We start from the raw sequence: 57,671 nt of genomic DNA, 5'->3' as shown, positions 1-57,671 counted from the left end.
TGTGGTGGCCGCAGATCACGACGTGCTTGACCTGCAAGATGCATAGCGCGTATTCAAGCGCGCTCGACGTGTTCGATCCCGTGCCGAGCAGGTTCGCAATATTGCGCAGGACGAACAGGTCGCCGGGCGCCGCATTGGTGATCGTCTCGGCGGGCACGCGGCTGTCGGAGCAACCGACCCAGAGAAACGCGGGCTTTTGCGCCTCGGCATTTTCGCTGGAAATGTAACGGATCTCGTTTCAGAACCGCATTGGACCATGCGCGGTTCTCCACGAGCAGGCGGGTCGGCGAGTGAATCGATGACTTCAAGCGTTACTCCAGGGAGTCAATGAGGTAAGAACAATCCATCTCAAATAAAGGCTTTCCAATGGAAGCCTAAGTAATTTCGTAGAAGGGGGTTAGATTACCTTCAGAAATGCAACTACCGCATAGGAGTGCGACATTTTGACGCATCGTTGAATGTCAGGAATATTCGTCAGAGCAGGTCATACTCGTCTCTGGCGCAAGTCAGGCCGCCGCTGAGGCAAACGCGGCAGAACGGCGAGATGCGAGGGGGAATGAAACAAAGGCAATCATCCTGCTGGGAGATTGCCTTTGTTTGATGGGCTGCCGCGGCATCTTGGCGATGCGGCGCGGCGTTCAATGGAAAATAAGATAAAGGATGATCAGTGCGATCACCGGTACGCCAAGGAACCAGCCAAGGATATAAGGCATGACGAACTCCTCCGGGAATGACGCGAGGCGGGGACGCTCACGCTATACCTGCAGAGTGAGCATTCGTCGTGCCTGCGCATCGCAAGGATTTTCGGACTTTTCGCAATGGAGGCTAGTACGTGCCTGATCGCCTATGCGATCAGCTCCGAGCTTCAGCGCTTCTGGAGCTTCCAGCCTTCTGACGTCTTGCAAAACAGGGGTTGCCAGACCTGCTGCTGATTGCGTGCCGAGAGCTGAATGGCGACGTGCCGGCAACTCATCCCCTTGTTTTCGAGGTGATCCTTGGGCGTGATCGTGGCCGTGATCGGTACCGCATTGCCAAGGCCCTGGTTGCTCCACTCGCTGGTCTGGCCATCGGTGGCCTGGTCGAGCGCCGTACTCAACGACGCTTTCAGGGACGCCATGTCCTTCTGCTTCATGAAGCTGATGGGCGAGTCGTGCATGAAGCCAAGGTTCTGGGCATGCGCCGTGCTGATACAGGCGAGCGCGACCAACGTCGGACCGGCGACATGGCGCAAGGCTGCGGTGACCGTGGCAGATGAGCGTTGCGACGCGCTGCGATACATGGCAAATCCTCTTGGTGACGAAGGGCGAAAGTGCCTTCGGGATCGACGCGCCCTGCCCTTGCCCCGCGGAGCCGGCAGCACACCTGCTAAAGGTACTGCCTGTGCGGCCCCAAACACCAGTGAATCGGGCGGCAAAATGATTGGACGTGAAGCATTTGGGCAGAGATCGTGCCGGGACAGCTGAAGCGTGCCCGAACTGCGTCTTGCGGGCAAGCCGCGGAGCGCGCCCGAGGCACGATCCGCAACCGGATCGAACCGGATGGATCGGGGCTCGCCACGCTTGCCTGCCCGTCTCAAAATGTCATTTAAGGTTCACGGGAACCCGCTCGCTTCGCAAAGCGCCGCGACGCATAATTGCCGCGGCTCAATGGCTGCGGGATCCTTGGGCTTGCGCAAGGCCTTGCTCCTGCAGAATTCGCACGCTTGCTGAACCCTCCGACCCACGCGATCGCCATCCCTTGATACGATGGACTTCCCAGCACCCTTTGCCGTCCCCACTCCTGCGCTCTCGAGCGAGCCGCCTTCGGCACCAGACGAGAGCGACATCTGGACCGTCGCATTGACCGACCATGCGGCCTTCTCATTCGTGCGGCTCAAGCGTGTCTTTACCTTACCGGGTAGCCGGCACGTCGTCGTGCTGGTCGACGCGAAGGCCCTGCTCGCCTGCGCGGACCGCGACCCGACCGACTATGTGCTGCCCGCCGTCCCGTATTGGCCGCCGGGAAAGGTCAAGGGCTTGCGCGAATTCCTCGAGCCCGGCCAGGCGCGCATGCCCGAGATGCCCTATGTGCTGTTCAGCACGCGGCGCACACCCGGTTTCGTCGGCTTGCTCGGCTTGTCGCACGACGGCGTGGTGTCGTTTCGCAACGGTCAGCATCGCGCACGCTACATGGCGTATGCAGGCGCGGAGTGCTTCCCCGTCGAAGTCCATGAGACCGAGGCGGAAGCACTGCGCAAGTATTGCGGCTGGGTGGGTGTGGCGCGGTCCTGACCCGGTCGTGTGAGGATCATGAACGCTCGTATCCCTTGCGGCCTCCCCCTTTGCCAAGGGTAGACCCCAAAGGCAAAACACGACCGCTCGCGACGACGGGTACTGTTACCGGTGCTTGAACAGATCGAGAATCTGATTCGTCTCGCTCGCCGTCACGGCGGGCGGAGGCGCAGGCGGCGGTGCCTCGGGATTGGGACCCGGCACGGCGCCCGGCGGGGGTTCGCTGGCCGCATTGGGACCGCTCGCGGCGAACGGATTCGCCCCGTCGAGGCCGAGGCCGGTCACGAAGCCGTTGCCCGGCGTGAATTTCGAAAGGTATAGCTCGTCGTTGAGCGTCGACACGCCATCCGGTGGACTCTCCGAATACTGCGGCACGCCGCGCAATGCCCGGCCCATGTACTGCACCCAGATCGGCAGCGCTAGCTGTGCACCGAACTCACGTGAGCCGAGGCTCTTCGGCTGGTCATACCCCATCCAGGCCACCGCGACGAGCGAGCGCTGATAACCGGCGAACCAGCCGTCACGCGCGTCGTTGGTCGTGCCGGTCTTGCCCGCGATATCGGTCCGGTGCAGCACGTTGGTGCCGGCGCCGGTACCAGACTGGGCGACCGACCTGAGCAGGCTCGTCATGATGTAGTCGTTGGCGGCCGAGATCGTGCGAGGCGCATTCTGCCCCGCCACGACCGGCTGTGCCTTCGAAAGGACATTGCCGCGCGTGTCGCTGACCGTCGTGATCAGATAGGGATTCACGCGATAGCCGCCGTTCGCGAAGACGGCAAAGGCGCTGGCGGACTGCAATGGCGTGACAAGGCCGGCGCCCAGTGCCATCGGCAGATAGGGCGGCGTCTTGTCGGCATCGAAGCCGAAGTTGCGCGTCACATAGTCCTGCGCGTACTTCGTCCCGACGAAACCGAGCAAGCGGATCGATACGAGGTTCTTCGACTTTTCGAGCGCGACGCGCACGGACATCGGGCCGTCGGGCTGGTCGTCGTCCTTCGGATCCCAGGCGTCCTGCCCCGGTCCGGCCGCCGCGAAGTGCAGCGGCGCATCGTTGACGATCGTGGCCGGGCCGATACCCTTCTCGAGCGCCGACGAATAGATGAACGGCTTGAAACTCGAACCGGGCTGGCGCCAGGCCTGCGTGACGTGGTTGAACTTGTTCTTGTTGAAGTCGAAACCGCCGATCAGCGCGCGAATCGCACCGTCCTGCGGCGTCAGCGAGACCAGGGCGCCTTCGACCTGGGGCAATTGAGTCACGGACCAGTTGCCCTTCTCATCCTGGACGACCCGGATCACCGCGCCCGGGCGCATCTTGATCGCGGCAGGCGCCCTCGCGGACATGGCGTTGGCCGCGAACTTGAGTCCGTCGCCCTGCAGCGTGACGACGTTGCCGTCGGACGTTTCCGCCTCGATCGATTTCGGGTTGAGCGCCGTCACGACCGCCGACTGTAACTCGCCGTTGTCCGGATGGGAGTTGAGCGCTTCGTCGATTGCCTGGTCGCGGTCGCTCGTATCGCCATCCGTCACGGGAGGCAGTTCGATGAACGCCTCGGGGCCGCGATAGCCGTGGCGCCGCTCATAGTCCATGATGCCCTTGCGCACTGCATCATAGGCCGCCTCCTGGTCGCCCGAGTCGATCGTCGTCGTGACGGTGAGCCCGCGCGTGTAGGCATCTTCGCGATATTGCGCATACATGATCTGCCGCACCATCTCGGCGATGTACTCGGCATGCACGCTGTATTCGGTACCGGCCGTGCGAGTATGGATCGGCTCGTGAACGGCCTCGTCGTACTGCGCCTGCGTGATATAGCGCAAATCGAGCATTCGCTTGAGGATGTATTGCTGGCGAATCCTCGCGCGTTTCGGATTGACGATCGGGTTGTAGGCCGATGGTGCTTTCGGCAGCCCGGCAAGCATCGCGGCCTGGGCGACGGTGATGTCCTTGAGATCCTTGCCGAAGTAGACGCGCGAAGCCGCTGCAAAACCATAGGCACGCTGACCCAGATAGATCTGGTTCATGTACAGCTCGAGGATTTGATCCTTGCTGAGGGCGGACTCGATCTTGTAGGCGAGCAGCATCTCATAGACCTTGCGCGTGTAGGTCTTCTCGCTCGAGAGGAAGAAGTTGCGCGCGACCTGCATCGTAATCGTGCTCGCGCCCTGTGCGGCGCCGCCGTGCATCAGGTCTTCGACACCGGCGCGCAGGATGCCGATGAAATCGACGCCGCCATGCTCATAGAAGCGGTAGTCCTCGATCGCGAGCACGGCCTTCTTCATGACATCGGGAATATCATTGAAACGCACGAGGCTGCGACGCTCTTCGCCGAACTCGCCGATCAGGATATGGTCGGCCGTATAGACGCGCAGCGGCACCTTCGGCTGGTAGTCGGTCAGCGCATTGAGCGAAGGCAGGTTCGGCTCCATCACGACGAGCATGTAGCCGATCAGCAGCGCACCGATCACCGCGCAAGCGCCGATCAGTCCGCTGAACCACATCAGGATGCTCAGCGCGAGCGGACGGCGGCTGCGCGGCGCACGGCCATGCCGGTCGTTGTCGTCGCCCTCGTCGTCATCGGGCTCGGGATCCGGCACATGTCGTGCGTCTCCCAGGTTGCGGAATTCGGGCTCGCGAAAACGGTCGCCTCTCGAAGGCGGACGGGGCTTGTTGGCCATGGGCTAGTCGGTCTGGTTCTCAGCGCAGAGCGGCGCGCCGCCCGCGCTGCCGACACGAATCGCGCAGGCAAGAGAACGCGGGCAAAAGCGCAAGTGTAATCGAAAGCGTTCGTGATTCGGCCCGAGTCGGGCCGTCTCGCTTACGAACAGCTTTCCCTGGTTCGCGGCCCACGCCTCCCCCGTGATGTGCGCCGGCCTGCCGGCAGCCCCTTTTTCATTCTGCTTTAAGTCTTGGGTGCCTATACTCGGACACATTTTGGGCGATGGCGCAGCTGCGGGTTCCTCCGCTCACCAGCTGAAAGCCCCGTGACGACCCGTCGCGGAGTACCGCCATCGTGCTGGTGTAAGATCACCTCACGCCTTTTGTTTAACGATGGAGACATCATGTCGCTTCTGAACACCATCTCGCGCACGCTGAAGGGCCTGCTCAATGACGCAGCCGAATCGGTACAGGATCCTTCACGCGATGCGCGCCAGATCGTCCGTGAGCTCGACGGCAGTATCGGCACCGCGGAAAACTCGTTGATCGAGATCGAGGCGCAGGTCAGCACGCAGCGCAGCAAGCGCGACCTCGCCGCCGAAAAGGCGGCGAAGTACGGCGACGGCGCCAAGCGCGCGCTGCAGGCCGGCAACGAGGCGCTCGCACGCGAAGCCCTGTCAGCCCAAGCCGCCGCCGAAAACGAGCGCGATGCGCTCGATGCCGAGCTCGCGAAGCTCGAACCCTCGCTCGACCAGCTCAGGAACCAGATGGGCGAGATGCGCGGGCGCCGCAACGATCTCCAGTCACGCTCGAGCATCCTGTCGGCCAAGCAGGAAATCGCGAAGGCCAAGGATACGGCGGCGACAGCGCTTGGCGGCATCGGCGGGCAAAACCTCTCCGAAGACTTCAACAAGCTCGAGGAAAAGGTCAACCTGTCGAATGCACGCTCCGACGCGCGCCTGAACTCGGCCGACCAGAACAACGGCAAGGCACTCGACGACCAGTTGGCCGCGCTGACCCGCGGCCCGTCCGTCGACGATCGTCTGGCGGCGTTGAAGAAGGAACTCAACACGCCACCCAATCCCTGAGACGGGATTTCCTCTCAACGGCAGGCTTGCCGGTGTACTAGCCGCAAGCCTGCCGCGTAGTTTTGAAAGATGGTTTCCATCATGAAGAGATTCATCGCTGTTGTATTCATGGTCTGCGCGAGCGTATTCGCGCAGATCGCCATTGCCGCCCCGAACGTCAAGGATGTCGAGGCCGCCATAGGCGCGGGCAACTACAGGCAGGCGGAATCGATGCTTGCCGAAGTCGTCCAGGCACACCCGGGTAGCGCGCGAGCGCACTACATGTATGGCCAGGTGCTCGATCACAATGGCAAGGCCGCGGACGGCCTTGCACAGATCGAGCAGGCGCGCAGCCTCGATCCTTCGCTGAAGTTCACCGATGCCACACGCTTTCGCGCCGTCGAGCGGCACGTACAGGCCGATGCCGACGCCGCCGTGCGCGCAAGCAGCACAAGCCTGGGCAATGGCATGAGCCGCGATGGCGGCGGCCTCGCAGCCGGCAATGACGCGAACGGCCTGCGCTCGGGCAGTTCGCTCTCGCGCGGCGCCGAGGCCCTGATGCCCCAGACCGCGCCGGCCGTGCGCGAGCCCTCTTCCAAGATCTGGATCATTTTCATCATCGTGATCGCGGGTGTCGCCTGCGTGCTCGTCTGGACCCTGCGCCGCGCGCGCAACAAGGGCGACGGCGAGGCCAAGGAACTGCGACTCACACAGATGCGCCGTGCCACCGAAGTTCTCAACAACGTGCGTACGCTCAAGCTCGACTTGCGCCTGTCGACCCTTGCGGGGCATGAACAGCTTGCGGGCGAGGCGGAGAACCTTGAAACCGATGCGCGCGAGACCGTCGGCGCGTTGAACGGCGGCAATCCGGTACCCGACTATCGCGTCGAGGATCTCGAACGGCGTTTCGCGAGCCTGCGCGCGCGCGCCGATGGACGGCCCGATCCGAACGCGGCCACCGTGGGGGGCGGCAATTCTTCACCTTACGCCCAGGAAGCCGATCGTTTCGCCACGCCGCAATACCCATACGGGCCGGCCGGGCAGCCTCAGCCGACCGTCATCGTCCAGCAGCAGCCGAACACGGGTTCCGGCCTGCTGACGGGCGTGCTGCTCGGCAGCGTGCTCAGCGGGGGTTTCGGAGGAGGAGGCGAGCGGGTCGTCGAGCGTGATGTCATCGTCGACGATGACGACCTTCGACGTCGCGGGGGTGGGGGCGACTACGTCCCCGATCCGGGTTTCGATGCGGGCCAGGGCGGCAACGACTGGGATAGCGGCGGTAGCATCGACGCCGGCGGTGGCGACGACGGCTGGTCGAATAGTTGACTCGCTACCTTGCCGGTCGGCAGATTCGCCGATCGGCTGGTTAGCCGGTCGGCGCGCCCTAACCCGCTGACGCCGGCGCGCCGCCGTTCGAGGCCTGCGCGGGGTGCAGCCCGATCCATCCGCGCTGCCTCCAGCGCCAGAAATTGCAACAGCCGCGCATACATTCCTCGATGGTCATGCCGATCCACAGCCCCGGCAAGCCATAGCCGAGATGGACACCGAGAAGCCAGCACAGCGGCAGCCCGACCAGCCAGTTGAAGATCATCCCCATGGCCATCGGAAACTTGGCGTCACCCGCCGCGCCGAGCGAGGACGAACAGATCACGTTCGCGGTGCGCCCGACTTCCAGAATGAATCCGATCGCGGCAAGCTGAACGCCGAGATGAATCACCTGCGAATCCTGCGTAAAGAATCCAAACAGGCTCCGGGCATTCAGATAGACAAGCGACGTGCAGACCAGCACGCCGATCACGCCATAACGAAGGCTGGCCATCACGCGCTCGTGCGCCTGGTCGAACGCGCGTGCACCAATGCGATTGGCCGTCAGGATCTGGGTCGCCTGCCCGATCGACAGCGTCCAGAAAATGATGCAGGTCGAGATCTGCAGCGAATACGTGCGCGCCGCGAGTGCCTCCGTGCCCATCCGGACGATCATCGTCGTCAGCGCGAGCTGAAAGGCGTTGAACAGCACCGGCTCGAGCGTCATCGGGATCGCGGTGGTCAGTACGGGCCGCACCATCTCGCGAAAACGCCGGCGCGTGCTCGCGCTGAGCGCGAGCCGCACGTGCATCTTGCTGTGCACGCAGTAGCCGAGGAACAGGACGTTGACGAGAAAGTTGATCGATGCGGCGAGCAGCACGCCGCGTACGCCGAGCTGCGGCGCACCGAACCAGCCATAGGCAAACGAGCAATTGAGGGTGACGCCGAACACATTGCCCAGCGCAAAACCCATCATGCTCCAGTACGTCTTCCCTACCGACGCCCCGATCGCCGCATAGGCGACGCGGAACCCCATGGCGAACAGGACGATCCAGTACAGGCTCAGATATTCGCGCGCATATTCGGCCGTCTCGCCCGTCAAGCCGAGCCAGATGCCGATGTGGTCCTGCAGCAGATAGATGGTCGCGGCCGCGATACAGCCCAGCCCGATATTCGTCGTGAGGATGAACATATAGGCGTCTTGCGCACGCTTGCGATCGCCCGCGCCGACGAATCGCGCGGCGACCACGCCGCCGCCCTGGGCTATCAGCTTGAGCACCAGTACCAGCATCAGCAGCAATGGATTTAATGCGCCGAACGCACCAGCGGCCGAATCCGATATTCGGCTTAGAAAGAACATGTCGATAAACGCAACGGCGAATATCAACACCATTTCCATACCGATCGGCCAGGCCACTGGCCAAAACTTAAGCTTGTTCACTTCGTTCCACCCCGTGGAGGCCGCGTCTTAGTCGGGGCTGTGCGCATGCGGCGGTCGCGCGTGCGGAGCCCGACCCTGCCGGCTTACGAAATTCTAATGCAAAGGTTTTGTAAAATGGAAGCGGCGATACTGATCAATCGGCATTAAGACGACAGTAAAAAGGCGGCGATTTTCGATGCTGAATTCATGACACGTTAAAACCACGTTAAATGTGGTCGTCGCAAACTAGTACGCTTGCGGCAGCCGCTGCGAGTGCGACGCAGATTGGCAAGCGTGCTCACTTCGAACAAGCGTCAATAAACCGTCTAACCGGGTCCGGACAGCCGCTGCGGTCGCCCGAAGCGGCGCGCGGCGGCCGACCTTGCGCGGGACCTCACTCCGTGAGCGCGCCCTCGAGCCGGCGGAAGATGCGGCCGGTCTCGCCGCGCGCGTGGAGCGCGAACAGCAACACCGAGCGCCCGGTTACCTGGTAGACATTGCCCGCGTCGAACTCGGGCAGCTCATCGCGGATCGATGCATTGGTGTCGATCAGGCAGGTCCACTGATCGCTGCCGGGCACGTCGGGCAACTGGAAGTCGACCACGTCATGGTGCGCATTGAAAACCAGCAGGAGCGTCGCGTCGGAGGCCGGCTTGACGATGCCCGAGGCTTGCGCCCGGCCGTCGAGCACCATGCCGAAGCATCGCATCATGGGATCGGCCCACTGCTCGTCGCTCAGCGCCGCGCCGACCGGATCGATCCATCTGACATCCGTGACTTCGAGTTTTTCGTTGTATTCGCCAGTCAGGAAACGGTTGCGGCTCAGTACCGGCAGCGTATGCCTCAAGGTCGTGAGCTTGCGCACGAAATCGGTCAGCGCGCGGCCGTCGTCGTCGATCCCGTTCCAGTCAACCCAGCTGATCTCGTTGTCCTGGCAATAGGCGTTGTTGTTACCCTGCTGGGTCCGGCCGAATTCGTCGCCCGCGAGCAGCATCGGCGTACCCGCCGAGAACAGCAGCGTCGAGAGCAGATTGCGTTTCTGCCGTTCACGCAAGGTGCGCACTTCGGGGTCGTCAGTCGGCCCTTCCGCGCCGCAGTTCCACGACTTGTTGTCGGAATGGCCGTCGCGGTTTTCCTCACCGTTCGCCTCGTTGTGTTTGTCGTTGTACGTGACGAGGTCGTTCAGTGTGAAACCGTCATGCGCACAGATGAAGTTGACGCTCGCCCACGGACGGCGCCCGCGCCGGTTGAACTTGTCGCCCGAAGCGGTGAGCCGCGTGGCGAGTTCCGCACTGATGCCCTCGTCGCCCTTCCAGAAAGCGCGTACCGTATCGCGGTAGCGGTCGTTCCATTCGGCCCAGCCCGGCGGGAATCCGCCGACCTGATAACCGCCGGGACCACAGTCCCAGGGCTCCGCGATCAGCTTCACGCTCGAGAGAATCGGGTCCTGCCGGCAACTGTCCAAAAAGCCGCCGCCTTCGTCGAAACCATACGGCTCGCGGCCCAGGATGGTCGCGAGGTCGAAGCGGAAGCCGTCGACGTTCATCTCGGTCACCCAGTAGCGCAGGCTGTCGGTGACCATCTGCAGCACGCGCGGATGGGAAAGATTCAGCGTATTGCCGGTGCCCGCGTCGTTGACGTAGTAGCGGGCGTCCTCGGGTATCAGGCGATAGTACGACGCATTGTCGATGCCCTTGAACGAGAGGGTCGGGCCGTTCTCGTTGCCTTCGGCCGTATGGTTATAGACCACGTCGAGAATCACCTCGAGCCCTGCGTCATGGAAGCGATCGACCATCTTCTTGAATTCGCCGACGCTGCCGTCCGAGTAGTAGCGTGGGTCGGCCGCGAAGAAGCCGATGGTGTTGTAGCCCCAGTAGTTCGTCAGGCCCTTGTCGAGCAGATGGCTGTCGTTGACAAAGGCGTGAATCGGCATCAGCTCGACGCTCGTCACACCCAGGCTTCTGATGTAGTCGATCACGGGCTTGTGTGCGAGGCCGCCGAAGGTGCCCCGCAATTTCTCGGGCACAGTGGGGTGTCGCTTCGTGAACCCGCGCACATGGGTTTCATAGAAGATCGTTCGGTCCCAGGGGACACGCACGCGTGTCGGATTGTCCCAGGCGAACGAGGTGTCGACGACCTTGCATTTGGGCACCGAGCGCGCGCTATCGCGCTTGTCGAACGAGAGATTGCCGGCCTTGTTGCCGAGCGTGTAGCCGAACACTTCGGGGCGCCATTTCAACGCACCGACATGGGCCTTCGCATACGGATCGAGCAGCAGCTTGTTGGGATTGAAACGATGGCCCGCGGCAGGCTCATAGGGGCCATGCACGCGATAGCCGTAGACGGTGCCGGGCGCGAGATCCCGGATATAGACGTGCCAGACTTCGTCGGTATATTCGGGCAACTCGATGCGATCGGTTTCGGTGCGGCCGTGCTTGTCGAACAGGCAGAGTTCGACTTTCGTTGCATTCGCTGAAAACAGTGCGAAATTGACACCCTTGCCGTCCCAGGTGGCGCCCAGTGGAAACGGAGATCCTTCAGCGAGATTTGACAGCGGCATGTCGGGTCCTTGGCCGGAGAGGGAAGACTGCAAAACCAGTCAACTCAGCAGCTTGCGTGCCTGCCCGGCTCACACCCATCGGTACCCGGGCTCCGACCGCTAGGTGTCGAGTGTCGCGCTGCCGACGTTCACATGCGAACCGGCTCTCTGTCCCTTCGCCCCCTGGATCGTCTCCGGCACACCGTGCGCATGGGCAGCCCCGGCGCTCGCGGCGGCGGCTTGCGCTTGTGCGGCCTCGAAAGCGGCAACGGCCGTCGCGGCCGCACCGGCTCGCGCACACGGCAAAGCGCAGAGCTCGGTGTCGTCGGCGGCCATCGCCTCGGTGACCTGGACGCGAAGCAGTTCGACCCATGCGCGAATTTTCGCATCGAGATACTGCCGCGACGGATACAGCGCGTAGACCGATAGCGCCGGCAATGTGTACTCGGGAAGAATGCGCACGAGCGAGCAGTTGCGCATGCTTTCAAGCGCCGAGAATGCAGGCAGGATGCCGATGCCCATGCCCGCCTCGAGCGCACTGCGCAGCGACTCGGCGCCGTTGACCCGCAAGGGGCCGCGTACGGTGATGGTCTGTTCGCCGTCGGCGCCGGCGAAGGTCCAGCGATCGCTCGCAAACACCGAGGCGGTTTGCAACTGGACGCAGTCGTGAGCGGCCAGGTCGGCGAGCGTCGACGGTGTGCCGCGCCGGGCGAGATAGCGTGGCGACGCGCAGACGATCGTCCTCGATTCGCCGAGCTTTTGTGAGATCAGCCCCGAGTCGGGCAATTGGGACGAAACGATCATGGAGACATCGAGCCCTTCCTCGAGCAGGTCAGGCATGCGCTGAGACAGCGTCAGGTCGACAAAGACTTCGGGATATTTCTCGTGATAGCGCGCGATCGCCGACATCAAGTAGTGCTGCGCCAGGCTCGACATCGCGTGCAGCCGCAGCGTCCCCGCAGGCCGGGCCTGCGCATGGCGCGCCTCGGCTTCCGCCTCGTCGACGTAGGCAACGATCTGCTCGCAGCGATGCAGGTAACGTTCGCCGGCTTCGGTCATCGCAAGCCGCCGGGTAGTGCGGTTGAGCAGCCGCGTGCGCAGGTGCGTCTCGAGGTCGGAGATCGAGCGCGAGACATGCGCGGTGGTCGTCGCCATCTGTTGCGCGGCGGCTGTAAAACTGCCTGTCTCCACGACGCGCATGAACACGCGCATATTTTGCAGAGTATCCATCCTGGTTTCCCCTCAGTAGCGCCGACTATCTCATATTTTTCCAAATCGCGTAACAAACTACAGTGAACCCCTTCTTTGCGCCGGGATTACATGTCTGATGCGACAGAGGCTTGAGGGGCGACATCCCGCGTGCTAATAAGGGACTGTGACCGAATCTTGCTTTCCGGCACTCACCCAACGTTCCCGTCCACCGAACCGAACCAGGAGATATCGAATGAGCATGGTCCAGGAGTTCAAGAGTTTCGCGATGAAAGGCAATGTGATGGATCTCGCCGTCGGGGTAATCATCGGTGGGGCGTTCTCGGGCATTGTCAATTCGATCGTCAAGGACTTGATCATGCCGGTGGTCGGAGTGGTCGCGGGCGGCCTCGATTTTTCGAACAAGTTCGTGCGACTCGGTGAGATTCCGCCCTCGTTCAAAGGCAATCCGGATTCCTACAAGGACCTGCAGACTGCCGGCGTGGCCGCGCTCGGCTATGGCAGCTTCGTGACCGTGGTGATCAACTTCATCATCCTGGCGTTCATCATTTTCCTGATGGTGAAGTTCATCAACAAGCTGCGCGAGTTCGAAGCACAGCATCCGGATGCACCGCCTCCGGCGCCGCCCGAAGACGTGCTGCTGCTGCGTGAAATCTGCGACGAGCTGAAGAGCCGGCCCTGAACGGCCAGGCCCTGCGCAAGCAGCGCATAGCTGCCGCTTTCTGAGGCTTTCCGCGCCTGCTGCGCGTGCCGTATTCCGCCGCGGGCCGCCCTGAAACCTGGCGGCTTATGCCAAGCCGGCGCCGGGGCCGGCAACGGGCAGGCTCGCGGCGTCGTTAAGTACCCGCTCGAGTTGCTGGATGCTCACCGGCTTGGTCAGATGCACGGAGAAACCGGCCTCGATGCAGCGCCTGACGTCGTCGTCCATGCCGTAGCCCGTCAAGGCCACTGCGGGGGCGGCCGAGCGGGTGCGAAACGCGCGCACGAAATCGAGGCCGCTGCCGTCGGGCAGACCGAGATCGCTGATCACAAGATCGAAACGCTGTCGCTCGATCGCTTCCAGCGCATCGGCAAGAAGACCGGCGGTCGTCACCGTATGCCCATAGGCTTCGAGCAGTCGGGCCATGACGTCGGCCGTGTCTTCGTGATCTTCGACCAGCAGCACTTCGAGCGGCCGCTCAGCGGGCGGCGTCGGACGTTCGCTGCGTTCCGCCGTGACGGACCGCGCGCCGGTGACGGGCAGGACCAGGGTAAAACGCGCGCCCTTGTCCGCCCCTTCGCTGAAAGCCATGACGCTCCCGCCGTGCGCGTCGGACAAGGCGCGCGTGATCGCCAGCCCGAGGCCGAGCCCGCCATACTGCTGCGAGATGGTTGCACTGCCCTGCTCGAATGCCGTGAACAGTGACGGCAAGCGCAGCGGATCGATGCCGATGCCGTTGTCCTCGACCTCGATTTCAAGAGTCTCGACAACGTTTTCTCTTACCGCATTGCGTGTTCGCAGGATGATCGCACCGCCCTCCTGTGTAAATTTCGCCGCGTTGCGAACCAGATTCCACAGCATCTGCTGCAGGCGCGCGCGATCGGCACGCACATGATGGTGTTCGGCGCCCAACTCGAAATCGACCCGCTGCCGCTTCGCATCGATCTCCTCGCGGAACATCTGGAGTACCTCGCTGAGCGCTTCATGGACGTCGACGACTTCGAGCGCAAGCAGCAGCTTGCCGTTGGACACGCGCGTGAGGTCGAGCAGGTCGTCGATCAGCCGCGCCTCGAGTTCGATATTGCGTCGGATCAGCCGGATGTCGTCCCTCACCGGGTCAGAGAGGTCGGCAAAACGTTCGAGCATGCGCGCGGTGGCCAGCACCGGTGAAAGCGGCGTACGCAATTCATGTGAAAGCATCGCGAGGAAGCGGTCTTTCGCGCGGTTCGCCTCCTCGGCCGCCTGTTGCGCGGCCTGGGCGGAGGCCAGCAGGCGTTCGCGCTCTTCCTCGCGGGCACGCAGCAGTTCAGCCTGCGCGAGTGCCTGGCGCAGGCGTGTCTGTTCGAGTACGCGTGAGACGGCTTCGGGCAGGTAGTCGAGATAGGCGCCCGTCTTCGGCACCACATCGGCGACACCCGCGCGCAAGGCCTCGATCACACGCGACTCATCCGCGAAGCCCGTGAGCAAGATGGCCGGAATCGGCGCGGCCTCGCGCGCGAGCCGCCGGAAGAACTCCAGTCCTGTTTCCAGACTGCCGAGCTGGTAGTCGAGCAACAGCAAGTCCGGCCGGTCGTGCAGCACGATCGCGCGCGCCGACTCCGCCTCGGCCACCGCGCTGACCCGGTGCCCGGCGCGCATGAGGATGCGGCACGCGAGTGTGCGCAAGCCCTCGTCGTCGTCAAGCAGGAGGATGTGGGCCGCGCCGTCCGTGGCCTTTACGCGATCCAGCATGACAGAAGTGAACAGATCATGAGACAGCCGCCACCGGCCCGATCCGTGGAGCGTTCCACGGGGGCACGCATCGAAGAACCCGTGGATACACCCCGGGATACGACGGCCGGGACATCGGCCGGGAAGCCGGCCAGGAATTCAAATGAAGCATCGGTGCGTACATATTCGAACCGCATTTCAGGGGCGCGCGGGTTGCGGCAGCTTGACGACCTGCAGGAAAAATCCGAGCCGTCGGACGGCCTCGATAAACGCATCGTACTCGACGGGTTTGGTGACGTAGACGTTGCAGCCAAGTTCATAGCAGCGCTCGATCTCGCGCGGATCATCGGTGGTGGTCAGCACGATAACGGGCAGCGCGGCCGTGCTTGGCGAGGCCTTGAGGCGACGCAGAACTTCGGTGCCGTCCACGCGCGGCATTTTCAGATCGAGCAGCACGACGACGTTCGACAACGGCCGCCCTTGCGGGTACTCAGGGTCGTTGAAGAACCAGTCGAGTGCTTTCTGGCCATCGGAGAAGCGCGTGAACCCGTTAGTCAGCCCCGCGCGTCGCAGATTGCGCTCGACCAGTGTGGCGTGCCCGTCATCGTCCTCGATCAGGACGATGCCGACTGTTTCGCCGTTCTTCATATGCGTGTCCTTGTTAGCCCTGTGTTGATCGTGTCAAGCGTACCGGTCGGCCGAGCAGGTGTCGCTGTCATCGGGCGCCCTCGAGGCGATCGGTATCCGGCATTCGCGGCGGGCCGCCGTCGAGCCGCGCCGAATCGGGCGAGGGCCCGCTCGGCGGCTCCGCCGGCAGTTCGACTAAAAAGATCGAGCCGACCCCCTCGGTCGATTCGAGCCAGACGCGACCTTCATGCCGTTCGACCATCCGCCGCACGAGCGCAAGCCCAATTCCCTCGCCTTTGGCAATATTGCCGTGGAGGCGCTGGAACGCGCTGAACATCTTGGGCAGATAAAGTGCGGGAATGCCGAGCCCATTATCTCTTACAAAGAATACATGGGTCTGCCGACGGGGTGCGGGACTATCGCGATTGGCCGTTTGCGAAGCATCGTGAGGGGCCGGGGAGGCCGGCGGCGGCTGTTCCGCCGCGCCGGCGGTTGCCGGCATGCTATTCGGCTCCGCGGCGCCTGAAGGCGCATGCCAATCGGCCGGCAGGACCCCGATCTCGATAAGCCCTGGCCGTTGCGGGTCGAGATAGTTGACCGCGTTGCCGATCAGATTGCCGAAAATCTGCTCGATCGTCGTCGCATCACCCCAGACCGTCGGCAAGGGCCCGACGACAATGCGCGCGCCGCGTTCGCGCACCGTCTGCCGCATCGCGCCGACCACGCGCTCGACAAGCGCGTCGGTGCGGACCTGGCGCCACTGGTAGTCGAGCCGCCCCGCGCGCGAAAGCCTCAGCAGCGCGTCGACGATATTGGCTGCCCGCGTGACCGCGCTTTGCAGGAAATGCAGAGACTCGGCTATCTCGCCGTCGACGATCTCACTCAACTGCACGCGTTGTGCCGCATTCATCGATGAGCGTTCGATCGCCTCGCGCAAGCTTGCGCAGGACACTCTCAACTCCTTCGAAAAACCTTGCAGATTGACCAGCGGCGAGCGCAGGTCATGGGACACTCCATACACGAAGGTTTCGTTGTCGTTCGTTTGGGAAACCAGGTGCTGGTTGACCTGGATCAGTTCCGCACCGCGCTGCCGGAGCTGCTCGGACAAGTTGCGGTGTTCGAGTTCGACTTCGGACAGACGCTGGCTCGATTCGTGAAGCACGGCATCGAGTGCCGAGATTTCGTCGCGGCCTCCGACGGGCCGGGGTAAAGGCATGCCGTCGGCGACGCGCCGTGCGTTTTCGCCGAGTGCGGCGAGCCGCAGGCCGATATGCCGGGTGAACAGATAGGCCGACAGCACCGTAATCAACAGCGAACCGAGCGCAGCCAACACGAGGGCGGATTTCTGGAAAATACGCAGTTGATCGAGCGATTGCCCGCGCTCTTCGTGCAGCTGGTCTTCCTGCTGATTGAACGTCGAGATGGCCTCCCGCATCCGGTTCATCAACACATCGCCTTCGTTGTTCGGGGCCAGCATCGGTAAATACTGCGCACGATCACCCGATCCGATGCGGGCCGAAACCCGGTCGATCCAGGTGTGATACCGGGTCGCCAACGCACGGATCGCGGTCACGCGCGCGAGCGCGAGCGGGTCGTCGCCGACGAGTGCATTGAGGCCGTGCAGGCGTGCGTCCAGTTCGCGCCATGGCTCAATGTCGGAGAGCGGCGTGGCCTCGCCGGTGATCGCGGCGCCATGGACGCGCGCCGATTCGCGCAGCAAGGGATCGATGATGCCTGCGGCCTGGTTGATCACCTGCTGGCTGTGCAGTTCCCAGCGTTCGACTCGCGAGGCGTCGCGCTGCTTGTCGAGCAGCGTGCCGAGTACGACGAGTTCGAGCACGCTCGGAATCGCGATCAGCAACAGCCCCTTTGTGAACAGTTTCATGCGATATCGGCGCCAATAGATATGAGATTATCGGCAAAGCCCCGCGATAGATCAATGAAACCAGCGGCATCGGCCACGACACGCGGCGCAACGCGCCCGGCAAGGCGCGAAATCGTCGCCGCCGCGTATTTTCCGTGTGCTATAAAGAACCGTGACGTGGCACTCGCGCTGTGCGAGGCCGGTTGCACCCGTTCGTTGCGAGGTCCAGCAATGCCGATCCCGAACAAGCGGCGGCGCGACAGCGTGGCCGAAACCTTTCTCAGCGCAGTCAAGCGGTGCGAGCCGTTTGCGCAGTTGAATACAAAACTTGCGCGCGCCCGCTCGCAGGACGAACCCGTGTTGTATGCACAGGTGCTGCCAGGCCTCGATGTGCTGCTGTGTCCCGTGCGCGGTGCCCAACCGCCCTACCCGGAGATCGGCGAACTGCGGCGTGCCTGCCTCGATTCGATCGAGCACGCGCTCGAGCAGCCGATCGCGGGCCTTGACAACGGTGGGTATTGGTACGAAGCAAACGGCCTCGGATTCCTCATTTTCGCGAGTATCGCGCGCAAGAAGGTTCTCTCCGAATTTGGCGCGGCAGGCAGCGCGGGCCAGCTCGCCCCGAGTGCACCTGACGCCCCGTGACCGGCGACATCGGACGGGAAGGCTTATTCCACTCCGTGTCGGGATCCTCGCTCAGGATCTCACCCAGGCTGCCAGTGAAGCTCCGCTCCCACCAAGGAGTCCGCTCAGGGCCCCGACGTAGAACCGGCCGGCGAACCGGGCCGCGCATCGTTCCAGTGCGAGTTGCCGAGTCCCATCGTCGCCTCGACACTCCGCGCGGCTTCGTCGACCAGAAGGCGCATCGCGAGTTCTGCCTCGACGGGATCCTGCATCTCGATCGCCTTCACAATCCGTTCGTGACTGTCGATGGACGCGGTGATCACGCCGGGGTTTGGACTGATGATGCGGATCATCGTCTCGATCGATGCACGGACGATGACCTCGAGCTGGATGAACAACTGATTCTGGCTCGCGCGAATGATGCCCACATGCAGGTCGAGATCGTGCGCCGCGAATTCCGCGCTTGACGACGGCCAGGTGCGCATGCCGTCGATCGCCGTACGCAGCGCCGCCTTGTCCTCGGGTGTGGCTCGCATCGCCGCGAGCGCGGCAGCCCGCGGCTCGATGACCGCGCGCAGATCGAGCAGATCGAGCATGAACTCCGGGTCGGCCTTCGCGGCGAAGCACCAGCCGATCACATCCCGGTTGAAAATCTTCCAGTTCTGCTCGGACAGCACGCGCGTGCCGAGTCGCGGCCGCATCTCCAACATACCCTTGACGAGGAGCATCGACAGCGCTTCGCGCATCAGCGTGCGGCTGACCCCGAAATTCTCGGCGAGTCCCTCCTGCGGCGGCAGGAGTTCGCCGTACTCTCCCGCCACGATGTTCAACGCAAGGCGGTCCGACACCTGTGCGACGGTCGATGTATTTTCAGCTTTACTCATTAGTTCGATCACCGGCGATAAGGCTCAGGCAGCGTCAAGATCCGACGGCTGACGTTTAATGTCGCGTAAGCATAACGGCGAGCAGCGCGACGCGAAATAATGAAATATACGTAAGTTCACCTTTTCGATATACAAAAAACCGGCGAACACTCGTTTTATCCCGCGCGATGTCGCATTCGTCTAAAGATAGGCGCGGACCGCGCATGCAGGGTCCGCGTCTTGCGACGAAGGTAGGCGCATTTCGCATTCACCGCCTTACAAAGGAGACATGATCATGACGCAGCACGTCTATAAATCCATCGAACTGACGGGCTCATCGGCCCAGTCGATCGAACATGCGGTCGAAACGGCGATTGCCAAAGCAAGCAAGACACTGCGCAATATCCACTGGTTCGAAGTCATCGAAACGCGCGGCCGTATCGAAGATGGCAAGATCGCCGACTGGCAGGTCACGCTCAAGGTCGGCCTGCGCATCGAGGACTAGCCGAGGACTCGGCCTCCCCGACCCCTATCGCGCGGTCTTCCTGACGGGCGGCTTGGTGACGCCCGGCGGCGGGGCGCTAGGCAGCGCGCGCATCGACGCGAACATCTGTGCGCACGGCGATTCGCCGACATTGGACGGCGCCAGCAAGGGAATCAGCGCGGCGAACGGGTTGATGAGCGCCAGCCCGACCACCGCGCCACCGCGCAGCGCGAGGGCCGGAATGTCGACGCCGACCTTCGGACGTGCGAAGGTACCGCCCACATGCAGGGGCGAGCGCAGCGAAAACACGCGAAAGCCCTTGGTGTGCGGGCGAATCGTGAGGTCGAGATCCTCACTGCTCAAGTCGACCTTGCCGTCGACGTTGATCAGCGCGTCCGCGGTGTCGAGTGCGAAGATGCGTGGCTCGGCGACGCCCTTGCTGACCACCACATCGGCGGCCGCGCAGTTGATCCGTGTCGTCTTGTCGCCAAACAGCCGGTTGTAGACGACGTTCGCGACGTTCAGGCCGGCAGCCTCGAGCAGCAGGTTGCTGATGGCGCCGTCATTGACGAGCAGCTTGATTTCGCCATTGGACGTCGCCGCGAGCCGGGCCGGCGAATTGCCGAGCGCGGAGAGCGCCACATCGCCGTTGACCTCGCCGAGACTCGTCTGCATCGGTGCAAAGGTCGGGAACATCTGCTTGAGGCGCAGATGACGCGCCGCGATCGAAAACCGGCCTGCGAGCGGATCGGCCGAGCCATCGAGACGGATCGTGCCCGCCAGCGAGCCCCCCGCCACACCGAAGCGCAATGGATCGAGCGTCAGGATGCCGTTATCCAGAATCAGGTGCGTGTACAGATCCGAGATCGGCAACGACTTGCTGCGCAGAATGCGGCGACCCGTGAAATGCACGTCGGCATCGAGTGTCTTCCACCGATCCGTGCGGAACTCCTCGACCGGCAGCACCTTGCCGGCCGGCTGCGAGCTCGTATCGCCGCGTTGCCGGCGGCTCGCCCGCGAATCCGCCCCGATGATCGGACCCAGGTCGGAGAGCTGGAGCACGTTGGAGACGAGCGTGCCCGACAACACGGGGCGTGGTGTTTGCTGCTGGTAGACGAGCGTGCCGTTGATATCCGAGCCACCCACGCGGCCGGTAAAGTCCTCGTATCGGAACACCATCGGGCCGCCCTGGAGCCTGGCGAACAACCGTCCATCCGTGGCAAACGGGGGCGTCTCCGGCAGCGGGATGCCGGTGATGTCGTATAGCCGGGCCATGCTGCGGCCCTGGAGCCACAGCCGCAAGTCCAGCGCGGCGAGATGTGCAGGATCGCTGAGCGTCCCGGCGACGGCGATCCGCGTATCGCCGATGCGCAGGTCGACCTGGACCGGATACGGATGCGATGCATCCTGGAGGGCAAGAATGCCGCCGAGCTTGCCGCTGCCTTCGACCGTGGTCCTCTTGTACTCGCCTTTGACCGACCAGCCGAGTGCATACTGCGGCGGCGCATTGCGCGCGGCACGGCCGCTTGTTGGCGTGCTCGCGGCGGCTGCGCCATGCGCCGACGCTCCGCCTCCCGCGGATGCCTCGCTGGCCGCCGAAGCCGAGCCGATCACCGCCGCGGAGGCCGTGGCCGGCGCATTCGTACTCGACGCCGTCACGGACTGCTCGACCGCGCTGGCCGACGACGAGGCCGCTGCCTGGCGCGACAGCTTAGCGGCGCCGGACGCGCCGACTGCCTCGGCCGAATGTTGGCGCGAAGCCTTTTCCTGCTCCCTGAGCACCTCCCCGATCGGAATCGGCTGGGAGAGCGTATCGATCGTGCCGTCGAGCGTCAGTTCGTTTTGCTGATCTGACAAGAGGAGGCGGCCCTTCTGGAAGGCGACATTGTGGAGATCGAGCTTCCACTCGGACGGAGTGCTTGACGACGGCAACCGGAACGTCCAGTTGTTGGTGCCGTCGAGTACGCGCTCGAGATCGACGGAGGGATTGACGAGGTTGATCGACGGAATCACGATCTTGCGTCTGAGCAAGGGCAGCACGGCCACCTGAAAGTCGATCTCGTCGAGCGTCGCGAAATATTTCTGCTGAGCCCAGTCCGGATTGCCGATCGTGATGTTGGCCGCCGAGAAGCGCGGCCATGGAATCCAGGCGCGCCACCCCGTAAGCCATTCTTGAGGTGCGTTGTGCCAGCCGATCTTGAGATCGCCGTTGATCGCGAACGGCCGGCCGATCGCCGCGGATACTTTGTCGTCGACCCAGGGGCGCGCCCGATTCCAGTCGAACGTCAGGAACACGACAACCAGCACAGTGATCAGCAGCACGATAGCGCCCAGCGTCCAACCAGCGATCCTGAGGGCCATTCGTGAAACAGGTCGGGCACGGGTCGTCATTCAGTCATCCTTGTTGGGTTGGATAGACGCAGAATATAACGTGCCTGTGTGCGCAAGCGCACACACAACAACAGGTTTGAGCAGCAATTCCCAGGCCAGATGGTGCGCGAGCTGATCTGCATGCTATGCTCGCACAGTCCGCTGACTGAATGCACAGGGGCGCGCTTCAACGATAGAACCCGACAAAAATGTACGGCGCGCAATGCCTCCGGTGCACGAAAGAGTGAAGCCGATCAAGTCCTACCCCGACCACCGCGCAGCGCGCCACGAGATGCTCACCTCGCGTATCGCGCTGATGACCTTGTGCGTCGTCCTGATCGTCGGCGTGTTCGCCGGACTCGCTCTCTGGCAGGGCCGCGCACAGCTGTTCGAGCGCAAGCATGCCGTGGCGATGGACGTCGTGCAAAGTGTCGAGTCGATGATCGATCGCGTCGCGCTCGAACACGCGAGCCTGATGCCGCTGGTCGGCATACCCTGCGACGAAGCACGGCAGCGCCTCTCCGCGACCGATGCCTTTATACCCTATGTCCGCACGGGCGCGCTCGTCGCCGATGGCGTGATCTATTGCGCCTCCAGCTATGGTGCGACTGATGTTCCCCTTTCGAGCTACTTCAGCGAAATTCGCCGCGACCGGCCTTCATACCGTCTCGTGCGCGGTACGCTGACTCAGCCCGGCCGCCCCTCCCTGCTCGCCTTCTTTCCTGACACGGTGCCCGATGCGCTCGGCAGAGGCGTGCTGTTCTACCTCGACGGGGCCTATCTCTCCGACATCCTGCGCAACGACAGCCGCTTCGGGATGGACCAGATCAATCTGCGCGACGGCAATGTCATGCTCACGCTGCAGGGTGCCGTCGAGTCTGACAAGCAGCCACCGACCGCGAGCGCTTCGCGGTTCCCGCTCGAGGTCGTGGTCCACCCGTCGCCGCGTCTGGTCCGGGATATCTACCAGCATCAGCTGACGCTGTTCATCCCGATCGGCATCGCGTTTGCCGCGCTATTCGTCTGGCTCATGTCGAATTCCTTCACGCCGCGCAGGACGCTCCTGCGCGCAGTGCGCGCCGGGATCGCGCGGCACGAGTTCGATGTCCACTACCAGCCGGTGGTCGAACTCGGCACCGGGGTATGCGTTGGCGTCGAAGCGCTGGTGAGATGGTCGCATCCCCGTTGGGGGGTCGTCAGTCCCAACGATTTCATCGGCGTCGTCGAGGGCGACCCGCTGATCGTACCGATGACGCGGATGGTCGTCGAACGCGCGCTCGACGAACTTCATCAACAGAAGATTCCACGGCATCTGCATCTTGCTGTGAATCTCGCGCCGCGCCATCTGCAAAGCAGCCACGCGATCGCCGACCTCGCCCGCCTCCTCGCTTCACATGGTCGGGGCAGACCGGTCATCGCCGAGGTCACCGAACGCTATCTGTTCGATGACCCGCAAGCCGCGCTGGCCTCGTTCGAAACGCTGCGCAAACAGGGTGTGCGCTTCGCGCTCGACGATTTCGGTACCGATCGGAGCACGCTCGCGCAGTTGCAGGATTTTCATTTCGACTACCTGAAGATCGACCAGCGTTTTGTCGCCGAACTCGAAGACGACCGGACCGACCTGATCCGCGGCATCATCGCGCTGGCCCGGCAAATCGGGCTGACCTTGATTGCCGAAGGCATCGAGACGATGCGGCAGCACCGAAGCCTGTTAGAACTGGGCGTCGCTTATGGCCAGGGCTTCTTCTATGCGCAGCCGATGAGCGCGGCAAGCCTCGCGCGCTGGCTCGCGCTCGGCTCGACTCAGGCGCTCGTGTCGCAAGGCCATTCGCGCTCCGGCGCTGCGCTCGAGCCGGCGCCCCCCGGACCGCGCAGCTCCCGCTTCCCGCGGCGGGACCTGCGGTCCGACGACGCCTGAAGCGCTCGCCGCGCCTCGCCTCGGGTCACCTACCCATTGCGGGTTCACCGCTCTGCCGCTCATTGCACCCTTCGCCGAACGGGGGCGTCCCGCGCGCCGTCACGGCTTGCCGCTGACGATGACCTGCGTGCCATCCTTGAGTGTCAGCGTCTTGGGCTTGCCATTGAGTGGCAGGGTGAAACGGACGATTTCACTGTACTGGTTGACAGGGGGGCAGGCATTGGCACCGGCCGCGGCCGAACCCTGCCTGGGCGCCTTGCCCTGCGGACTGATCGCGTCGAAGCCCAGCTGGATCGTCGCGACCCCCGGCTTGTTGACCACCGGTGCGAGGCGCACGCGTGTCTGCCGCTGGAGCGCACCGTTTTCATCGACCGGCCAGTCATGGGCCGACGCGCATTGTGCGGGAAAGGCGACCGGACCACCCGGAGGCGTCGACTTCCATGAATAGTCGTCGGTCTGCCCCGACGCGATCTGGCGGGTCGACTGGCTATCTCCGTAAGCCTTCGAATGAACCTTGACGGTGTAGGCCACACGCCCCTCCGGCAATAGGGCATAGACAGCAGGGCTTCCCCCTGCGAGGGCTGCCGCAAACGCCGCCGCGATCAGCAGTGTTTTCATCGGTTCTCTCCTGAGTTGATATTCGAGCCCGGCTCATCGGCACGGCGTATTCCATTGCTCCGCCGCCCCGTCGCGCATGGCCTTGCATCTCGCTGCCTGAACGGCCAGCCATCAGCCACAAGGCATCCACCGATCGTCCACCTACTGCCTACCCTCGATTCCAGCCTGATGATAAGCACGAGATCGCATGCATGCCAATCGGCAGCGTCCCGAACCCGGCCGCGAATCCGCACCATAGGGCTGGATTGCGCCGATCGAAGCGTCCGCTAAACAGGGTTCGCAAAATATCGTCCGTTTCCGCTTGCCACTATCAAGTAGACGCCGGCGCAACCGTAAACAGGGAGAAGAGAACTACTCCGACTGATTTCCCCTTCAAGGATCACTCCATGTTCGTCATCATCGGCTGGGTCGTCGTCACCGTCTGCGTGTTCGGCAGCTTCATCGCCGAGGGCGGTCATATCGCCGCCCTCATACAGCCCTTCGAGTTTGTCTGCATCTTTGGTGCCGCGGTCGGTGCCTTTGTCGTCAGCAACCCGACCAAGACGCTGAAGGCCACGCTCAAAGCCCTGCCGAGTTGCTTCAAGGGGAGCAAGTACGACAAGAAGAAGTACCTTCAGGTCATCGCACTGCTCTACGAGCTGCTTCAAAAGTCTCGCAAGGAAGGCATGCTGAGCCTTGAAGGTGATGTCGAGACGCCTGAGGAAAGCCCGATCTTCCAGAAGTACCCCGTGGTACTCAACGATCATCACCTGCGCGACTTCATCGTCGACTATCTGCGGATGATGTCGAGCGGCAACCTCGCGGTTCATGAGGTACAGGACCTGATGGATGCCGAACTGCAAACTCACCATGCCGAGGTTTCCGTGCCGGGTATCGCGGTGCAGACCGTCGCGGACGGCTTGCCGGCGTTCGGTATCGTCGCCGCCGTGATGGGCGTGGTGCATACGATGGGCTCGATCGGGGTGCCGCCGGCCGAACTCGGCGAGATGATCGCGTCCGCGCTGGTCGGCACCTTTCTCGGCATCTTGCTGGCCTACGGTTTCATCGGGCCGCTCGCGAGCGTGCTCAACGCCAAGGCGAAGGAAGCGGGCAAGCCCTTCGAATGCGTGAAGTGCGTGCTGCTTGCCGCCATGGGCGGTTACGCACCGACCGTCGCAGTCGAGTTCGGCCGCAAGGTGCTGTTCTCGGTCGACCGGCCGAGCTTCGAGGAGCTCGAGGAAGCCGTCAAGGCGACGAAGACTCCCAAGGCCGCCTGATCATGCCACCTCCGAGGAAAAAAGAAAGCGAGACCGCCAAGGTCTCCCTGCTGATTCTGCGCCGCCGCGGCGGCCAAGACGATCACCCGCATCACGGGGGCGCGTGGAAGATCGCCTACGCCGACTTCGTCACGGCCATGATGGCGTTCTTCCTGCTCATGTGGCTGCTGAACTCGACCAACAAGAGCGACAAGCAGGGCATCGCGGACTTCTTCAAAAGGCCGCTGGCCGTGGCGATGGCGAGCGGCCGGTCGGTGAGCGCATCCGACAGCATTCTCGATGGCGGCGGCAAGGACCTCACCACTTCGAGGCCCGGCGAAACGCGGCATGGCGACGATTCGAAGCAGCAGAACCCGGTGCTCGTGCCCAATTCGACCACGCAGGCTTCGGCCGACGCGCACACCGACCCGCAGGCTTCGCTGATGCCCGCGGTCGCGACCAGCCAGACGGCCGCCAAGACGCAATCCGAACAGAACGACGATGCGCAACGCTTGTCGGCGCTCAAGACGCGGCTCGACAAGATGGTCGAAATGAATCCGAAGCTGGCACAGTTTCGCAACCAGATCAAGATCGACATCACGACCGAAGGCCTGCGCATCCAGATCGTCGATGCGCAGAACCGGCCGATGTTTGCGACCGGCAAGGCCGTCCTCGAGCCGTACGCGAAAGAAATCCTCGACGAGATCGGCACGGCGCTCAATGATGTGTCCAACCATATCTCGATCGCCGGGCACACGGATTCCGCTCCGTATGCGGGTGCCGAATCAGGTTACTCGAACTGGGAACTGTCCTCCGAGCGGGCGAATGCGGCACGGCGCGAACTCGGCGTCGGCGGCCTGGCTGAACAGAAGGTGCTCCAGGTCCGCGGTCTTGCCGATGCATTGCCATTGAACAAGGCCAACCCTGCCGAGCCCAGCAACCGGCGCATCAGTATTGTCGTGCTGAACAAGCGGACGGAGGATGCGTTCTTCCGCGACGGCGGCCGGACCGACCTGAGTTCGCCGGGGCAGTTGCCGACGGCGTTGGGAGCGTCGAAGACAGGGGTCGGCGCAGCCAGGGTGCCGGGCGCGGCTAAAGTCACACCCGTCGCCACACCCGTCAAAACCGGCGACGCGGGTGCGATTACCCTGCCTGCCAAGGACAGCACGGGGACTGTCACAACGGCGGTGTTCGCAAACCCGTCAGCGCGTGCCGAGGGGACGGCGGGACGCTGAGATTACAATAGCGGCCGTTCCCACCCTTCCCCTTCAGCATACCGATGAACCTGGTCATCCAGAGCGCCACCCCGCTCGACGCTGCGCACGTCAAGCCTCTGAGCGCTCTTGCGCGCGGCAAGTCAGCCGGCCTCGTCGACGCGCACACCCTGCGCGTGGTCGATGCGCAGTTTTCGCAACGGCCCGACATCGAAATCTATTGCGGCACGCATCAACTCGACTTCGCCTACGTCGAACCGCAATCGCTGACGGCATTCAAGCTGCTGGCGATGGACATGGACTCGACGCTGATCACGATCGAATGCATTGACGAGATTGCCGATTTCTGCGGCCTCAAGGCGGAAGTCGCGGCGATCACCGAGGCCTCGATGCGCGGTGAAATCCGTGACTTCAACGAGAGCCTGACGCGCCGTGTGGCCCTGCTCGAAGGGCTTGACGCGAGCGCGCTCGAACGTGTCTACGAAGAGCGCCTGCGTCTTTCGCCAGGGGCCGAAGCCATGCTAGCCGGTGCACGGGCCGCGGGCCTCAAGACGCTGCTCGTCTCGGGCGGCTTCACGTTTTTCACCGAACGGCTCCAGGAGCGGCTCGGCCTTGACTTCACACGGGCTAACACCCTCGAGATCGTCGACGGCAAGCTCACGGGACGCGTGCTCGGTGAAATCGTCAACGCCGACGTCAAGGCTCGCACGCTGCTCGAAACCTGCGCGAGCCTCGGCGTTGTGCCTGCCCGCGCGATCGCCATGGGCGACGGCTCGAACGACTTGAAGATGATGGCCGAGGCGGGCCTGTCAGTCGCGTTCCGTGCCAAGCCCGTCGTGTGCGAAGCGGCGAACGTCGCCTTTAATTTCGTCGGGCTTGACGGTCTGCTGCGGCTGTTTGTCTAGTTGACGGTTCAACGGCCCGCTTCGGCAGTTCGCCCCGTTGACGGTTCGACGGCCCGTTGCGGCTGTTCGACCCATTGACGGTTCGACGGCCCACTGCGTCTGTTCGTCGAGTTGCCGGTTCGACGGGCCCCCTGCGGCTGTCCGTCGAGTTGCTGGTTCGACAGCCCGGTGCGTCTGTTCGCCGGGTTCGACGGCATCTTGCTTCGTTTGTTCGTCTGGTTTCCGGGCTCGTCTAGCCCAGATGCGCCGTGAGGCTTTGCTCGATGTCCGCGCGCAGATCGCCTTCATCCTCGAGGCCGACGAACAGACGCACGAGCACACCGTCGTGCGGCCAGCGCGTCGCGGTGCGCATCGTGCGGACGTTGTAGGGCAGCGCGAGGCTCAATGCGCCGCCCCAACTATAGCCAAGCTTGAACAGGCGCAATCCCTCGACGAATGCATCGACCTGCGCGCTGCTGTACCGGGGATTGAAGACGATCGAGAACAGGCCGCCCGCCGCCGTGAAATCGCGCATGAACGTCGCGTGCCCCGGACAGTCCGGCAACGCCGGATGCAGCACGACATCGACCTCCGGGCGGGTCTTGAGCCAGCGAGCGAGGGCAAGCGCGCTGCGATCATGCGCCTCGTAGCGAACCTGCATCGTCGGCAGGCTGCGCAGCACGAGCGAACAGTCGTCGGAGGACACGCCGAGGCCGAAGATCATGCGCGCCCGCTTGAGCTCGGCATGAAGATCGGCGTTGGACGTGACCGTCGCGCCCATCAATATATCGCTTCCCCCCGACTGATATTTCGTGAGCGCCTGGATCACGATGTCGACACCATGTTCGAGCGGACGGAATGACAGACCCGCCGCATAAGTGCTGTCGATCGCGGTCAGAATGCCCTTCGCGCGTGCGACCTGTGCGATCGCGGGCACGTCCGGGACTTCCATCGTCACGGAACCGGGTGCCTCGAGCCAGATGAGTTTTGTATTGTCCTGCAGCAGATCGGCGATCTTCGCACCGATCATCGGATCGAAGTAGCGCACGGAAACCCCGTGATGCTTCGCGTACCAGTCGGCGAGTTCACGATTCGGCGAATAGGCGTTGTCCGGGATCAGGATATCGTCGCCGGGGTGCACGAATGCGAGATAGACATTGGTGATCGACGACAGTCCCGACGGGTGAAGCAGCGTATGCTTGCCGCCCTCGAGCGTGGCGAGTCGCTGTGCGAGCGCCATCGAGGTCGGCGTCGCATGCAGGCCATAGCGCCATTTCGAATCGTCGCGCCAGTTCAAGGCGCGGATCGAGGCAAGGTCCGGAAACAGCACGGTCGACGCGCGCGCGACCGGCACCGGCACTGCAGTCCAGCCGGGAGTGATCTGGTCGTCGGGATGAATCGAAAGTGTCTGCGGATGAAGCTTCGGACCGGCGTCTGACATGGCTAGGGCGGGGAGAGGAAACTGCACTGAAGGCAAGCGAATTGAAGCCGTCGAGGATAGCATAGGGATCCGTGCCCGTCCCCCTCTGCGCCGGCACGCCGAGCGCTACTGCTGGCCTGCCGCCGAGGCGCCCTTCACCCGATGCAGGTCGATCGATTCCGTTACCGATTCATCGACATTGCTCCAGACGCCCTTGAAGTCCCCGTTCGGGGCGAGCTTGCCGACCCATTGACCCGAAATGCGCGTGCCGTCGTCGGACTCGTCGAGCTCGATCACACCGTTATCGCCGCTATCGCCCGCGACGAGCCGCACTTCCTTTGAATCAGCGAACTGGTACTCGCCATGCAGCCCGCCCCCATCGTCGGGGCCGGTCTTGGCACCCAGCCTGAGCACGATCGCGCGTTTGCCCAGGGTGCCTTCATAACGAGGCAGGCTGGCGAACGCAGGGTCGGGATGCAAGGTGACTGCGGGCTTCGACCCTGCCGTCGCACTCCCGCTGGAGGATCCGGTCGCGCAAGCGCCCAGCACAGCCAGCAAGCCGCTCAACGCAACCGTCCCCACGATCACCCGCCATCCCCTCGGTGTGAAACTTTTTGACATCCACTCTGCCCTTTTGCATCTGAGTCGTCTGAGTCGTCTGAGTCGTCTGAGTCGTCTGAGTCGTCTGAATCGCCCGAGTCGCCCAAGTCGTCTGAGTCGTCCAAGTCGCCTGCCCAGTCCACGAAATCCGCCGGCCCTCGCGGGCTTGCCGCGCCCGAGCCGGCAGGACGGGTCAGATCCGCTCGAAGATCGCCGCGATGCCCTGGCCGCCGCCGATGCACATCGTTACGAGCGCATACCGGCCCTGGATACGTTCGAGTTCATAGAGGGCCTTCACCGTGATCAACGCGCCCGTCGCCCCGATCGGGTGACCGAGCGAAATGCCCGAGCCGTTCGGGTTGACCTTGGCCGGATCGAAGCCGAGTTCCTTCGACACCGCACAAGCCTGTGCGGCAAAGGCCTCGTTCGCTTCGATCACATCGAGATCGGCAACGCTGAGCCCAGCGCGTTCGAGTGCCTTGCGCGTGGCCGGAACCGGACCGATGCCCATGTATTTCGGATCGACGCCCGCATGCGCATACGCGACGAGCCGTGCGAGCGGCTTGATGCCGCGCTGCGCGGCCGTCGTGCGCTCCATCAGTACAAGCGCCGCGGCCGCATCGTTGAGACCGGATGCATTGCCCGCCGTTACCGTGCCGCCCTCCTTCCTGAACACCGGCCGGAGCTTCCCAAGATCTTCGGCGGTCGTGCCGCCGCGCACGTGCTCGTCGGTATCGAACACGGTATCGCCCTTGCGAGTCTTGAGCGTGACCGGCAGGATCTGGTCCTTGAAGTAGCCCGCTTCGATCGCATGCGCGGCCCGCCGATGCGATTCGGCCGCAAGCGCGTCCTGCGCAGCACGGCCGATCTCATAGCGCTGCGCCACGTTCTCGGCCGTCACGCCCATATGGATGTCGTCGAACGGATCATGCAATGCGCCGAGCATCATGTCGATCAACCCCGCGTCGCCCATGCGGGCACCGAAGCGCGCGGCAGGTGCCATATACGGGGCGCGGCTCATGCTCTCCGCCCCACCCGCAACGGTGATATCCGCGTCGCCCAGCATGATCGACTGGGCCGCCGAGACGATCGCCTGCAGACCGGAGCCGCACAGACGGTTCAGCGTCATCGCGGGCGTATGATGGCTCACGCCCGCATCGATCGCGGCCACGCGAGCGAGATACATATCGCGAGGTTCCGTATTGATCACATGGCCGAACACGACATGGCCGACTTCGTCTGCGCCGACTTTTGCGCGCGTGAGCGCCTCGCGCACGACACGTGCACCGAGCTCGGTTGGCGCAAGGTCCTTGAGACTGCCGCCAAAATCACCGATCGCCGTACGCACACCGCTCACCACCACGACATCGCGTGTCATCGCACTCTCCCAAATTCGACAAAGTTTGCCTGGACGCTCATTGTCCCAGCAGCCACCGTCGGACAATGACGCAAGGTATCATCGCGGTTCCGCTTTTTGAAGTGCGGGCAGGAGAAATCAGATGCAGATGTCGTCGCGCGCCCTCTCACGCGCTGTGGTCGTAGTTCCCCTGGCGCTGGCCCTAAGCGCATGCAGTCTCATGCCATGGTCCAAGCCGTCGGGCGAGAAGTCTCCCGATACGACGGCGCAGACCCAGTCGTCGGGCATCGTTGCGGGAGACGCCCGGACCGTGTATACCGTGGAAAAAACGGCTCTCACGCCGGCGAGCAGTACGGCCGACAATATGGTCAGGATCGACGCGATCACGCGCTCAGGCTGCCCGTTGGTTTCCAATATCGAGCGGCCGACCGAAGGTGTCAGCGACACACCCCAGTTGTGGACCGTCCACACCTGCCACGGCGATCTGGTCTACCAGGTGATGACGAAGCAAGGGCCTGACGGACAGGTCGTCACAGTGCTGCCCGCGGGTGGCGCGATCGACAAGCCGGCCAATCCTCATTTCACGCCGGGGACGCGGGGCGACGAGATGGACAAGGGCACGTCGGCCGCCGAACCGGCCTCGGATTCGGCCGCCTCGAGTGACGACTCAAACGAGCAGAAGCCGGACACGCCGCAACCGGATACGCCGACACAATAGGTGCGCGTCGCTCAGACGGTGCCCCACAGATCGTGTCCGTCGGCACCCGTGATCTTGACCGAGACGAAGTCGCCGGCCTTGTAGCGTTTCGAAGGCTTGCCCGGCGGGTCGATATAGACGACGCCGTCGATCTCCGGCGCATCGGCGGCCGAGCGGCCGACGCCGCCATCCGCATTGACTTCGTCGACGAGCACCTTGAGCGTGCGGCCGACCTTGCGCTTGAGCCGCGTGGCCGATATGGCTTCAGCCACTTCCATGAAACGTGCGCGCCGTTCTTCGCGCACATCGTCGGGCAATGCGCCTTCGAGTTCGTTCGCAGTCGCGCCCTCGACCGGCGAATACGCAAAACAGCCGACGCGATCGAGTTCCGCTTCGCGCACGAAGTCGAGCAGCGTCTCGAATTCGGCTTCGGTCTCACCGGGGAAACCCGCGATAAACGTGCTGCGGATCGTGAGGTCCGGACAGATCTCGCGCCAGGCCTTGACGCGTTCCATGACCTTTTCCGCATTCGCCGGCCGCTTCATGCGCTTGAGCACATCCGGGTGCGCGTGCTGGAAGGGTACGTCGAGATAGGGCAGGACATGGCCGCCGTTCATCATCGGAATGATTTCGTCGACATGGGGGTAGGGATAGACATAGTGCAGCCGCACCCACGCGCCGTACTGCGCGGCGAGCTCACCGAGTGCGCCGACCAGTTCGGTCATGCGTGTCTTCAGCGGTCGGCCGTTCCAGAAGCCTGTCCGGTACTTGACGTCGACACCGTAGGCGCTCGTGTCCTGTGAGATGACGAGCAATTCCTTCACACCCGACTTGAACAGGTTTTCGGCCTCGAGCATCACGTCCGCGACGGGACGCGAGACGAGGTCCCCGCGCATCGATGGGATGATGCAGAACGTGCAGCGGTGGTTACAGCCTTCCGAAATCTTGAGATACGCATAGTGGCGCGGCGTGAGCTTGACGCCCGCGGCCGGCACGAGATCGGTGAACGGATCGTGAGGCTTGGGCAGATGCGCGTGCACTGCCTGCATGACTTCGCCGAGTGCGTGGGGGCCGGTCACGGCGAGCACCTTCGGGTGGACTTCCTCGATGAGACCGCCTCCGCTTGCGCTCTTCTTCGCGCCCAGGCAGCCGGTCACGATGACCCGCCCATTTTCCGACAGGGCTTCGCCGATCGCATCGAGACTTTCCTGGACCGCCTCATCGATGAATCCGCAGGTATTGACGACGACGAGGTCCGCGCCCTCGTAGCTCGCGTGGATCGAATAGCCTTCGGCGCGCAACTGGGTGATGATCTGTTCGGAATCGACGAGTGCCTTCGGGCAGCCCAGGCTGACGAACCCCACCTTCGGGTTCGAAGAAGTCGGCGCGGCGGGGTTTGAAGTCTGCGACATGAGGATGGTCCGGCGGATGACGGTAACGTAGGCCCGCATTGTACCGCGTGGCTGGCCTGGGGGCGGCTGCGCGGAGGTGGCTGGAAAAGCAGCGACTTACGGCGCCGCCTGAGCTGTCGCGAACGTCCTGGCCGTTTCATCGTTGTCGCCCATCTCAACTTCACTCTTGTCCGGCACCTCCTGCAATGCGAGGCCGAAGCTGCCCATCTGGACTTGGGCCCGGGTCTGGCTCTGAACGGGCGGAACTACAAAGAGCTCGGCTGACGATCGCTTCTGGTGCTTATCAAACACCAAGACACTCCAGCCTGCGTCGCCCCTGAATTGAAGCTTCTTCAGACGCTTGGTGTATCGACGGCGAGGCACGAGATCACGTCCGTTCACATGCACGCCTGACACGTGGCCAAAACAGTAGACCGACGACGCTATCGGGAAAAGAAGCGCGCTGCACAGCACATCGGTGATCTGGAGACCCACATGATTGTTGCTCACGCCGAAAGTCGGAAGTTCGAGAACTCGATCGAATGGGTCGCCTTTTGCCCGGTACTTTTGGGTGAAAATCGAGTGCGCAACCTGGTCGTTCAGTTGCGTGGTCCTGAAGTCGGCAATCATGAAACCTTGTGCGTCCTTATCCTCAAGGAACGACTGGAAAGCCTTGCAGGCATGCTGCACAGATTGGGTGTAAGTCTCCCGGGGCTTGAACGGCGTGCCGATGCCCTTCACCCAGATCGTCGCGAGAACTCGGCACTTGTAGCTCTCTAGCAGCTGCAGCGTGTCATCGATGAATCGCAGTTGCGTGCCAGCCTTGTGGCCCTTCTTCCGGATGGCGCTTCTCAGCTCGGAACCCTTGATCTCCTCGCGCACATCGTCGAGCAGATGGGGGGACGTGAATGATCCGGGGAAATACTTGCGCTTCAGCGCGAGGAATTCTCGCGTGAGGTGGGGAAGAGCCTCCTGCTGGACGACTAGGCCTGCAATCACGAGTAAAGGTTGAATATCGGTCTTTCTCGCAGGCAGAGGCGCGCCGCACCCTGCCTCGTCGATGTAGCAGATATACGACACGCATCTGTCCCCGGAAATGAAAACAGCCGCTTGAGCGGCTGTTTGGCGGTCTATGACCGTATTTGTCGCCGGGTTTCCCCGTTCGACGATCGATTAGGCTTGCCCAATCGTCTTTGAATGCTAAGTAGGGGGCGCAGCAATGTCAATAGCTTGGGTTGACATTGCCGAAATGTTTGGCAGCCGTGACCGCCCTCACGTCCGGTATATTTTGCGCGCCCTACGGGCAGCCGAGGCTGATAAATCCTATGCGCGGTCCGGTTTGTAGGTGAACCAGACCGGCCGCCGGCGTCGCTTCGCCCGACGCGCAATCGTCCTGTACTTACACCCACAAGCGACCCGTCTTAGTCGTGGCATTGCTGAGCGTGAGCGTCGGCGCGGGGGCGTATCGTCGGCATGCAGCTCGATGGCTGCCACCACGTGGCGACGCAGTGCTCGATCACCGCAGAAATCTCGCGCGAATCATGCAGGCGCCGGATGGCTGCATGCAGCTCGGCAGCCTGTGGCCAGGTCCGCTTCAGATAGCTGAGCCACATCTTGACGCGCCCATGCTCATGACGGGATGCGACACGGGTCTGCAATTTCTTCAGGTAGTCGACGATATGACGAAGTACTGTCGGCCATTCCTCGCTGGATGGCGAACTGTCCATCTGTCCGCGTATCCGCAAGGCGAGAAAAGGATCGGACACGGCGCCCCGCCCGATCATGACATCGGCACAGCCGCTGACTGCCCGGCATCGCTCCCAGTCGGCAACCGTCCAGACTTCTCCGTTAGCAATGACAGGCACGTCCACGGCGGCATCGATACGCGCGATCCACTCCCAGTGGGCCGGCGGACGGTAGCCATGATCACGCGTCCTGGCATGCACGACGAGAGACGCCGCGCCGCCCTCCGCCAGCGCCGTGGCGCAGTCGATCGCCAGCGAGGTATCGGATACGCCAAGCCGCATTTTTGCGGTCACGGGAATGCCGGGAGGCACGGCGGCGCGAACGGACGACACGATTCGGTTCAGCTGTTCAGGGTCCGCCAGCAGCATGGCTCCGCCACCGTGCCGGTTGACGACTTTGGCGGGACAACCGAAATTCAGGTCGAGTCCATGCGGCGACAAAGTCGCCGCATGGGCCGCATTCAGCGCCAGCCATTCAGGATCGCTGCCGAGCAACTGGATGACCATCGGCGTGCCACCGGGGGTATGGCCCCCGTGAAGAACCTCGGGGGTGTCCCTCTCGTAGACGCGCTCGGGAAGCAGAGAACCCGTCACCCTGACGAACTCGGACACGCAGCCGTCGAATCCGCCCGTGCTGGTCAGCACGTCGCGCAATACGTAGTCTGCAAGCCCCTCCATCGGGGCAAGGAACAGCCGGCTCATGCGAGCGCTGCGCTGAGGGAGTCTTCCACGGGAAATTCCAATTGTGAGGCGAGCCAGAGGAAACGGTATGCCGGCAATGCAAAGCCAATCCGACAGTTTACCTGTAGACGACCCCGGGACGTTCGCCGAGGCCCAGACAACCGAATTGACGCTTTGGAACGCCCCACGCGTGGCCGTCGCCGCCCTGCATCCAGACACGCAGCAAGGTCTGCGGGTCTTTCGATACTAGCTGTCCACGAGTCGCGACATCTGGCGGATCGAGCCTGCCGAGGTCCGCACATTGACCGCCGCCCGGTAGCCGAGGCGTTCATAGAGTCGTGCCGCGGGATTGTCGACGAATACGCGCAGGATCAAGCTGCGCCGTCCGCGCTGTCGAGCGATCGTCTGGGCTGTCTCGAGTGCGTAAGTCCCCGCCCCGCGATTCCGGTGGGTCGAGACCACATGGATATCGTGGACATAGAGCGCATCGGTGTCCTGGTCGAGCCGCAGCACGCCGATCACCATATCCGCCCACTCGATCATGTAGTTTTCCGACCCATTCCAGCTCGCGAGAAAAAGGTCGCTGCGCCAGACGAGCCCATGCCGCCGGTAATAGCCGATCATGTTGCTGCGCGTGAGCGTATGAGCGAAATCATAGTCCGCGGGCGTAGCGCGACGCAGCGAAAAGTCCTCATCGAACGGGATAGGCGCAAACATCGAGCGAGCGGTCCAGAGCAGGCGGTATAGGCCCGACATTACCGCGACAACTCCCAGGATGCAATCTGAGCAGCTTCAATGACTCAATGCTAAGCTTTGATTTTCCGCCCGTCAGCTCGAATAGCCGCAACGCACGCCTACTTCAGATGCAGGATGACCGATCCCTCGGATACCTCCGGCGCAGACGCGTTCGCGCTTCCAGCGTTCTTCGCTAGCCAGTCCTTTGCCTTTTGCGAGCTTTCATCAACGCCTGCCTTGTCGTTGCACACAGTCACCGAGAATCCGCCATCGCCGCTGCGGGCAAGCGTGTAGCTCACGAAACCTTTGACGGTCCGCATCAGCTGCTCGATATCCGCAGTCTGCTTCTCCAGCAAATCGAACAACTCTTTGGCACCCTTTCCGGAATATCTTCTTACAACAGTTTTCATGATGTGCTCCTATTATTTGGTGAACTAATGAAACAAGCATGCCGTATGAATTAATCGTTCGGCAAGGTGACTACACGACGTGACAATGTGTAGTGCGAAAAAGTAAATGAGAGGCCGGTATCAATATCGCGGCTTGTACCAAGTGTAGACAGCATCCCGCCGTTGTAAACCTCAGCGATGTACAGCCTATTTTTCGGAAATCATGAAAATGGCCATGTCGATGATGGGCTCGATATTCGAACGAATATCAGTGTGCGCTATTGAATAACTGAGAAAATCCAACTTGTCTGAATGATCTTGCCCACGATCCGTGAGCGACCACGCTCCCACGCAATCCCGATCTTCAGCGCAGCACGACGCCGCGCTCGGAGAAGCGCGTAGCAAGAGCAAGAGCGAGACCTGGATTATTTTTTTACTGCCGGGCGATTTGGCAGTTGACGGCATTTCTCTACGCTTCGACGGCGGACAGGCGTGCCATTTAAAAGATGCGTGTCACGCTGTTTGTCTCTTCCAAAAAAAAGCTGCCAGCCCCCGAGGGGCCAGCAGCTTTGACCGGACTTTTACCACGGCCCGGCAATGGGGCCGCGATGCCTCAATCCGTTCTCCTTCGATCGCTCAATGAACCACGCGTTCGAACCCGAACTTTCCTTCGCTATAGTCGACCGGAATCACATCCTTCGGCCCGAACTTGCCCGACAAAATAAGCTTGGCGACCGGATTCTCGATCTCCTGCTGGATCGCGCGCTTGAGCGGCCGGGCCCCGAACAGCGGGTCGTAGCCCACTCGTGCAATCTGCGCGAGCGCCGTTTCCGAAACGTCGAGTTGCATATCCATCTTCGCGAGACGCTCGACCAGCCGTGCCAACTGGATCTTCGCGATCGCTTCGATGTTCGAGCGGTCAAGGCCGTGGAACACCACCACTTCGTCGATCCGGTTCAGGAACTCAGGTCGAAACTGCAGCTTGACCTCTTCCCAGACCGCATCACGAATCGTGTTCTGCGGCTCGCCGACCATCGACTGAATCATTTGCGCGCCGATGTTCGAGGTCATCACGATCACGGTGTTCTTGAAGTCGACGGTACGCCCTTGCCCATCCGTCATTCGTCCATCGTCGAGCACCTGAAGCAGCACATTGAACACGTCAGGGTGCGCCTTCTCGACTTCGTCAAGCAGGATCACGCTATACGGCTTGCGACGAACAGCCTCGGTCAGATACCCGCCTTCCTCATAACCGACATACCCCGGCGGCGCCCCGATCAGGCGCGCGACGCTGTGCTTCTCCATGAACTCGCTCATGTCGATGCGGATCAGATGCTCTTCCGAATCGAACAGGAAAGAGGCCAGCGCCTTGCAGAGCTCGGTCTTGCCCACCCCGGTCGGCCCCAGGAACAGGAAGGATCCATATGGCCGGTTCGGATCCGACAAGCCCGCACGCGAACGGCGGATAGCGTCGGCCACCGCCGTGATCGCCTCGTCCTGGCCGATCACGCGTTCATGCAGCTTGTCCTCGATCTTGAGCAGCTTCTCGCGCTCACCCTGCATCATCCGCGACACCGGAATGCCCGTGGCACGCGAAACGACTTCAGCGATTTCCTCTGCGCCCACCTGGGTGCGCAACAGCCGCGGACGGCTCGAATGCTGTTCCTGCGTTTCCGCGGTCGTCACATCCTTGAGCTGAGCCTCGAGCTGCGGCAGCTTGCCGTACTGGATCTCGGCGACCTGTTCGAGCTTGCCCAGACGCTGCAAGCGTACGATCTCGGCGCGCGCCTTCTCGATCTCTTCCTTCAGGATCGCACTGCCCTGCACGGTCGCCTTCTCGGCGGTCCAGATCTCTTCGAGGTCGGCGTACTCACGGTTGAGCCGCACGATCTCTTCCTCGATCAATTGCAGGCGCTTCTGCGATGCTTCGTCCTTTTCCTTCTTGACGGCCTCACGTTCGATCTTTAGCTGGATCAAGCGGCGGTCTAGCCGGTCCATCTCCTCGGGCTTCGAGTCGATTTCCATCTTGATCTTCGACGCCGCTTCGTCGATCAGGTCAATCGCCTTGTCCGGCAGGAAACGGTCGGTGATATAGCGATTGCTGAGCTCCGCGGCGGCAACGATCGCCGGATCGGTGATCTCGACGCGATGATGCAGCTCGTACTTTTCCTGCAGGCCGCGCAGGATCGCAATGGTCGCCTCGACCGACGGTTCGTCGACGAGCACTTTCTGGAAGCGGCGCTCGAGCGCGGCGTCCTTTTCAATGTACTTGCGGTACTCATCGAGCGTGGTCGCGCCCACGCAATGCAGCTCGCCGCGCGCCAGCGCCGGCTTGAGCATATTGCCCGCATCGATCGCGCCTTCGGCCTTGCCCGCGCCGACCATGGTATGGAGCTCGTCGATAAAGACGATGGTCTGCCCTTCATCCTTGGCGATATCGTTGAGCACGGCCTTGAGCCGTTCCTCGAATTCACCACGATACTTCGCACCCGCAAGCAGCATGGCCATATCGAGCGAGAGCACGCGTTTGTTCTTGAGCGTCTCGGGCACCTCGCCATTGACGATCCGTTGCGCGAGCCCTTCGACGATCGCCGTCTTGCCCACACCGGGTTCGCCGATCAGCACAGGATTGTTCTTGGTCCGGCGTTGCAGGATCTGGATCGAGCGGCGGATTTCGTCGTCCCGGCCGATTACCGGATCGAGCTTGCCCGCGCGTGCGCGCTCTGTCAGGTCGACCGTGTATTTTTTGAGCGCTTCACGATGGCTCTCGGCGTCCTGGCTGTTGACGGGCTGCCCGCCACGTACGGCCTGGACCGCGGTCTCGAGCGCCTTGCGGGTCAGGCCGTGCTGACGCGCGAGCTTGCCCGTGTCGCCCTTGTCTTCGGCAAGCGCAAGCAGGAACATCTCACTCGAGATAAACGAGTCGCCGGCCTTCTGGGCTTCCTTGTCGGCCTGATTGAGCAAACCGGCCAGTTCCCGGCCGACCTGCAGATTGCCGTCGTTGCCCTTGACCTGCGGCAAACGGCCGAGGGCTTCGGTCAGGCCGGCCTGCAAGGCGGGTAGCTGCACGCCGGCGCGCGCGAGCAACGAACGCGAGGTGCCGTCCGTCTGCGCGATCAACGCGGACAGCACGTGGGCACCCTCGATGTATTGGTTGTCGCGGCCGGCGGCCAGGCTTTGCGCGTCCTGCAGCGCCTCCTGGAACTTCGTCGTCAGTTTGTCGATTCTCATGCACCCCTCCGATTCATCACTGCAACCCAAGTAGGGCTTTTCAGCTACTTTTCAAGCGTCGGACATGAAAAAAGGGCACAAACAGCAATCAATCGGTCGGCGACTGGGCATTGGTCGAGCGCACACCCCAGCGCGCTAGCGCGGCATCGTCGGCCTCCCGGGCATCGACCCAACGCTCGCCCGAGGGCGTGCTCTCCTTCTTCCAGAACGGCGCGGAAGTCTTCAGATAGTCCATGATGAATTCGCACGCTGCAAACGCCTCGGTGCGATGGCTGGACGTCACTGCGACCAGCACGATCTGGTCGGTCGGCTTGAGCTCCCCGACACGGTGAATCACCAGTGCGTCGATCAGCTTCCAGCGCTCCCTGGCCTGGTCGATGATCGATTCGATCGATTTCTCGGTCATGCCCGCATAGTGTTCGAGCACCATCGCCGATACGCTGCTGCCGTCGTTGATGTCACGCACGGTGCCGACGAAACAAGCGAGCGCGCCTACGGCGCGATTCGCCTCGCGCAAGACAAGCGTCTCGGCGCCGAGGTCGAAGTCTTCGGTCTGGATGCGGACGGTCATGATGGAAACTCCTGTGGACGCAGTGCGCGGCGGCATGCGGGAAGTCTGCATGCCGCGAGGCGAACTCAGCCGCCGGTCACCGGCGGAAAAAACGCGACTTCGCAGCCGTCGCTCAGGCGGGTCGTCGCATCGGTCATCACGTGGTTGCAGGCCATCCGCAGCGGCCGCCCCTCGGCGAGGGTTTCGCTCCACGGTTCGCCGCGCATGCGCAGCCAGCGGCGCACGTCACCGACCGTCGCCACGGCATCCGGCACGTCGACGGTCTCGTCACTGACGCCGAGCGCTTCACGCACGCTCGCGAAAAACTTCAGTTGGATGCGCATACGGTGCCGGGTGCTCAATACAAGAGTTCCGAAAAGGGCAGGAAACGGACCCGTTCGCCCGCTTCGATGCGGTGATTCGGCGGATTGTCGATCAAACCGTCAGCCCAGACGGTCGAGGTCAGCACGGCCGAACTCTGGTTCGTGAACAGCTCGAGCCCGCCATCCTCGCCGACCCGGGCACGCAGGTACTCGTGACGACGATCGGCCTTCTTCAGCGAGAAATTGGCCGTGAGCGACAAACCGCGCGGTTCGAGATCGGTCGCCCCCTGCAGACGCAGCACGAACGGCCGCACGAACAGCAGGAAACCGACAAAGCTCGACACCGGATTGCCCGGCAGGCCGATGAAATAGGCAGCGCGGCCGGCCGCTCCGCTGGTTCCGCCGATCGTGTCGCTCGCGGCCTCGCTGCCGGGCACGGCAGCTGAACTGCAGTCGCGGATCTCGCCGAACGCGAGCGGCTTGCCCGGCTTCATCGCGATCTTCCACATATCGATGCGCCCTTCGGCTTCGACTGCGGCCTTGACATGATCCTCCTCGCCGACCGAAACGCCGCCCGAGGTCAGCACCAGATCGTTGCCCTGCGCCGCCTGGCGAAGGACTTCACGAGTCGTCTCGAGCTTGTCGGGCACGATGCCAAAGTCGGTGACGTCGCAACCGAGGTTTTCGAGCAGGGTCGTCAGGGTAAAGCGGCTCGAGTTGTAGATCGAGCCCTCGCGCAACGGCGTGCCGGGCATCGCGAGCTCGTCCCCGGTGAAGAAGATCGCGACCTTCGGACGGCGCGCGACCGTCAGCGAGGCGCGTCCGACCGAAGCGGCCAGGCCGAGTGCCTGCGCGTCGAGCCGGTGGCCCGCCTGCAGCACCGCCGCGCCCGCGCGGATGTCGGCGCCCTGCCGGTTGATGTTCGCGGCAGGCTGGGCGGCGATATTCAGGGTCACGTGGTCACCGTCAGCGGTCGTGTCTTCCTGGATCACGACCGTGTCGGCGCCCGGCGGAACCTGCGCGCCCGTGAAAATGCGCGCCGCGGTGCCGGCTTCGAGCGGCTGCGGTGGATGGCCGGCCGGCACGCGCTGCGACACGCGCAGCCGGGTACCGGCGGTCGCGGCATCGGCGGCGCGCAGCGCATAGCCATCCATCGCGCTGACATCGGCCGGCGGAACATTGAGCGGAGAAACCACGTCGACCGCGAGCACCCGCCGGTTCGCCGCGAGCGTCTCGACGGTCTCGGTCACGGCAAACGGCTTGGCCGCGGCGAGCAGAAGCTCGCGGGCCTCGGCAGGCGTCAGCATGGACAGGTCTGTCTTCATCTGCGGTCCTCAGTCTCCCGTATGCGCGACGATATAGGCCTTCACGCGCGCCGCATCGGCAGGCAATACATCGAAGCGCTGGGGCAGCGCCTCGATACCCTCGAATGCGGCCGGCCGCTCGGCCTCACGTGCGAGTGCCTCATGGATCGTTTCGCCGAACTTGATCGGCTGGGCGGTCTCGAGCACGATCATCGGCACACCGGGCTCGAGATACTGGCGCGCGACCGACAGGCCGTCAGCGGTATGGGTGTCGATCATCGTGTGATAACGGGCGTAGACGTCGCGAATCGTTTCCACGCGCGCGGCATGCGTACTGCGGCCGGACACGAATCCGAATTGTGCCACCCGGGCGAAGTCGCCGCTCTTCGCGAGGTCGAAACCGCCCTCGGTCTCGACTTCGTGGAACAGCTGCCGTACCCGGGCGGGCTCGCGTCCGAGCAGGTCGAACACGAAACGCTCGAAGTTCGAGGCCTTCGAGATGTCCATGCTCGGACTCGTCGTGTGATACGTCTCGGCCGCCTTGCGCACGCGGTAGACGCCCGTCCGGAAGAACTCGTCGAGGACGTCGTTCTCATTGGTCGCCACAACCAGGCGGTGGATCGGCAGACCCATCATCCGCGCGATATGGCCCGCGCAGACATTGCCAAAATTGCCCGACGGCACCGTGAACGACACCTTCGGCCAGTCGGCCAGCGGCACGGCGCCGGCTGCCTGTGCCGCACCCGCAGCCTGTCCATTTCCCGCGACGGCGCCGTGTGCGTCAGTTGCGCCCACCACACGCCCCTCGATCGCCGCGAAGTAACCACGGAAGTAGTAGACGACCTGCGCGACGACGCGCGCCCAGTTGATCGAGTTGACCGTGCCGATCGCGTAGCGCGCCTTGAACGCATGATCGTTCGAGACGGCCTTGACGATGTCCTGCGCGTCGTCGAACACGCCGTCGATCGCGAGGTTGAAGATGTTCTTATCCTGCAGGCTGTACATCTGCGCAGTCTGGAATGCGCTCATCTTGCCTTGCGGCGACAGCATGAAAACCCGCACACCGTGTTTGCCGCGCATCGCATATTCAGCCGCGCTGCCCGTATCGCCAGACGTCGCGCCGAGAATGTTCAGGTGCTGGCCCGTCTTTGCGAGCGCGTACTCGAAAAGATTGCCGAGCAACTGCATCGCCATGTCCTTGAACGCGAGCGTCGGACCGTTCGACAGTTCGAGCAAGGCCAGCGGTGCGCCGTTCTCGACGCCGAGCGAATGCAGCGGCGTGATCTCGGCCGCGCGCGAAGCTTCGCTGCGCCCGCCGACGACGCCGGCGCGCACGTTTGAATAGACTTCGTCGCGATAGGTCTTGCGCGTGAGTTCGCGCAGATCGTCCGCGGGAATATCGTCGCTGAATTTGCTCAGCACCTCGAACGCGAGTTCCGCGTAAGACAGGCCGCGCCAGCGCGCGAGCTCGGCTGCGCTGATCCGCGGATATTCACTCGGCAAATAGAGGCCGCCGTCCTTCGCGAGGCCGGCCAGCAGGATGTCGGAGAAGGTGTGGCGCTCGCCCGCACCCGCGCCTCGGGTCGAAATGTAGTTCATATCAGTTCATCGATTCCATCCGCAGCTTCGTCACGGCGCCCTTGACCGTGTCGAGGGCCTCGATTTGTACGATTGCGGCATTCATGTTCTTTTCGATCGTCTCATGCGTGACGAGCACGATATCGGTTTCCGACCGGCCGTCAACGCTGACGTCCTCGGATTCCTTCTGCAGCAGCGCGTCGATCGAGATGTCGCGGTCGGCGAGAATCCGCGTGATGTTCGCGAGCACGCCCGTCACGTCGGCCACGCGCAGGCGCAGGTAGTAGCTGCTCGTGATCTCGTCGATCGGCAGGATCGGCGTGTCGGACAGCCGGTCGGGCTGGAACGCCAGATGCGGCACACGGTTGTTCGGATCGGCGGTATGCAGCCGCGTCACGTCGACGAGGTCGGCCACCACCGCCGAGGCGGTCGGCTCGGCACCCGCCCCCTTGCCGTAGTACAGCGTCGAACCGACGGCATCGCCTTGCACGACGATCGCGTTCATCGCGCCTTCAACATTCGCGATCAGGCGCTTGGACGGAATCAGCGTCGGATGCACGCGCAGCTCGATGCCCTTCTGCGCGCGCCGCGCGATACCGAGCAGCTTGATCCGGTAGCCGAGTTCCTCGGCATAGCGGATGTCGATCGAGTCGAGCTTGCTGATCCCTTCGACGTGGGCGCGGTCGAACTGCACAGGCACGCCAAACGCGATCGCACTCATGATCGTGACCTTGTGCGCGGCGTCAACGCCTTCGATATCGAAGGTCGGGTCGGCTTCGGCATAACCGAGGCGCTGTGCATCGGCGAGCGCGGTCGCAAAATCGACGCCGCGGTCGCGCATCGACGAGAGGATGAAATTGGTCGTGCCGTTGATGATCCCCGCGATCCATCCGATGCGGTTCGCGGTCAGGCCTTCGCGCAGTGCCTTGATGATCGGCACGCCGCCCGCGACCGCGGCCTCGAACGCGACCATCACGCCGCGCTGGCTGGCCGCCTCGAAGATCTCGCCGCCGTGCACGGCGAGCAAGGCCTTGTTGGCCGTCACGACATGCTTGCCGTTGCGGATCGCTCGCAGCACGAGTTCGCGCGCAATACCCGTGCCGCCGATCGTCTCGACGACGATATCGACGGCGGGGTCGTCGACGAGCGCCGCGCCATCGGTGTCGACAGGAATCGATGCACCGGTGTCGCCGAGCCCGCCGCGCGCCTTCGCGACATCGCGCACCGCGATTCGTGTGACTTCAATGCCGCGCCCCGCGCGACGTTTGATTTCTTCCTGGTTCCGTTTGAGAACGTCGTACGTGCCTTTGCCAACCGTGCCGAAACCCAGCAGGCCGATTTTGATTGATTCCATCTAGCTTGATCTGTCTATTGATTTGAAGCGGGGTGGTGCGCATTCACCGCGCGAAGGGGTCTCGCATGGCGCTTCCGGTAGCCGTCGAGGAAGCGCGCGATCCGGTCGATCGACTCGGTGAGGTCGTCGACGTTCGGCAGGAACACGACGCGGAAATGGTCGGGCCGCGCCCAGTTGAAGCCGCTGCCCTGCACGATCAGCACACGCTCCTCGAGCAGCAAGTCGAGGATGAACTGCTGGTCGTTCTCGATCGGGTACATGGCCGGGTCGAGCTTCGGGAACATGTAAAGCGCAGCCTTCGGCTTCACGCAGGTGACGCCGGGAATCGCCGTCAGCAACTCGTAGGCGAGTTCGCGCTGCCGGTACAGTCGCCCGCCCGGCTGGATCAGGTCGTTGATGCTCTGGTAGCCGCCCAGCGCAGTCTGAATCGCATATTGACCGGGCACGTTCGGACAAAGCCGCATCGACGAGAGAATATTGAGGCCCTCGATGTAGTCGCGTGCTTCGCGCTTGTCGCCCGATACCGTCATCCAGCCCGCGCGGTAGCCACACGACCGGTAAGCTTTGGACAGGCCGTTGAAGGTCACCGTCAGCACGTCCTCGGACAGTGCCGCGATCGAGGTATGGGCCTCGCCGTCGTACACGATCTTGTCGTAAATCTCGTCCGCGTAAATGATGAGCTGGTGCTTGCGCGCGAGCTCGACGATGTCCTTGAGCAGATCGTCCGGGTAGAGTGCGCCGGTCGGGTTGTTCGGATTGATCACGACGATCGCGCGCGTGTTCGGCGTGATTTTCGCGCGAATGTCGTCGAGGTCCGGCAGCCAGCCGTTCGATTCGTCGCACAGATAGTGGACCGGGCGTCCGCTCGAAAGCGACACCGCGGCGGTCCACAGGGGGTAGTCCGGCGCGGGAATCAGCACTTCGTCGCCGTCGTTGAGCAGTGCCTGCATCGCCATGACGATGAGCTCGGACGCGCCATTGCCGATATAGATGTCGTCCAGATCGATGCCGGCGATGTTCTTCTGCTGCGTGTAATGCATGATCGCCTTGCGCGCCGCGAACACGCCCTTCGAATCCGAATAGCCCGATGAGGCGGGCAAGTTGCGGATCATGTCCTGGACGATCTCGTCGGGTGCATCGAAGCCAAATGGCGCGAGATTGCCGATGTTGAGCTTGATGATCCGGTGCCCTTCTTCTTCGAGACGCTTGGCGTGATCGAGCACCGGACCGCGTATGTCGTAGCAGACGTTGAGGAGCTTGTTGGACTTGAGAATGGGCTTCACGGGCGCGCACCGGTTAAAATCTTGATCTGACTGATTATGACACGCTTCGTTGTGCGCTTTGCCCGCTGTCGCGGGTTTGCCGCCCCTTTCGGAATTTTGCCTTGAAACTGAACCAGGAATCGTCGCCGACGACGAACACGATTACCGCGCATGGCGACGGATACGTCGATATCAATCTGCAGCGCCACACGAGCAGCGTGATGATCGAGCCCGAGGGACCGGTACGCGAATGGCCTGTCAACGCGTTCGACCAGCTGACGCCCGAAAACTTTGCGATGCTCGGCGAGAACGCGCCCGAAGTCGTGATCTTCGGCACCGGTGCGAAGCTGCGCTTCCCTCACCCCCGCCTGACCGCGCCACTGATGGCACGCGGCATCGGGGTCGAGGCGATGGACAGCGGCGCGGCCTGCCGCACCTACAACATCCTCATGCAGGAAGACCGCCGCGTGGTCGCCGTGATCCTGATCGAGGCGCACTGAATCCATGTCCGACACGACAGAACGGCCCTTCCTCTCGCGCGGCGCGCTACTCCTTATCCTGCTGGCTTTTGCGATTTTCTGGTTCGCCCCGCTCGACTACCGGCACCTCGTGCCGAGCGACGAAGGCCGATATGCCGAAATGGCCCGCGAGATGTTCGTCACGAACGACTGGATCACCCCCCGCTACAACGGCTACAAGTATTTCGAAAAGCCGCCGTTGCAGACCTGGGCCAATGCCCTGAGCTTCGCGTGGTTCGGCATCGGCGCGTGGCAAGCCAGGCTTTATACGGCATTGAGCGCGTTTGCGGGCATCCTGCTGCTCGGCTATACGGGCACGCGGGTATTCAACCGCTCGACCGGCTTCTTTGCCGCCCTCGTGCTCGCGAGCGCGCCCTATTGGTTCCTGATGGGTCATTTCGACACGCTCGACATGGGCCTGTCGTTCTGGATGGAGGCGAGCCTGTGCACCCTGCTGCTGGCCCAGCGAGCCCAGGTGCCACCCGGGCATGCGCGCTTCTGGATGTGGGCCTGCTGGGCGTCGATGGCGCTCGCGGTACTTTCAAAGGGCCTGATCGGCGTGATCCTGCCGGGTGCGGTCCTGGTGCTCTACACGCTGCTGGCACGTGACTGGGCACTCTGGAGACGGCTCTATCTCGGCAGCGGGATCGTGATCTTCTTTTTGATCGCCACGCCCTGGTTCGTGCTCGTCGAACAGCGCAATCCCGGCTTTCTCAATTTCTTCTTTATCGTCCAGCAGTTCGAACGGTATCTGACACCCGCCCAGAACAGGCCCGGGCCGCCGTATTACTTCATCCCCGTCCTGCTCGTCGGTTTCCTTCCCTGGCTTTCACTGACCTGGCAGAGCGTGCGCCACGCCTGGCGTCTGCAGCGGCAGAACAACGGCTTCTCACCGGTACTGTTGCTGATCGTCTGGATAGCTTTCATCTTCATCTTCTTCAGCATCTCGCATTCGAAGCTGCTGTCGTATGTGCTGCCCGTCGCGCCGGCGATCGCGCTACTGATCGGCATTTACCTGCCGCATGTCGAGCGAGCGCAGCTCACGCGGCATCTGATCGGCTATGCGGTCCTGCTCGTGGTCTGCTGCTTCGCCGCGCTCGCGCTGCTGCGCGCGGGCGATCCGCGCACGCCCAATGAGCTTTACCGCGCCTATCTGGTCTGGTTGTACGCGGCGCTGGTGGTTGGCCTCGCGGTAGTCGGCTTCGCCCTGATCAGGCTGCGTGCATCGCGCACTGGCGCGACCGGGCCGGCGCTGGTAATCTTCGCGGCCGCCTGGTGCCTGCTGCTAAACATCGCCGGCAACGGTTATGAAGTGTTTGCCGTACAACGCTCGGGCGCGCCGCTCGCGCCGGCCGTCAAGGCCGCGCTGGCGAAGATGCCCGCCGATGCGCCCTTCTATTCAGTCAAGATGCTCGATCACACGATACCGTTCTACGTCGGACATACGACAATCATGGTCGAATCGGCGGACGAGCTTGGGTACGGTGTATCAGTCGAACCCCGTAAATGGATCCCGAGCGTCTCCGAATGGATCACGCGCTGGCGCGCCGATCCGGCCGCGCTTGCGCTGATGTCGCCAGACACCTATCGGGACCTCGCCGCGCAGGGCGTGCCGATGACCCTGATCGCGCGCGACTTGCGCCGCGTGATCGTGGAGAAGCCCGCGCCATGAACCCCGTCGCCCTCACGTGTATCCTGCTCGGCGTGGCTCTCAATGCGGGCGCGCAGTTGCTGCTGAAGGCCGGCGTGCGGGCGGTCGGGCACTTCGAGTTCACGACGGCCAACATCGTGCCGGTCGGCCTGAAGATCGCGACGCAGTGGCCGATCATCGGCGGCCTCGCCTGCTATGTGATCAGCGTAGGCGTATGGATCGTCGGCTTGTCACGCGTCGACGTTTCGATCGCCTACCCGATGCTTTCACTCGGCTATGTCGTCAATGCCTTCCTCGCGTGGTATCTGTTCGGCGAAGTGTTGACGATGCAGCGCCTGCTCGGCATTGCCATCATCCTGATTGGGGTGGTCGTGCTGACGCGCAGCTAGGCAACGCACCCGCACAACGAAGTTCAGCAACGAGAAACGAGACCGAGCAGTGCATCCTGAAGTTCGCAGCTACGAAGACCACACACGCAGACCATGAGCGAACCCTTCATTCCCTTTGTGAAGCCTGAGATCGACGAAGAGACCATCGCGGGGGTGGCCGACGTGCTGCGCTCCGGGTGGATCACGACCGGGCCGCAGAACCAGAAATTCGAGGCCGCACTATCCGAATTCGTCGGCGGCCGCCCGGTGCGCACCTTCAACTCCGGCACCGCGACGCTCGAAATCGGCTTGCGCATCGCCGGGGTCGGCCCGGGCGACGAGGTCATCACGACCCCGCTGTCGTGGGTCGCGACCAGCAATGTCGTCTACGAAGTGGGCGCGACCCCCGTGTTCGCCGATATCGATCCGCGCACGCGCAACATCGACCTCGACCGGGTCGAGGCGAGTATCACGGCACGCACGAAGGCCCTGATTCCAGTCTTCCTGTCGGGCCTGCCGATCGATATGGATCGCCTCTATGCGATCGCCTCGAAGTACCGGCTGCGCGTGGTCGAAGACGCCGCGCAGGCGTTCGGCTCGAGCTGGCGCGGCAAGCGCATCGGCGCGTTCGGCGATCTCGTCTCGTTCAGCTTCCATCCGAACAAGAACCTGACGTCGATCGAAGGCGGCGCGCTCGTGCTCAACAACGAGGAAGAAGCCCGGCTTGCCGAGAAATACCGGCTCCAGGGCGTGACGCGCAGCGGCTTCGACGGCATGGAGGTCGACGTGCTCGGCGGCAAGTACAACCTGACTGACGTCGCCGCACGCGTCGGCCTCGGCCAGATGCCCCATCTCGAACGCTTCACCGCCCGTCGTCGTGCGCTCGCGCAGCGTTATTTCGACAGCCTGCGCGACGGCGCCGCCGTGCGCCTCGGTGTCGAGTTGCCGGTGGCCGACTTCGAGAACTGCAACTGGCATATGTTCCAGATCCTGCTGCCGCTCGACCGGCTCACGATCACCCGCGGCGAATTCATGGCCGAACTCAAGGAGCGCGGCATCGGCAGCGGTGTCCACTACCCGCCGATCCACCTGTTCAAGCTGTATCGGGAACGCGGCTTCGGCCCGGGCATGTTCCCCCATGCCGAGCGCGTCGGCGCGTCGACCCTGACGCTGCCGCTCTTCACGCAGCTCAGCGATGCGGATGTGGACCGCGTCGCCGCTGCCGTCAACGAAATCTGCGAGCGCCGCGCCAAATGACCGCTACCCTGCAACCCGATCTCTCGGTCGTGATCCCGATCTTCAATGAGGAAGACGGGCTGGCCGCGCTGTTCGCGCGGCTCTATCCAGCGCTTGACGCGCTGTCGTGCAGCTACGAGGTGATCTTCGTCAACGACGGCAGCCGCGACCGCTCGGCCGCCCTGCTCGCCGACCAGTGCCACGCGCGCGCCGATGTGACGCGCGTCGTGCTGCTCAATGGCAACTACGGCCAGCATATGGCGATCCTCGCGGGCTTCGAGCAGGCCGTCGGCGAGATGATCGTCACGCTCGACGCCGACCTGCAGAACCCGCCCGAGGAGATCGGCAAGCTCGTCGACAAGATGCGCGAAGGCTTCGACTATGTCGGCACCATCCGCAAACAGCGCCGCGACAGCTACTTTCGCCGCAAGGCCTCGCTGGCGATGAACCGGCTGCGCGAGCGCATCACCCGCATCAAGATGACCGACCAGGGCTGCATGCTGCGCGCGTACAGCCGGCGCATCGTCGATACGATCAACCGCTGCGGGGAAGTCAACACCTTCATTCCCGCCCTCGCCTATACCTTCGCCCAGAATCCGGTCGAAATCGAAGTCGCGCACGAGGAACGGTTTGCGGGCGAATCGAAGTATTCGCTCTACAGCCTGATCCGCCTGAACTTCGACCTGGTGACCGGCTTCTCGGTCGTACCGCTGCAATGGCTGTCGTTTATCGGCGTGGTGCTGTCGGTGGCGTCGGCCGGCTTGTTCCTGCTGCTCGTCATACGGCGCTTCCTTCTCGGCTCGGAAGTCCAGGGCGTGTTCACCCTGTTCGCCATTACATTCTGCCTGCTCGGCGTGATCCTGTTCGGACTCGGCCTGCTCGGCGAATATATCGGCCGGATCTACGAGCAGGTGCGGGCGCGGCCGCGCTACCTGATCGCGACCATTCTCGACGAGCGGGCCTCGTTGATGGCCCAGCGGGGTATCGCCGATCATGGAGAAAATCGCGGAGCAGGCGAGGAATTTCATTTGGGTGAGAATGCCGGATCGGGCTCCTCGAGCGCCCAGGTCTCTTCCATGCCGCGCGATCCGGCTCGGGCCGAGCTTTCGGACGACCCGCCGGCGCAGACCTTCAAAACGCACCGGGGCGCTCAGTGAGCCGGCGAGCGGTTCTCTTCGGCTACCACAACGTCGGAGTGCGCTGTCTGCAGGTGCTGCTCGCACGGGGCGTCGAGATCGCGCTCGTCGTCACGCATGAAGACAATCCCGACGAAAACATCTGGTTCGGCAGCGTACGCGAAGTCGCTGCCGAGCACGGCATTCCGACGATCACGCCCGCCGATCCGAACGCGTCCGAGCTATTCGCGGCGGTACGTGATGCGCACCCCGATTTCATCTTTTCGGCCTACTACCGGCATATGCTGCCGGTCGAAATCCTCGCGCTTGCCCCGCGCGGCGCGTTCAATATGCACGGCTCGCTACTGCCGAAGTATCGTGGCCGCGTGCCCGTCAACTGGGCTGTGCTCAACGGCGAGACCGAGACCGGCGCGACCCTCCATGAAATGACGGCCAAGCCCGACGCGGGCCTGCTGGTCGGCCAGACATCGGTGCCGATCCTGCCCGACGATACGGCCGGACAGGTCTTCGAAAAAGTCACCGTCGCGGCCGAACAGACGCTCTGGCGCGTGCTGCCCGAGCTGCTCGCGGGCACCGCGCCGCGCCTGCCGAACGAGCGCGCGCTGGGTAGCTACTACGGCGGCCGCAAGCCCGAGGACGGGCGCATCGACTGGCGCTTGCCGGCCCAGCAGGTCTACAACCTCGTCCGGGCGGTCGCGCCGCCTTATCCGGGTGCATTCACGGAGCTCGGCGGCGAGCGTTTCGTGATCGCGCGGGCGCGGCTTGCCCCGGTCGGTAGCCCGAATTTGCAGCCGGGCTTGCAGGTAGAGGATAATGCGCTGCTCGGCGTCTGCGGCGACGGTCGTGCCATCGTGATCCACGAACTCCGTCACGATGGCCACGCGATCGATCCCGCCGCTTTTGCCCGCCTCATCCACTCTTCTCGTCATACATGAAAAAAGTCCTGATCCTCGGCGTCAACGGCTTCATCGGCCACCACCTTTCCAAGCGGATTCTCGAGACGACCGACTGGGAAGTGTATGGGATGGACATGCAAACCGACCGCCTTGGCGACCTCGTCAAGCACGAGCGGATGCATTTCTTCGAAGGCGACATTACGATCAACAAGGAATGGGTCGAGTATCACGTGCGCAAGTGCGACGTGATCCTGCCGCTCGTCGCGATCGCGACGCCGGCGACCTATGTCAAGCAGCCACTGCGCGTGTTCGAGCTCGACTTCGAGGCGAACCTGCCGATCGTGCGTTCGGCGGTCAAGTACGGCAAGCACCTCGTTTTCCCATCGACCTCCGAGGTCTATGGAATGAGCCCCGATTCGGAATTCGATCCTGAAGCTTCACCGCTGACCTACGGCCCGATCAACAAGCCGCGCTGGATCTACGCCTGCTCGAAACAGCTGATGGATCGCGTGATCTGGGGCTACGGGATGGAAGGCCTGAACTTCACGCTGTTCCGGCCCTTCAACTGGATCGGCCCGGGTCTCGATTCGATCTACACGCCGAAGGAAGGCAGCTCGCGCGTGGTCACCCAGTTCCTCGGCAATATCGTGCGAGGCAAGAACATCAGCCTCGTCGACGGCGGCCAGCAAAAGCGCGCGTTCACCGATATCGACGATGGCATCAACGCGCTGATGAAGATCATCGAAAACAAGGGCGGCGTCGCGACGGGCAAGATCTACAACATCGGCAACCCGGTCAACAACTTCTCCGTGCGCGATCTCGCCAACATCATGCTCAAGCTCGCGCGCGAGATTCCCGAATATGCCGAGACGGCCGGTCAGGTCGAACTGATCGAGACCTCGTCGAACGCCTATTACGGGGAGGGATACCAGGACGTGCAGAACCGCGTGCCGAAGATCACGAACACGATGGAAGAGCTCGACTGGAAGCCGGTCTCGTCCATGGACACGGCCTTGCGCAAGATCTTCGAGGCTTACCGCGAGCAGGTCGCGGAAGCCCGCGCGCTCGTCGAATAAGCCGCGCATGGGCCGGATTGCGCTGAAAATCGACGTCGATACCCTGCGCGGCACCCGCGAAGGCGTACCGAATCTTGCACGGATGCTCGATCGTGCGCACGCACGCGCCACTTTCCTGTTCAGCCTTGGCCCGGACCATACGGGCTGGGCCCTGCGCCGCGTGTTCCGGCCCGGCTTCCTCAAGAAAGTCTCGCGGACCTCGGTGGTCGAACATTACGGAATCAAGACGCTCATGTACGGCGTGCTGTTGCCGGGCCCGGACATCGGCCGGCGGGCGGCCTCGCAGATGCGAGCGATCCGCGATGCGGGCTTCGAATGCGGCATCCACACCTGGGATCATGTGCTCTGGCACGACAATGTCCGCGAGCGCGACCAGGAGTGGACCGTCGAACAGATGACCAGCAGCTATCGGCGCTATGCCGAGGTGTTCGGCGCGCCGCCTCCGACCCATGGTGCTGCCGGCTGGCAGATGAACGAGTACGCGTTCCAGCAGATCGACACGTGGGGCATGCGGTATGCGTCGGACGGCCGCGGCGACGGGCCCTATCGGCCCTGCGTCAACGGCGAGCCGCTACGCCACGTCCAGTTGCCGACCACCCTGCCGACATTCGACGAAGTGCTCGGGGTCGACGGAATCGACGAATCGACGATCGCGGGCAAACTGCTCGAACTGACCACCGATGATGGCGACCATGTATTCACCCTGCATGCGGAACTCGAAGGCCAGAAGCTGGCGCCTGCCTTCGAACGCCTGCTGGCCGGCTGGCGCGCGCAAGGTCATCAACTGGTCGCGATGTCGGACTATCATGCGGCTCTTGACCTGTCGAAAGTACCGAATGCCGATATCGCATGGGGCGAAGTTCCCGGCCGATCCGGCGAGCTGATCATCCAGCCGCCGGCTCTCTGAGCGGCCTGGCCGGCTCGCGTCTTTTCTTATTCTGGAGAGCCTTGTGCCTGCAGCACTCGATCAAGTCGTCCCCGATTTCACCGCTGCCGCGACGGGCGGTCCCTTCACCTTGTCCGCCCACCGTGGCAAGAAGGTCGTGGTGTATTTCTATCCGAAAGACAACACGCCCGGATGCACGACCGAAAGCATGAATTTCCGCGATATGTACCCGCAATTCGAAGCTGCCGGCGCGGAGATCATTGGCATTTCACGCGACAGCGTGAAGTCGCACGACAATTTCAAGTCGAAGCTCGAATTGCCGTTTACCTTGGTATCGGACGCCGATGAAGCCGTCTGTGCGCTGTTCGGCGTGATCAAGATGAAAAAGATGTACGGCAAGGAAGTGCGCGGCATCGAGCGTTCCACCTTTCTGATCGACGGCAACGGTGTGCTGCGGCGGGAATGGCGCGGCGTGAAGGTTGCCGGGCATATCGACGAGGTGCTCGCGAGTGTGACGGCGCTCTAGCCCTGCGCGGCTGTCATCTAGCCGTCTCTGTACATCGCCCATGTGGAGCGTTATAGTCGTTCGCAATGATGGACTGTAAAGCCGACTCTCTCTCGATGGATTGCGGTGCAGGTAAAGCCGGCGCCGCCCTCACCGTTATTTCGAACATTCCCAACGCCGCTGTCACCTTGACGGGACAGCGGCGTTTTTGTTTTCGCCCGTTTCTTTTCCGAGCATTTGGGGAGCCGATGACACGTTGTTAGGCGACAAGGCGCATAGCCCAAGAGCGGCGCTATTCCGGTTTGCCCGCCGAGCAGTGTGCGGCGGGTGCCGGAACGGCGCAACAAGCTGACCGACATTCCTGAGAGGAAACCATGCCTTTGCCTACCCTGCCGAGCAAACTCGGCGATATGTTGTCCGCGGATGAATACTCCGCCAAGGCCAAGCCTTCGGCGCGTGGCACCAGGAAGCAGCCGGTCGAAGCGGAGACCACCGCGCCCAGGCGCCCGACGCTCGTCGCGGTGCCCTCGTCGGTCCCGCCTGTGCAAGCGGCACATGAAGCGCCTGAAACCGCCGAAACCGCGTCCGAGGCTGTTCCTCCACCGTCGACGCGCAGCCGCAGGAGCACGCAAACCGCGGTCCTGCTCAAGCCGGCAGTCGGTCGTGCGGATTCACGCACCGCCGATGCGCGGGACGACACCCGCGCAGCGGACTCGGCAGCATCGCTTGCCCCAGCTGAAGCCTCCGGGGCGCATGGCGATGCCGACGGCGCGTCGGTACGCGGCAAGGCGGCGCGCGGCCATCGGCGCGCCGAAACCGCGCCGGTACTCGACCCCACCGGCGAAGTCGCACACGTGCCGCAGGCTCGCGGCGACTCGCCCCCGGGCGATTCCGCCCCGACCGCACCCCGTAGTGCCGCGACCAGCACCGGCAAGCGCGGCGCGCGCGGCAAGCCGACCGCGCCGCTGCCCGGCAAACTGTTCGTGCTCGACACCAATGTGTTGATGCATGATCCGTCGAGCCTGTTCCGTTTCGAGGAACACGACGTCTATCTGCCGATGATGACGCTCGAGGAGCTCGACAACCACAAGAAGGGGATGTCGGAAGTCGCGCGCAACGCACGCCAGGTGAGCCGCACGCTCGACGCGCTGGTCGCCGATACAGGCAATCTGCTGACGGCCGGCATTCCGCTGTCACGCCTGGGCAATCGCGAGGCGGCGGGATGCCTGTTCTTCCAGACCACCCTCAATGAGATCGCCCCGGTCGAAGGTCTGCCCGAAGGCAAGGCCGACAACCAGATCCTCGGCGTCGTGCGCGCGCTGCAAGCGCAGCAGCCGGACCGCCAGGTCGTGCTGGTGTCGAAAGACATCAATATGCGGATCAAGGCCCATGCGCTCGGGCTGCCCGCCGAAGACTACTTCAACGATCAGGTCCTCGAAGACAAGGACCTGCTCTATCCCGGCGTGCTGTCGCTGCCGCTCGATTTCTGGAGCAAGCACGGCAAGGGGATGGAAAGCTGGCAGGACACCAAGACCGGCACCACGTACTACCGCGTGACCGGTCCGCTGTGCGCGTCGATGCTCGTCAACGAGTTCGTCTACCTCGAGCCGCGCAATGGCGAGCCGGCGTTCCATGCGCAGGTCCGGGAAATCAATGGCAAGACGGCGTTGTTGCAGACGCTGCGCGACTACGGGCATCACAAGAACAATGTGTGGGGCATCACCGCGCGCAACCGTGAGCAGAACTTCGCGCTGAACCTGCTGATGAATCCCGAAGTCGACTTCGTCACGCTGCTCGGCCAGGCCGGTACCGGCAAGACGCTGATGGCACTGGCCGCGGGTCTCGCCCAGGTGCTCGACGACAAGCGCTACAACGAGATCATCGTGACACGCGCGACTGTGCCGGTCGGCGAGGACATCGGTTTCCTGCCGGGCACCGAGGAAGAAAAGATGCAGCCGTGGATGGGCGCATTCGACGACAACCTCGAAGTCCTCCAGAAGACCGACGACGCAGCGGGCGAGTGGGGCCGGGCGGCGACGCAGGAATTGATCCGTTCACGGCTCAAGGTCAAGAGCATGAATTTCATGCGCGGCCGCACCTTCGTCGACAAGTACGTGATCATCGACGAGGCGCAGAACCTGACGCCCAAGCAAATGAAGACGCTTGTCACGCGTGCGGGCCCGGGTACCAAGATCATCTGCCTCGGCAATATCGCGCAGATCGATACACCCTACCTCACCGAAGGCAGTTCGGGGCTCACGTACGTGGTAGACCGATTCAAGGGCTGGCGCCATAGCGGGCATGTGACGCTCGCACGCGGCGAACGCTCGCGGCTCGCGGACTACGCGTCAGAGATACTGTAGGAAACCCGATAGATACAATCTGAGGAAGCCGGCCCTTGCCCTGGGGCCGGTTTTTTTTAGCCCTAAGCTCCGTTAGCTCGCATCAGTCGATACGATATGGAAACGTGCCATGGACTGCGGCTACTTTTCTGCAAACAGCATCGATGCCTGCGCCTACGCGTCCATGGACGTGTTCCATACTGGATCCAATAGATGAATTTTCCCCTGATTTGCGAGGAAATCCATTGTCAGCGGTATTTTTAGTCGCCGTTCGATCGCCTCCATGGCAACTTTTCCAGCACCTACCCTCGCATCCATATCATTTTCCAAACCCACTGCGCGAAGCATGTCATTGACCTCACCGTTTAAATGTAGCTCCTCCTCCCGATAAAGTGCATTTTGTACGGCGCTGTATTTCTCGAAGTCATGGCGTTTCAACATTGAGCCCCATGGAGACCAGCACGCCAGCCACGCGCTGAATTGTTCGTTTTCCTGCGTTTGTACTTCAGTCATCGCTCCAGCAAGATCACTTTCGGTCACCCCGGACACATCAAAAAATCGCATATCCCGAACCGCCGACCCCAATTGAAGGACTTCATTGAGCTTGACCTGGAACGCGAGGTGAACCTCGATCTCGTCGGCGAAGCGCAAGGTCGGCACCTTTTTGGCGGCAATCGATTCGAGGCGGGTATGTCTAAACACTTGCCTCCCACGCAATACGAGTTCATCTATTCTGTGGTCGTATGCTCCGATCTGAAGTAAGCGCGTCATCAGCGCCGCCTTGACATAGCATCTGTTCTTTACCGCTTGTGGACCGATGACATGGCAAGGGAACCGCTGTTTGTATTGAACCGGATGATCGTTGTCCT

At 63.0% G+C, this 57,671-nt stretch carries 48 protein-coding genes and 1 pseudogene (1 of these 49 running past the window's edge); 21 read left to right on the top strand and 28 right to left on the bottom strand.

Annotated elements, in window-relative coordinates:
* On the bottom strand, positions 1-157 hold the beginning of the coding sequence (locus HV670_RS20350; RefSeq protein WP_175106675.1) for a carbonic anhydrase. 287 nt of this gene lie to the left of the window's left edge; 157 of the gene's 444 nt are visible here — the first part of the coding sequence; it begins with the start codon at positions 155-157; its stop codon lies beyond the left edge, outside the window.
* A gap of 708 nt (positions 158-865) precedes the next feature.
* On the bottom strand, positions 866-1,279 hold the full coding sequence (locus HV670_RS20345; RefSeq protein ID WP_175106674.1) for a hypothetical protein: 414 nt from the start codon (positions 1,277-1,279) through the stop codon (positions 866-868).
* Between the two features lie 466 nt (positions 1,280-1,745).
* Here HV670_RS20345 and HV670_RS20340 point away from each other — a divergent pair, with 466 nt between their 5' ends.
* Entirely contained in the window at positions 1,746-2,270 is a 525-nt protein-coding gene (locus HV670_RS20340; RefSeq protein ID WP_246257753.1) for a plasmid fertility inhibition factor family protein, read from the top strand.
* Positions 2,271-2,375: 105 nt separating this feature from the next.
* Here HV670_RS20340 and HV670_RS20335 read toward each other — a convergent pair whose 3' ends face one another.
* Positions 2,376-4,943 (bottom strand): penicillin-binding protein 1A, encoded by a 2,568-nt coding sequence (locus HV670_RS20335; RefSeq protein WP_175106673.1) that lies wholly within the window; start codon positions 4,941-4,943, stop codon positions 2,376-2,378.
* A 384-nt stretch (positions 4,944-5,327) separates the two neighbouring features.
* On the opposite strand from HV670_RS20335, the gene HV670_RS20330 reads away from it, so the two are divergent.
* Positions 5,328-6,011 carry a PspA/IM30 family protein gene (locus tag HV670_RS20330; RefSeq protein ID WP_175106672.1) on the top strand — a complete coding sequence of 228 codons (684 nt, stop codon included), beginning with the start codon at positions 5,328-5,330 and terminating at the stop codon, positions 6,009-6,011.
* An 81-nt stretch (positions 6,012-6,092) separates the two neighbouring features.
* Positions 6,093-7,313, top strand: coding sequence for a tetratricopeptide repeat protein (locus HV670_RS20325; RefSeq protein WP_175106671.1), 1,221 nt, complete (start codon positions 6,093-6,095; stop codon positions 7,311-7,313).
* 58 nt (positions 7,314-7,371) lie between these two features.
* On the opposite strand, the gene HV670_RS20320 is transcribed toward HV670_RS20325, so the two are convergent.
* From HV670_RS20320 to HV670_RS20310, 3 genes and pseudogenes are all read right to left on the bottom strand, one after another.
* Positions 7,372-8,733: an MATE family efflux transporter gene (locus tag HV670_RS20320; RefSeq protein WP_175106670.1), complete on the bottom strand. Its 1,362-nt coding sequence runs from the start codon at positions 8,731-8,733 to the stop codon at positions 7,372-7,374.
* Between the two features lie 373 nt (positions 8,734-9,106).
* On the bottom strand, positions 9,107-11,272 hold the full coding sequence (gene glgX / locus HV670_RS20315; RefSeq protein WP_175106669.1) for a glycogen debranching protein GlgX: 2,166 nt from the start codon (positions 11,270-11,272) through the stop codon (positions 9,107-9,109).
* Positions 11,273-11,563: 291 nt separating this feature from the next.
* Positions 11,564-12,481, bottom strand: a pseudogene (locus HV670_RS20310) (LysR family transcriptional regulator); the annotation flags it as partial.
* Positions 12,482-12,695: 214 nt separating this feature from the next.
* On the opposite strand from HV670_RS20310, the gene mscL reads away from it, so the two are divergent.
* Positions 12,696-13,142, top strand: a complete 447-nt coding sequence (gene mscL / locus HV670_RS20305; RefSeq protein WP_175106667.1) for a large conductance mechanosensitive channel protein MscL — start codon at positions 12,696-12,698, stop codon at positions 13,140-13,142.
* 105 nt (positions 13,143-13,247) lie between these two features.
* On the opposite strand, the gene HV670_RS20300 is transcribed toward mscL, so the two are convergent.
* The 3 genes from HV670_RS20300 to HV670_RS20290 form a co-directional block, all read right to left on the bottom strand.
* The gene (locus tag HV670_RS20300; protein WP_175106666.1) at positions 13,248-14,891 is read right to left on the bottom strand and encodes an ATP-binding response regulator; all 1,644 of its coding nucleotides are present in this window, start codon (positions 14,889-14,891) and stop codon (positions 13,248-13,250) included.
* Positions 14,892-15,068: 177 nt separating this feature from the next.
* Positions 15,069-15,518 carry a response regulator gene (locus tag HV670_RS20295; RefSeq protein WP_175106665.1) on the bottom strand — a complete coding sequence of 150 codons (450 nt, stop codon included), beginning with the start codon at positions 15,516-15,518 and terminating at the stop codon, positions 15,069-15,071.
* 67 nt (positions 15,519-15,585) lie between these two features.
* Positions 15,586-17,382, bottom strand: a complete 1,797-nt coding sequence (locus HV670_RS20290) for a sensor histidine kinase (RefSeq protein ID WP_175106664.1) — start codon at positions 17,380-17,382, stop codon at positions 15,586-15,588.
* Positions 17,383-17,592: 210 nt separating this feature from the next.
* Here HV670_RS20290 and HV670_RS20285 point away from each other — a divergent pair, with 210 nt between their 5' ends.
* Complete coding sequence (locus HV670_RS20285) at positions 17,593-18,006, top strand: hypothetical protein (RefSeq protein WP_175106663.1); 414 nt, start codon at positions 17,593-17,595, stop codon at positions 18,004-18,006.
* Positions 18,007-18,110: 104 nt separating this feature from the next.
* On the opposite strand, the gene HV670_RS20280 is transcribed toward HV670_RS20285, so the two are convergent.
* Positions 18,111-18,869 carry a FadR/GntR family transcriptional regulator gene (locus HV670_RS20280; protein ID WP_175106662.1) on the bottom strand — a complete coding sequence of 253 codons (759 nt, stop codon included), beginning with the start codon at positions 18,867-18,869 and terminating at the stop codon, positions 18,111-18,113.
* Positions 18,870-19,143: 274 nt separating this feature from the next.
* Between HV670_RS20280 and HV670_RS20275 the strand changes: the two genes are divergently transcribed.
* Entirely contained in the window at positions 19,144-19,353 is a 210-nt protein-coding gene (locus HV670_RS20275) for a dodecin (protein ID WP_175106661.1), read from the top strand.
* Positions 19,354-19,377: 24 nt separating this feature from the next.
* Here the strand turns inward: HV670_RS20275 and HV670_RS20270 are convergent, their stop codons facing one another.
* A complete protein-coding gene (locus tag HV670_RS20270) occupies positions 19,378-21,723 on the bottom strand; it encodes an AsmA family protein (RefSeq protein WP_425511446.1) in 2,346 nt (781 codons plus the stop codon).
* A gap of 223 nt (positions 21,724-21,946) precedes the next feature.
* Between HV670_RS20270 and HV670_RS20265 the strand changes: the two genes are divergently transcribed.
* A complete protein-coding gene (locus tag HV670_RS20265) occupies positions 21,947-23,620 on the top strand; it encodes an EAL domain-containing protein (RefSeq protein WP_175106660.1) in 1,674 nt (557 codons plus the stop codon).
* A gap of 99 nt (positions 23,621-23,719) precedes the next feature.
* On the opposite strand, the gene HV670_RS20260 is transcribed toward HV670_RS20265, so the two are convergent.
* Entirely contained in the window at positions 23,720-24,238 is a 519-nt protein-coding gene (locus HV670_RS20260) for a DUF6013 family protein (RefSeq protein ID WP_246257751.1), read from the bottom strand.
* A 386-nt stretch (positions 24,239-24,624) separates the two neighbouring features.
* On the opposite strand from HV670_RS20260, the gene motA reads away from it, so the two are divergent.
* From motA to serB, 3 genes are read left to right on the top strand one after another with little or no spacing between them, the layout of a single operon-like run.
* Positions 24,625-25,494, top strand: a complete 870-nt coding sequence (gene motA, locus HV670_RS20255; protein WP_175106659.1) for a flagellar motor stator protein MotA — start codon at positions 24,625-24,627, stop codon at positions 25,492-25,494.
* A 2-nt stretch (positions 25,495-25,496) separates the two neighbouring features.
* Positions 25,497-26,708, top strand: coding sequence for a flagellar motor protein MotB (motB, locus tag HV670_RS20250; protein WP_175106658.1), 1,212 nt, complete (start codon positions 25,497-25,499; stop codon positions 26,706-26,708).
* Positions 26,709-26,752: 44 nt separating this feature from the next.
* Positions 26,753-27,592 (top strand): phosphoserine phosphatase SerB, encoded by an 840-nt coding sequence (gene serB, locus HV670_RS20245; protein WP_175106657.1) that lies wholly within the window; start codon positions 26,753-26,755, stop codon positions 27,590-27,592.
* Between the two features lie 232 nt (positions 27,593-27,824).
* Here the strand turns inward: serB and HV670_RS20240 are convergent, their stop codons facing one another.
* From HV670_RS20240 to bktB, 3 genes are all read right to left on the bottom strand, one after another.
* The gene (locus HV670_RS20240) at positions 27,825-29,012 is read right to left on the bottom strand and encodes a cystathionine beta-lyase (RefSeq protein ID WP_175106656.1); all 1,188 of its coding nucleotides are present in this window, start codon (positions 29,010-29,012) and stop codon (positions 27,825-27,827) included.
* A gap of 105 nt (positions 29,013-29,117) precedes the next feature.
* A complete protein-coding gene (locus tag HV670_RS20235) occupies positions 29,118-29,612 on the bottom strand; it encodes a hypothetical protein (protein ID WP_175106655.1) in 495 nt (164 codons plus the stop codon).
* 172 nt (positions 29,613-29,784) lie between these two features.
* Positions 29,785-30,969, bottom strand: coding sequence for a beta-ketothiolase BktB (gene bktB, locus HV670_RS20230; RefSeq protein WP_175106654.1), 1,185 nt, complete (start codon positions 30,967-30,969; stop codon positions 29,785-29,787).
* A 199-nt stretch (positions 30,970-31,168) separates the two neighbouring features.
* Between bktB and HV670_RS20225 the strand changes: the two genes are divergently transcribed.
* Complete coding sequence (locus HV670_RS20225; RefSeq protein WP_217478471.1) at positions 31,169-31,666, top strand: hypothetical protein; 498 nt, start codon at positions 31,169-31,171, stop codon at positions 31,664-31,666.
* A gap of 11 nt (positions 31,667-31,677) precedes the next feature.
* Here HV670_RS20225 and rimO read toward each other — a convergent pair whose 3' ends face one another.
* The 12 genes from rimO to HV670_RS20165 all read right to left on the bottom strand — a co-directional run bounded on the left by rimO (position 31,678) and on the right by HV670_RS20165 (position 46,209).
* The gene (gene rimO / locus HV670_RS20220) at positions 31,678-33,057 is read right to left on the bottom strand and encodes a 30S ribosomal protein S12 methylthiotransferase RimO (protein ID WP_175106652.1); all 1,380 of its coding nucleotides are present in this window, start codon (positions 33,055-33,057) and stop codon (positions 31,678-31,680) included.
* 96 nt (positions 33,058-33,153) lie between these two features.
* On the bottom strand, positions 33,154-34,116 hold the full coding sequence (locus HV670_RS20215; protein ID WP_175106651.1) for a DUF3800 domain-containing protein: 963 nt from the start codon (positions 34,114-34,116) through the stop codon (positions 33,154-33,156).
* Positions 34,117-34,457: 341 nt separating this feature from the next.
* Positions 34,458-35,483: a tRNA dihydrouridine synthase gene (locus HV670_RS20210; RefSeq protein ID WP_175106650.1), complete on the bottom strand. Its 1,026-nt coding sequence runs from the start codon at positions 35,481-35,483 to the stop codon at positions 34,458-34,460.
* A gap of 225 nt (positions 35,484-35,708) precedes the next feature.
* The gene (locus HV670_RS20205) at positions 35,709-36,218 is read right to left on the bottom strand and encodes a GNAT family N-acetyltransferase (protein WP_246257748.1); all 510 of its coding nucleotides are present in this window, start codon (positions 36,216-36,218) and stop codon (positions 35,709-35,711) included.
* A 98-nt stretch (positions 36,219-36,316) separates the two neighbouring features.
* Positions 36,317-36,607 (bottom strand): hypothetical protein, encoded by a 291-nt coding sequence (locus HV670_RS20200; protein ID WP_175106649.1) that lies wholly within the window; start codon positions 36,605-36,607, stop codon positions 36,317-36,319.
* Between the two features lie 615 nt (positions 36,608-37,222).
* Entirely contained in the window at positions 37,223-39,817 is a 2,595-nt protein-coding gene (clpB, locus tag HV670_RS20195) for an ATP-dependent chaperone ClpB (protein ID WP_175106648.1), read from the bottom strand.
* 88 nt (positions 39,818-39,905) lie between these two features.
* Entirely contained in the window at positions 39,906-40,388 is a 483-nt protein-coding gene (gene moaE, locus HV670_RS20190) for a molybdopterin synthase catalytic subunit MoaE (RefSeq protein WP_175106647.1), read from the bottom strand.
* A gap of 65 nt (positions 40,389-40,453) precedes the next feature.
* On the bottom strand, positions 40,454-40,711 hold the full coding sequence (moaD, locus tag HV670_RS20185) for a molybdopterin converting factor subunit 1 (protein ID WP_175106694.1): 258 nt from the start codon (positions 40,709-40,711) through the stop codon (positions 40,454-40,456).
* Positions 40,712-40,725: 14 nt separating this feature from the next.
* The gene (locus tag HV670_RS20180; protein ID WP_175106693.1) at positions 40,726-41,997 is read right to left on the bottom strand and encodes a molybdopterin molybdotransferase MoeA; all 1,272 of its coding nucleotides are present in this window, start codon (positions 41,995-41,997) and stop codon (positions 40,726-40,728) included.
* A gap of 27 nt (positions 41,998-42,024) precedes the next feature.
* Positions 42,025-43,593 (bottom strand): threonine synthase, encoded by a 1,569-nt coding sequence (locus tag HV670_RS31140; RefSeq protein WP_175106646.1) that lies wholly within the window; start codon positions 43,591-43,593, stop codon positions 42,025-42,027.
* 1 nt (position 43,594) lies between these two features.
* Complete coding sequence (locus tag HV670_RS20170; protein ID WP_175106645.1) at positions 43,595-44,926, bottom strand: homoserine dehydrogenase; 1,332 nt, start codon at positions 44,924-44,926, stop codon at positions 43,595-43,597.
* Positions 44,927-44,940: 14 nt separating this feature from the next.
* Positions 44,941-46,209, bottom strand: coding sequence for a pyridoxal phosphate-dependent aminotransferase (locus HV670_RS20165; RefSeq protein WP_175106644.1), 1,269 nt, complete (start codon positions 46,207-46,209; stop codon positions 44,941-44,943).
* A gap of 101 nt (positions 46,210-46,310) precedes the next feature.
* On the opposite strand from HV670_RS20165, the gene HV670_RS20160 reads away from it, so the two are divergent.
* From HV670_RS20160 to HV670_RS20115, 10 genes are all read left to right on the top strand, one after another.
* On the top strand, positions 46,311-46,688 hold the full coding sequence (locus tag HV670_RS20160) for an Mth938-like domain-containing protein (RefSeq protein WP_175106643.1): 378 nt from the start codon (positions 46,311-46,313) through the stop codon (positions 46,686-46,688).
* Positions 46,689-46,692: 4 nt separating this feature from the next.
* Positions 46,693-48,378, top strand: a complete 1,686-nt coding sequence (locus HV670_RS20155) for a glycosyltransferase family 39 protein (RefSeq protein WP_175106642.1) — start codon at positions 46,693-46,695, stop codon at positions 48,376-48,378.
* Positions 48,375-48,746, top strand: coding sequence for a DMT family transporter (locus HV670_RS20150; RefSeq protein WP_175106641.1), 372 nt, complete (start codon positions 48,375-48,377; stop codon positions 48,744-48,746). Before HV670_RS20155 ends, HV670_RS20150 begins: the two co-directional genes overlap by 4 nt.
* Positions 48,747-48,839: 93 nt before the next feature.
* Positions 48,840-49,982: a DegT/DnrJ/EryC1/StrS family aminotransferase gene (locus HV670_RS20145; protein ID WP_175106640.1), complete on the top strand. Its 1,143-nt coding sequence runs from the start codon at positions 48,840-48,842 to the stop codon at positions 49,980-49,982.
* Positions 49,979-51,118, top strand: a complete 1,140-nt coding sequence (locus HV670_RS20140) for a glycosyltransferase (protein ID WP_175106639.1) — start codon at positions 49,979-49,981, stop codon at positions 51,116-51,118. Before HV670_RS20145 ends, HV670_RS20140 begins: the two co-directional genes overlap by 4 nt.
* The gene (locus HV670_RS20135) at positions 51,115-52,032 is read left to right on the top strand and encodes a formyltransferase (RefSeq protein ID WP_175106638.1); all 918 of its coding nucleotides are present in this window, start codon (positions 51,115-51,117) and stop codon (positions 52,030-52,032) included. The genes HV670_RS20140 and HV670_RS20135 overlap by 4 nt, the downstream gene beginning before the upstream one ends.
* On the top strand, positions 52,029-53,069 hold the full coding sequence (locus HV670_RS20130; RefSeq protein WP_175106637.1) for a bifunctional UDP-4-keto-pentose/UDP-xylose synthase: 1,041 nt from the start codon (positions 52,029-52,031) through the stop codon (positions 53,067-53,069). Before HV670_RS20135 ends, HV670_RS20130 begins: the two co-directional genes overlap by 4 nt.
* 7 nt (positions 53,070-53,076) lie before the next feature.
* A complete protein-coding gene (locus HV670_RS20125) occupies positions 53,077-53,976 on the top strand; it encodes a polysaccharide deacetylase family protein (protein ID WP_175106636.1) in 900 nt (299 codons plus the stop codon).
* A 43-nt stretch (positions 53,977-54,019) separates the two neighbouring features.
* Positions 54,020-54,481, top strand: a complete 462-nt coding sequence (locus HV670_RS20120) for a peroxiredoxin (protein WP_175106635.1) — start codon at positions 54,020-54,022, stop codon at positions 54,479-54,481.
* A gap of 353 nt (positions 54,482-54,834) precedes the next feature.
* Entirely contained in the window at positions 54,835-56,823 is a 1,989-nt protein-coding gene (locus HV670_RS20115) for a PhoH family protein (protein WP_175106634.1), read from the top strand.
* A gap of 153 nt (positions 56,824-56,976) precedes the next feature.
* Here the strand turns inward: HV670_RS20115 and HV670_RS20110 are convergent.
* On the bottom strand, positions 56,977-57,671 hold a 695-nt coding region (locus tag HV670_RS20110; protein ID WP_281362430.1), incomplete at its 5' end, for an NEL-type E3 ubiquitin ligase domain-containing protein.

Origin of the sequence: Pararobbsia alpina (assembly GCF_902859895.1) — a bacterium.
GTDB lineage: Bacteria > Pseudomonadota > Gammaproteobacteria > Burkholderiales > Burkholderiaceae > Pararobbsia > Pararobbsia alpina.
Note: the sequence above shows the minus strand (reverse complement) of the source record. Positions and strands in the feature narration are given on the sequence as shown.

Excerpts from the sequence above, each read along its gene's own strand:
- HV670_RS20345 (WP_175106674.1), bottom strand. The coding sequence starts at position 1,279 with ATGTATCGCAGCGCGTCGCAACGCTCATCTGCCACGGTCACCGCAGCC.
- HV670_RS20340 (WP_246257753.1), top strand. The coding sequence starts at position 1,746 with ATGGACTTCCCAGCACCCTTTGCCGTCCCCACTCCTGCGCTCTCGAGC.
- HV670_RS20335 (WP_175106673.1), bottom strand. The coding sequence starts at position 4,943 with ATGGCCAACAAGCCCCGTCCGCCTTCGAGAGGCGACCGTTTTCGCGAG.
- HV670_RS20330 (WP_175106672.1), top strand. The coding sequence starts at position 5,328 with ATGTCGCTTCTGAACACCATCTCGCGCACGCTGAAGGGCCTGCTCAAT.
- HV670_RS20325 (WP_175106671.1), top strand. The coding sequence starts at position 6,093 with ATGAAGAGATTCATCGCTGTTGTATTCATGGTCTGCGCGAGCGTATTC.
- glgX (WP_175106669.1), bottom strand. The coding sequence starts at position 11,272 with ATGCCGCTGTCAAATCTCGCTGAAGGATCTCCGTTTCCACTGGGCGCC.
- mscL (WP_175106667.1), top strand. The coding sequence starts at position 12,696 with ATGAGCATGGTCCAGGAGTTCAAGAGTTTCGCGATGAAAGGCAATGTG.
- HV670_RS20300 (WP_175106666.1), bottom strand. The coding sequence starts at position 14,891 with ATGCTGGATCGCGTAAAGGCCACGGACGGCGCGGCCCACATCCTCCTG.
- HV670_RS20295 (WP_175106665.1), bottom strand. The coding sequence starts at position 15,518 with ATGAAGAACGGCGAAACAGTCGGCATCGTCCTGATCGAGGACGATGAC.
- HV670_RS20290 (WP_175106664.1), bottom strand. The coding sequence starts at position 17,382 with ATGAAACTGTTCACAAAGGGGCTGTTGCTGATCGCGATTCCGAGCGTG.
- HV670_RS20285 (WP_175106663.1), top strand. The coding sequence starts at position 17,593 with ATGCCGATCCCGAACAAGCGGCGGCGCGACAGCGTGGCCGAAACCTTT.
- HV670_RS20280 (WP_175106662.1), bottom strand. The coding sequence starts at position 18,869 with ATGAGTAAAGCTGAAAATACATCGACCGTCGCACAGGTGTCGGACCGC.
- HV670_RS20275 (WP_175106661.1), top strand. The coding sequence starts at position 19,144 with ATGACGCAGCACGTCTATAAATCCATCGAACTGACGGGCTCATCGGCC.
- HV670_RS20270 (WP_425511446.1), bottom strand. The coding sequence starts at position 21,723 with ATGACGACCCGTGCCCGACCTGTTTCACGAATGGCCCTCAGGATCGCT.
- HV670_RS20260 (WP_246257751.1), bottom strand. The coding sequence starts at position 24,238 with ATGAAAACACTGCTGATCGCGGCGGCGTTTGCGGCAGCCCTCGCAGGG.
- motA (WP_175106659.1), top strand. The coding sequence starts at position 24,625 with ATGTTCGTCATCATCGGCTGGGTCGTCGTCACCGTCTGCGTGTTCGGC.
- motB (WP_175106658.1), top strand. The coding sequence starts at position 25,497 with ATGCCACCTCCGAGGAAAAAAGAAAGCGAGACCGCCAAGGTCTCCCTG.
- serB (WP_175106657.1), top strand. The coding sequence starts at position 26,753 with ATGAACCTGGTCATCCAGAGCGCCACCCCGCTCGACGCTGCGCACGTC.
- HV670_RS20240 (WP_175106656.1), bottom strand. The coding sequence starts at position 29,012 with ATGTCAGACGCCGGTCCGAAGCTTCATCCGCAGACACTTTCGATTCAT.
- HV670_RS20235 (WP_175106655.1), bottom strand. The coding sequence starts at position 29,612 with ATGTCAAAAAGTTTCACACCGAGGGGATGGCGGGTGATCGTGGGGACG.
- bktB (WP_175106654.1), bottom strand. The coding sequence starts at position 30,969 with ATGACACGCGATGTCGTGGTGGTGAGCGGTGTGCGTACGGCGATCGGT.
- HV670_RS20225 (WP_217478471.1), top strand. The coding sequence starts at position 31,169 with ATGCCATGGTCCAAGCCGTCGGGCGAGAAGTCTCCCGATACGACGGCG.
- rimO (WP_175106652.1), bottom strand. The coding sequence starts at position 33,057 with ATGTCGCAGACTTCAAACCCCGCCGCGCCGACTTCTTCGAACCCGAAG.
- HV670_RS20210 (WP_175106650.1), bottom strand. The coding sequence starts at position 35,483 with ATGAGCCGGCTGTTCCTTGCCCCGATGGAGGGGCTTGCAGACTACGTA.
- HV670_RS20205 (WP_246257748.1), bottom strand. The coding sequence starts at position 36,218 with ATGTCGGGCCTATACCGCCTGCTCTGGACCGCTCGCTCGATGTTTGCG.
- HV670_RS20200 (WP_175106649.1), bottom strand. The coding sequence starts at position 36,607 with ATGAAAACTGTTGTAAGAAGATATTCCGGAAAGGGTGCCAAAGAGTTG.
- clpB (WP_175106648.1), bottom strand. The coding sequence starts at position 39,817 with ATGAGAATCGACAAACTGACGACGAAGTTCCAGGAGGCGCTGCAGGAC.
- moaE (WP_175106647.1), bottom strand. The coding sequence starts at position 40,388 with ATGACCGTCCGCATCCAGACCGAAGACTTCGACCTCGGCGCCGAGACG.
- moaD (WP_175106694.1), bottom strand. The coding sequence starts at position 40,711 with ATGCGCATCCAACTGAAGTTTTTCGCGAGCGTGCGTGAAGCGCTCGGC.
- HV670_RS20180 (WP_175106693.1), bottom strand. The coding sequence starts at position 41,997 with ATGCTGACGCCTGCCGAGGCCCGCGAGCTTCTGCTCGCCGCGGCCAAG.
- HV670_RS31140 (WP_175106646.1), bottom strand. The coding sequence starts at position 43,593 with ATGAACTACATTTCGACCCGAGGCGCGGGTGCGGGCGAGCGCCACACC.
- HV670_RS20170 (WP_175106645.1), bottom strand. The coding sequence starts at position 44,926 with ATGGAATCAATCAAAATCGGCCTGCTGGGTTTCGGCACGGTTGGCAAA.
- HV670_RS20155 (WP_175106642.1), top strand. The coding sequence starts at position 46,693 with ATGTCCGACACGACAGAACGGCCCTTCCTCTCGCGCGGCGCGCTACTC.
- HV670_RS20150 (WP_175106641.1), top strand. The coding sequence starts at position 48,375 with ATGAACCCCGTCGCCCTCACGTGTATCCTGCTCGGCGTGGCTCTCAAT.
- HV670_RS20145 (WP_175106640.1), top strand. The coding sequence starts at position 48,840 with ATGAGCGAACCCTTCATTCCCTTTGTGAAGCCTGAGATCGACGAAGAG.
- HV670_RS20140 (WP_175106639.1), top strand. The coding sequence starts at position 49,979 with ATGACCGCTACCCTGCAACCCGATCTCTCGGTCGTGATCCCGATCTTC.
- HV670_RS20130 (WP_175106637.1), top strand. The coding sequence starts at position 52,029 with ATGAAAAAAGTCCTGATCCTCGGCGTCAACGGCTTCATCGGCCACCAC.
- HV670_RS20125 (WP_175106636.1), top strand. The coding sequence starts at position 53,077 with ATGGGCCGGATTGCGCTGAAAATCGACGTCGATACCCTGCGCGGCACC.
- HV670_RS20115 (WP_175106634.1), top strand. The coding sequence starts at position 54,835 with ATGCCTTTGCCTACCCTGCCGAGCAAACTCGGCGATATGTTGTCCGCG.